Below are 57,671 nucleotides of genomic sequence, written 5' to 3'. Positions count from 1 at the left end.
AAGTACTTTTCCGCGTACGGTTCCAGGAGCGAACGGTCCAGAACCCGCATGAAGCCGGCGACCGCCGACCCCTGCAAAGCGTTGGACAGGTCACCCTTGACCACGATCGACTCCCAGGCCGCGGCCTTGGCATCGGGGGTGGGGATCGCAGCCTTGGCAAGCGCGGCGGCGTTCTGGCCGCTGGCGGTGTTGTCCCGTTCCAGCTCGGCGTTGATGTCCTCGGTGCCCAGCCGGCCGCCGGCCACCAGCGATGCCACGAGCTCCCACCGGAGGTCCTGGTCCACGGCCAGCCCCTCCAGCGTTGCCGTGCCCGAAAGCAGGCCGGCGATGGTGTCCAGCTGCCCCGTGCTGCGTGCCAGCAGGGCAAAGGACTTCACAAACTGCAGCTGCGCATCAGACCCGCCCGGTACCGCGTTGGCGAGGTCCCAGAGGGTGTCCACGGCGGCCACGGTGGTGGTCTCACGGTGCTCCTCGGCAACGTAGAAGTTCAGCGTGGTGGCCAGCTGGCGGAGCTGGACCAGGATCACCGAGGAATCCGATTCCGCGGCCACGTTGGCCAGGATCAGCTCCACGTAGCGGCGTGCGGGGGCTTCGCCGTCTCGGGCGGCGTCCCACGCGGAATTCCACACCAGCGTGCGCGGCAGGCTCTCGCTGAAGTCCTTCAGGTGCGCCGTTGCCGTCGCCAGGGACTTTTCGTCGAGCCGGACCTTGGCGTACGCGAGGTCGTCGTCGTTGACCAGGATCAGGTCCGGCTGCGCCAGGCCCGCCAGGGCAGGCACTTCGGTGCGTTCGCCGTCGACGTCGAGCTCTTCGCGGTGCACGCGCTCCAGCTTTCCGGCGCCATTGAGGTTGTAGAAGCCAACGGCCAGGCGGTGCGGCCGGATGGTGGGCCAGTCCTGGACCGCCGACTGGATGATGGCGAAGGACGAGAGGTTCCCGTCGGCGTCCGTCTCCAGCTCGGGTTTGAGCGTGTTGACGCCGGCCGTCTCCAGCCAGAGCCGGCCCCACTGGTCCAGGTCGCGGCCGCTGGCCTTCTCCAGCTCCACCATGAGGTCGCTGAGCTCGGTGTTCTGCCACGCGTGCTTGCTGAAGTATTCCCGGACTCCGGCCATGAACTGTTCCGGTCCGACCCACGCCACCAGCTGGCGCAGCACCGAGGCGCCCTTGGCGTAGGTGATGCCGTCAAAGTTGACCTCCACATCCTCGAGGTCGTTGATTTCGGCGAAGATCGGGTGCGTGGTGGGCAGCTGGTCCTGGCGGTAGGCCCAGGACTTCTCCACCGAGGCGAACGTGGTCCACGCACTGGTGAAGGACGTGTTTTCCACTGCGGCGAGGTGGGACATGTACTCGGCGAAGGATTCGTTGAGCCAGAGGTCGTTCCACCAGCGCATGGTCACCAGGTCCCCGAACCACATGTGCGCGAGTTCGTGCAGCACGGTGATGGCCCGGCGTTCGATCTGCGCGCCGGTGACCTTGCTGCGGAAAACGTAGCCTTCGAGGATGGTGACCGCTCCGGCGTTCTCCATCGCGCCCGCGTTGAACTCGGGCACAAACAGCTGGTCGTACTTCTCGAAGGGGTACGGGTGGCCGAACTGCGCCTCAAAGAATTCGAAGCCCTGGCGGGTCAGGTCAAAGATGTTGTCGGCGTCCAGGTACTGCATCAGCGACTTCCGGGCGAACACACCGAGCGGCACCACGCGGCCGTCGGAGGAGGTGACCTCGCTCCGGACCGACTGGTACGGGCCTGCGATCAGCGCGGTGACGTAGGAGGAGAGCCGGGGCGTGGCCGCAAACTGCCAGACCGAGCGGGCGCCGCCGTCGTCCCCGGGGGCGGTTTCCTGCGGCGCGGGGGTGGGGGAGTTGGAGATGACGTCCCAGTGCGACGGCGCCGTGACGGTGAACGTAAACGTGCCCTTGAGGTCCGGCTGCTCGAACACGGCGAACATACGGCGCGAATCCGGCACCTCGAACTGGGTGTACAGGTACACCTCGTTGTCCACCGGATCCACAAACCGGTGCAGCCCTTCGCCGGTGTTCATGTAGGGCGCATCGGCCACCACGGTGAGCTCGTTGGCGGCGGCCAGGTCCGGCAGCTGGATCCGGACGCCGTCGGCAACGGCCGCAGGATCCAGGGCACGCCCGTTGAGCGTGATGCTGTGGACGGTGTGGGTGATGGCGTCGATGAAGGTGGAGGAACCGGGTACGGCTTCGAACCTCACCGTGGTGGTGCTCCCGAAGACCTTCCCGCCCCTGGTCAGGTCCAGGCTGACCTCGTAGGAATCAACGTTGATCAGTTCGGCGCGTTCGCGTGCTTCGGCGCGCGTCAGGTTCATACCCGGCAAGTGGGACCTCCAGAAGGTTGCTGTTGCCGGCGGGGGAGCAGCCTGCACCGGCACTATGAAGCCATTCTTTCACTTCTTGGGCTGTTGGCAAGTTGACGCAGATCACAACGTGACACGGCGGGAGTAGCGTTAAGGCATGGGCAAGTTCAGGGATGCGGTGGACGCCAAAGCGCTTCGGTTCGCGGTGGGCTTTCCCGTGGTGCTCGCCGGGGCGTTTGTCTTCTGCGCCCATCTGCTCCGGCCCAGCCTTCCGGAGCCGCTGGCGGTGAGCTGGACGGACGACGGCGGCGCCTCCTTCGCCCCGTTTACCGCCTACGCGTGGGGTGGGGCGCTGATCATCGTGGCGGCCGGCTGGCTCGTCCTGTCGCAGGCCGTTCCGGTCTCCCGCCCCGTGGTGATGCGCAGGATCATGATGGGGGCCGGGCTGTTCCTGTGCCTCTTTGTCACCAGCGTCCTGGCCGCCGGGCTGGTAGGACAGTCCGGGCTGGCCGACGCACGGGAGTCCCGCGTGGACGTGACAGTGCTTGCGCTGGGAAGCGGGGCGGCACTCTCGCTGGGCGTGATCATGGGCTTTGTTTTCAAGGCTGACCGGCGGTGGTCCCCGGATGACGACAGGGCGTTCGAGCTGGCCATCGCCAGGGAGCTGGACCCGGACCTGGCGCGCGACTCGATCCGGCTCTGGGTCCATGCCCGCAGTTCGGTGTTTGTGATGATCGCGGTGGCTGTACTGTTTCCCGCGGCCCTGATCGTTATTGCCCTGCCGTGGCTGGGCGCGTTCCTGGCCGCACTGGCCGTCGTGGCCGCGGCGTTCCTCTGCGCCAGGGTCAAAGCCGACCGCAGCGGCCTGCGGGTGCTCGTGGCGGGGATCCTGCCGGTGATGGACGTGCCGGCAGCCGCTATCTCCGCCGCCAGCGCTTCGGAGGTGAAGGCTGCTGACTACGGCGGGTGGGGCTACCGGAACCACAGCGGCACCGCAGCGATGCTGGTCAGCAGCGGCCCCGCCGTCGTCGTCCGGAAAACCGACGGCCACAGCCTCGCCGTCAGTGGAGGCAGCCCGGCGTCAGCCGCCCGCCTGGCCGAGGTCCTGACCCGGGTGGCTGCACGCGCGCATGGCGGCGCCTCAGGCGTGGAGCAGGACTCCTAGTATTCTTGTTCGTGTTGCCCTGACCCGGCCGGGCCAGCCCGCCGGCCCCTCAAAACCGAACGGATACTGTCGTGACTTCTTCCCCTGCCTTCCCGCGGGTACACATCGCCACTGACCACGCAGGCATGGAACTCAGTGCCCACCTCGTCAGCCACCTCTCTGCCAAGGGCTACGACGTGGTGGACCACGGTCCCAAGGAGTACGACGCACTGGACGACTACCCGTCCTTCTGCATCAACGCCGCGTTGGCCGTGGTGGCTGACCAGCAGGCAGGCGTCCACGCCCTGGGCATCGTTCTGGGCGGGTCCGGCAACGGCGAGCAGATCGCCGCCAACAAGGTCAAGGGGGTCCGCGCGGCCCTCGCCTGGAACCACTCCACCGCCACCCTGGCGCGCGAGCACAACGACGCCAATGTGGTGGCCGTCGGCGGCCGCCAGCACACCGTCGAGGAAGCCACCGCGCTGATCGAGGCGTTCCTGGCCGAACCCTTCAGCAATGACGAACGGCACGTGCGCAGGATCGGCAAGATTGCCGCCTACGAAACCACCGGCGAGGTCATCGAGTAGTGCCCGAAGGCCACTCGGTACGCCGGCTGGCGCGCCAGTTCGACGACGTCTTTGGCGGTGAGACGCTGGCCGTGAGCAGCCCGCAGGGACGGTTTGCGGCCGGTGCAGCACTGCTGGACGGCCACGCGATGGTCGAATCGCAGGCCCACGGCAAACACCTTTTCCTGCATTTTGACCACGCGCTGGTCCTCCACGTCCACCTCGGACTCTATGGCGCCTGGGATTTCGGCGGCGACGCCGCGTTCCGGGGAGCGTCGAGCATCGGCGCCCCCCGGAAAGTGGGGGAGCGGGAAACGTTCGACGACGGGACCGCGCCTGCCTACGCGGGCCCGCCCGCGCCGGTCGGTGCTGTCCGGGTACGGCTGGTGGGCCGGCATGGCTGGGCGGACCTGCGCGGCGCCACCACCTGTGCTGCCATCACCGGGACTGAAGCATCAGCTGTCCTGGCCAGGCTGGGACCGGATCCGCTGCGCAACCTGCCGCCGGACCGGGAACGCTTTGTGACGGGCATCCGGTCACGTAAGACGCCCGTCGCAGCGCTGCTGATGGACCAGAAAGTGATTGCCGGCGTCGGAAACGTCTACCGCGCCGAAGTCCTTTTCCGCCAGCGGATCGCTCCGCTGCTGCCGGGAAGCTCCCTGCCCCGGGAGGCGGCGGAACTGCTCTGGGATGACACCGCGGCGGTGATGGGCGACGGCGTCCGCGACGGCAGGATCATCACCACTCCGGCGTCGTACTGGGGAGAAGGCGCCGCCCTGCCGGCCGGCGACGAAGCGCACTACGTCTACAAGCGCCAGGGGCTGCCGTGCAGGGTCTGCGCCGTTCCCGTCGCGTTGGCTGAGCTGGGCGGCCGGAAGCTGTATTGGTGCCCCGGCTGCCAGGATTAGGGACTGCGGGCCAGGCGTGCTGTTATTCTGCCCGCCGGGTCTGTGATGCAGTGTCATTGCCGAAGGCCGGTTCAACGGACTCCACGGCGTAGGCCTTGGTCGCCGATCGCTGCAGCGGATTACGCAGGCGGACCTGGTACGGACCATCCCGGAAGGTCGCGCGGGGGTCCAGCTGGACAAGGAGAAGCGGCTCGTCGCGGACGGCGTCCAGCCGCACCACCGTGCCGTCCCGACGTCCGCCCACAGACAGCACCGTCGCGGGCTCCACGGCAGTCTCCTTGAGGAGTTCCCGATGCTCCTGCCCCGCCGCCAGGAAGAGGATTCCATGGGCGACGCCGATGACCCGCAGCGGGATCACTGCATCAGACAGGGGTTGGGCCGTAGGCCGGGGCTGCGCCGGTGATTCCTGCACGGACGACCCCTTTGCCCTCTTCCCGGGCCGGCCGCATTCCTGGCACCGGGCCCGCCCCCCGACATCCGCCAAAAGGGTCACGAGCAGTCCCCTGGGTGAGTGGTCCCATTTGTCGGCCACCACCCGGCACCACGCAGTGTGGTAATCCGTCCCGTACTTCATCACGTAGACCTGGTCATCGCCGGCGACGGGCGCGCCCTCGCGCCGGGCCTCCGGCTCGACAGGCTTGAGTTCGCCGAAGCCCCTGGCCTCTGCATGGGTGGCGTCGTTGACCTTGAGATACTTGCGGATCAACGGATTGAGTTGGCGTATAGGTGGTGGCACGGAATTTGCGGGGCCTTTCTGTGCTAGCCAACAAGAAAAGGGCCCCTCATCGAGGGGCCCTTCGTCTGTGGTCCTTTGACAGGACCGGTCGTGGAGGGGACGACGGGAATCGAACCCGCGTAATCAGTTTGGAAGACTGAGGCTTTACCATTAAGCTACGTCCCCGGGAGAACAGCACTTCTAACATCTACAATGTTAGCGGCCGGTCTTTCGGGCTGGCTGATCAAGCCGGATACAACTAAACCTAATTCATGCCCCACGTGTCAAATGTGCATTCACGGCCGGTATGAACGTAGACTTGCCTGTGCACTTACGGGGTGTAGCTCAGCTTGGCTAGAGCACCTGCTTTGGGAGCAGGAAGTCGCAGGTTCAAATCCTGTCACCCCGACTCTGCGGCCCGGACCGGACGGCCTGGACAGAACACAAGAATTTTGCAGAAAACCCATCCCACAAACCCAGGAGTACTTAGACCGTGAAGAGCGCTGTCGAGAACCTCACCCCCACGCGGGTCAAGCTCAATGTTGAGGTCCCCTTTGAGGAATTGAAGCCCAGCATCGACGAGGCATACAAGACTGTTGCTTCGCAGATCCAGGTCCCTGGCTTCCGTAAGGGCAAGGTCCCGTCCAAGCTGATCGATCAGCGCGTTGGCCGCGGCTACGTCCTGGAGACTGCCATCAACGAAGGCCTCAACGGCTGGTACCAGGCCGCTGTGCAGGAATCGGGCATCCGCCCCCTGAGCCGCCCCGAGGTTGAGATCACCGAAGTTCCGGACCCCACCTCCACCGACGGGGAACTGAAGTTCCACGCCGAGGTTGACGTCCGCCCCGAGATCGAGCTGCCTGACTACGCCGGCATCAAGGTCGAGGTTGCCGCTGCGGAATCCTCCGATGAGGACGTCGACAAGGCCCTGGACGAACTCCGTGGCCGTTTCGGCACGCTGAAGTCCGTGGACCGCCCGGCTGCCGATGGCGACTTCCTGACCATCGACATCACCGCAACCGTTGACGGCGCCGAGGTGGACTCCGCTGCCGGCCTGTCCTACCAGGTTGGCGCCGGAACCATGCTTGAGGGCCTGGACGAGGCAGTCACCGGCCTGAGCGCCGATGAGGACGCCATCTTCGACACCACCCTGGTGGGCGGCGACCACGCCGGCGAAGCATCCCAGGTCAAGGTTGTCGTCAAAGCCGTCAAGGAGCGCGAGCTCCCCGAAGCCAACGACGACTTCGCCCAGCTGGCGTCGGAGTTCGACACCCTGGCTGAACTCCGTGAAGACCTGGCCAAGCAGGCTGCAGACTCCAAGGTCGTCGAGCAGGGCGTAGAGGCCCGCGACAAGGTCCTGGACAAGCTCGTGGAGCTCGTTGAGGTTCCGGTTCCGGACTCCGTGGTTGAAGAGCAGCTCGAAGCGCACTTCAAGGAGGGCAGCGGCCACGGCGAAGGCGAACACGACACCGAGGAGCACCGCGCCGAGGTCAAGGCCAACACGGCCCGCGCCTTCCAGAACGAGATCATCCTTGACGCCATCGCCGAAAAGGAAGAAGTCAACGTCAGCCAGAACGAGCTGATCGACTACATCGTCACCACCGCCAGCCAGTACGGCATGGACCCGAACCAGTTCGCCCAGATCATCGATCAGAGCGGCCAGGTCCCCATGATGGTTTCCGAGGTTCGCCGCCGCAAGGCCCTGGCCGTTGTGCTGGGCCAGGCCACCGTCACCGACTCCGCCGGCAAGAGCGTTGACCTGAGCGACTTCGTCCGCCCCGGCGGCGAAGAGGAAGCTCCGGCCGTTGAGGAAGAAGCAGCCGACGCCGCTTCGGACGAAGCCACGACCGATACCGCAGCGAACGACGACCCCGCTGCAGTGAAGTTCTAATACGGCATTAATTTCCACCGCCCGCCCCTGGACCCTGCCGGTCCGGGGGCTGGGCGCTTTAACAGCCGGTTTCCGGCTCGTGCGCCGTCAGCGAACAGCGCGATTCGGGCGAACAAATCGGCCGTCAAAACGGTTAGTGTCCAAGTAGTGAAGTTCAGTGATGTCACCGTCACCAGCGAGAGGTAAGTACACATGTCACAGCACGCAGAGGCCCCACGGATGGCGACAGTCGATCCCGCAGCCCAGGACAACTACATCTACAACCGCCTCCTGAAAGAGCGGATCATCTGGCTGGGCTCCGAGGTGCGCGATGACAACGCCAACGCAATCTGCTCGCAGCTGCTGCTCCTGTCCGCCGAGAACCCGGAAAAGGACATCTACCTTTACATCAACTCTCCCGGCGGCTCCGTTACCGCCGGCATGGCCATCTACGACACCATGCAGTTCATCCCGAACGACGTTGTCACCGTGGCCACCGGCCTGGCAGCCTCCATGGGGCAGTTCCTGCTCTCATCCGGCACCAAGGGCAAGCGGTACGCCACCCCGAACGCCCGTGTCCTGATGCACCAGCCCTCCGGCGGCATCGGCGGCACCGCCTCGGACATCAAGATCCAGGCCGAGCTGATCCTGCACATGAAGAAAGTCATGGCCGAGCTGACTGCCGAGCAGACCGGCCAGAGCGTTGAAACCATCCTCAAGGACAACGACCGCGACAAGTGGTTCACTGCTCCGGAAGCCCTCGAGTACGGCTTCTTTGACAAGATCGCGGCCCACGCCGGGTCCGTGTCCGGTGGCGGCGGAACCGCCAACGGCACGTCCAGCGAGTCGGCTTCAGCGTAACCGGCACTTAGAACACCCAGATCAGGAGCAATAAAATGACCTACAACTTCGGATCGACTGCCGGTAATCTTCCGACCAGCCGCTACGTCCTGCCCCAGTTCGAGGAACGCACACCCTACGGCTTCAAGCGCCAGGACCCCTACACCAAGCTGTTCGAGGACCGCATCATTTTCCTCGGCGTGCAGGTGGACGACGCCTCTGCCGACGACGTCATGGCCCAGCTGCTGGTCCTGGAGTCAACGGACCCGGACCGCGACATCACGCTGTACATCAACTCCCCGGGCGGTTCCTTCACCGCCATGACGGCGATCTACGACACCATGCAGTACATCCGGCCTGAGATCCAGACCGTCTGCCTCGGGCAGGCCGCCAGCGCTGCTGCCGTCCTGCTTGCAGCCGGCACCCCCGGCAAGCGGCTGGCACTGCCCAACGCCCGCGTCCTGATCCACCAGCCGGCACTGTCCGGCGGGCAGGGCGGACAGGCGTCGGACCTCGAAATCCAGGCCGCTGAAGTCATGCGGATGCGCGCGTGGCTTGAGGACACGCTTGCCCACCACTCGGGCCGCACCTCGGAACAGGTCAACAACGACATCGAGCGCGACAAGATCCTGACCGCCGAAGAGGCCATGAATTACGGCCTCATCGACCAGGTCCTGGATTCACGCAAGATCAAGCCACAGGCAATTACCAGGTAGTACGGCTTATCGCCAGGCCGGTGCGGTCCAGTTCATTTGGGCCGCACCGGCCTTCGCTTTCCACCCTTGGGGCCGAATGTGACCTAGAGTGGATGTTGTCACGGCGGGCCCTCCCAGGCCGGTCCAGATTCCAGCAACGGTGCACAGCTGCCTGGCAGCAAGATACTAAGGGGTTCACATATGGCTCGGATTGGCGAGAGCACGGATCTGCTGAAGTGTTCTTTCTGCGGAAAGAGCCAGAAGCAGGTACGGAAGCTTATTGCCGGGCCCGGTGTCTACATCTGCGACGAGTGCATTGAGCTCTGCAACGAGATCATTGAGGAAGAGCTCGCGGAAGTCGCCGATCTGGGAAGCTTTGAACTGCCCAAACCCCGGGAAATCTTCGACTTCCTGCAGGAATACGTCATCGGCCAGGAACCGGCCAAGCGCTCCCTCGCCGTCGCGGTCTACAACCACTACAAGCGGATCCAGGCAGGCCACGCGCCCAAGAGCGGCAGCCTTGCCGAGGGCGGCCACCACGACGACGTCGAAATCGCCAAGTCCAACATCCTCCTGATCGGCCCCACCGGCTGTGGCAAGACCTACCTCGCCCAGACGCTCGCCCGCCGCCTCAATGTCCCCTTCGCCGTCGCCGACGCCACTGCGCTGACCGAAGCCGGATACGTGGGTGAGGACGTGGAGAACATCCTCCTCAAGCTCATCCAGGCCGCGGACTACGACGTCAAGAAGGCCGAGCAGGGCATCATCTACATTGACGAGATCGACAAGATCTCCCGGAAGAGCGAGAACCCTTCCATCACCCGGGACGTGTCCGGCGAGGGCGTCCAGCAGGCGCTCCTGAAGATCCTCGAAGGAACGGTCGCCTCGGTACCTCCCCAGGGTGGCCGCAAGCACCCGCACCAGGAATTCATCCAGATCGACACCACCAACGTGCTCTTCATCGTGGCCGGGGCTTTCGCCGGACTGGAAGAAATCATCGGTTCCCGTTCCGGACGCAAGGGCATCGGCTTCGGGGCCCCGCTCAACGATGCCAGCAACAAGGTTGACTCCTACGGCGAAGTGATGCCCGAGGACCTCCTGAAATTCGGTCTTATCCCGGAATTCATCGGCCGGCTCCCGGTGATCACCACGGTGTCCAGCCTGGACCGTGACGCCCTGATCCAGATCCTTTCCACGCCCAAGAACGCGCTGGTCAAGCAGTACCAGAAGATGTTCCAGATCGACGGCGTGGAACTGGTCTTCGACCAGGACGCGCTCAACGCCATCGCGGAACAGGCCCTCGAAAGGGGCACCGGCGCACGCGGCCTGCGCGCCATCATGGAGGAAGTGCTCCTCCCGGTCATGTTCGACCTCCCCAGCCGCGAGGACATCGCCAGTGTGGTGATCACCGCCGACGTGGTGCTCAGCAAGGCCGAGCCGACCATGATTCCCCACGTGACCAAACGGCGTAAATCAGCCTGACAACACCGGCCGCACACCGCTAAAAGATTGAACAACCCGGAGGACTTCCGCATGACTGAAACCACCACCAACCAGGCCGACTTCTGGTTCGACCCGCTGTGCCCGTTCGCGTGGATCACGTCACGCTGGATCGGCGAGGTGGAGGCTGTCCGCGACATCAAAACGGTCTGGCACGTGATGAGCCTTGCGGTCCTGAACGAGGGCCGCGACCTGGAACCGGCCTACCGGAAATCCATGGACAAGGCCTGGGGCCCGGTACGCGTCATCATCGCGGCCAAGGAACAGCACGGCGACCACGTCATCAAGCCGCTGTACGATGCCATGGGAACCCAGATCCACGACGGCGGGCAGAAGGACTTCGGCATCGTCATCAGCAAGGCCCTGGCCGAATGCGGCCTCCCGGCCGGACTGGCAGACGCCGCCGCCTCGGATGAGTTTGATCGCCAGCTGCGTGCCAGCCATGAGGAGGGCATTTCGCTGGTGGGCCAGGACGTCGGCACCCCCGTGGTGGCCTTCAACGGTACAGCCTTCTTCGGCCCCGTGCTGACCCGCATCCCGCGGGACGAGCAGGCCGGGCAGCTGTGGGACGCCACCGTGGCGCTGGCTTCCTATCCGCATTTCTTCGAGATCAAGCGGAGCCGCACCGAGCGTCCCCAGTTCGACTGACGCCCGCGCCCCGCAAGCAGGAAGGAGCCCCGGACGAACTACTCTGATGTAGTTCTTCCGGGGCTCTTGCGCATCCCCACCTGCGGGACCAGAATGGTTGTTACCCACTTCGAAAGAAGTGAGACGCAGGAACCAAAGATTCAGTGATATGTATCTGACGCAGCCATCGGCAAAGCCGGATACAAGCTACCAGTGACGAGGTAGGAAGACCTGAAGATCAGCGGATCCTGCCAGACCATCAAAGACGTCACCAGATGGCCGAAAAGTCGAAGCCCCACCAACGGCAAAACGCTGATGGGGCTTCCCCTTTGCCCAAAAACCGGCCGGCCCAAAAACGGACCCGCCCGGAAGCGGGCCCGGATCCGGTCAGGCCTGCGCGGGCTCCTCAGGAGCCGCGAGGACGACGTCACTTACGGTCAGTTCGCCTTCCCCGGCCACCAGCGTCAGTTCGCGGGCGTTCGATGCTGCCTTGAGGTCCCCGAGCCCCGCCTTCAGCTGGGTGGTCAGCGACTCCGATGCCGTGATGGTGGCGGACAGCACCTCGGTGCGTTGCTTGACCTTGGCCTCGGACTTTGCCTTGCGGACGCCGCTCAGCGCAGTGCCCACGGTGGCGAGCAGGGTGGTGTCGCCGTCGACCTCTACCGCAACGGGCCATTGCGCACGGTGCACCGACCCGTTGCGCCACCAGCCCCAGACCTCTTCGGTGGCGAAGGGCAGGAAGGGGGCAAACAGCCGCAGCAGTGTGTCCAGGCTGGTGGCGAGGGCGGCAAGCACTGAAGCCTGCTCCTGCTCGCCGGCCGCACCGTAGGCGCGGTCCTTGATGAGCTCCACATAGTCGTCGGTGAACTGCCAGAAGAAGCTCTCCGTGATCTGCAGGGCACGGGCGTAGTCGTAGTTCTCAAACGCCTTGGTGGACTGCCGCACCACGTCGGCCAGCTGGGCCAGCACCGCCCGGTCCAGGGGGTTGGTCAGGACTGAAAGGTCCGCGGACACCACCGAGTTCTCGGTCGCGCCCAGGTTCAGGACAAACTTGGAGGCGTTGAGCAGCTTGATGGCCAGGCGGCGGCCAATCTTCATCTGCGCAATCTCGTACGCCGTGTCGGCACCGAGCTTTGCGGACGTGGCCCAGTAACGGACGGCATCCGAGCCGAATTCGTCCAGCACGTCGGTGGGAACCACCACGTTGCCCTTGGACTTGGACATCTTCTTCCGGTCCGGGTCCAGGATCCAGCCGGAGATGGCCGCGTGCTTCCACGGGGCGGCGTGCTGCAGCGCGTCCGCCTGGACCACTGAGGAGAACAGCCAGGTGCGGATGATGTCGTGGCCCTGCGGCCGGAGGTCAAACGGGAACACCTTGGCGAAGAGGTCCTCGTCCCGGCTCCAGCCGCCCACAATCTGCGGGGTCAGGGAGGACGTGGCCCAGGTGTCCAGGATGTCGGCGTCACCGGTGAAGCCGCCCGGCACGTCGCGCTGGGCTTCCTCGTAGCCCGGGGCTGCGTCTGCGGCGGGGTCAACCGGAAGCTGCTCATCCGAAGGCACGATCGGGGCGTCGTAGTCGGGGTTGCCGTCGGCGTCCAGGGGGTACCAGACGGGGATGGGCACGCCGAAGAAGCGCTGTCGTGAGACGAGCCAGTCGCCGTTCAGCCCCGAGATCCAGTTCTCGAAGCGGGAGCGCATAAACGCAGGGTGGAAGTCGATCTCGTGGCCGCGTGCGATCAGGCGTTCACGGCGGTCTTCGTCTCGGCCGCCGTTGCGGTAGTACCACTGCCGGGACGTGACAACCTCGAGCGGCTTGTCGCCCTTTTCATAGAAGTTCACGGGGTGCATGATCTTCTTCGGCTCGCCGTCGATCAGGTCCTCGGCGGCCAGGGCCTCCACTACCGTTTCCTTGGCGCTGAAGACCGTCTTGCCGGCGATGGCAGCGAAGGCGGCCCGGCCGGCGTCGGTGGTGATCCAGTCCGGGGTGTCGCCGATGATCCGTCCGTCCCGGCCCACGATGGCACGGGTGGGCAGCTGGAGTTCGCGCCACCAGGTGACGTCGGTGAGGTCACCGAACGTGCAGACCATGGCGATGCCTGAACCCTTGTCCGCCTTGGCGAGCGGGTGGGCCTTGACCTCAACCTCAACACCGAAAACGGGGGAGGTGACTTTCTTGCCGAACAGCGGCTGGTACCGCTCGTCGTCGGGGTTTGCCACCAGGGCTGCGCACGCCGCGAGCAGTTCGGGGCGCGTGGTCTCGATGAAGATCTTTTCGCCGTCCTCGGTGAAGAACGGGTACCGGTAGTAGGCGCCTGCCACTTCGCGGTCTTCCAGTTCGGCCTGGGCTACTGCCGTCCGGAAGGTGACGTCCCACAGGGTGGGCGCTTCGGCCATGTAAGCGTCGCCGGCTGCGAGGTTGGCCAGGAAGGCGCGCTGGGAGACTTCGCGGGAGGCGTCGTCGATGGTCCGGTAGGTCAGTTGCCAGTCCACGGAGAGGCCAAGCTGCTGGAACAGGCTTTCGAAGACCTTCTCGTCCTCGACAGCCAGCTCTTCACACAGTTCGATGAAGTTCCGGCGCGAGACGACGTCGAAATCGCGCTGGTTCTTGGCGGGCTGGGCGGGCGGGCGGTAGCCGGCGTCGTAGGGGATGGCCGGGTCGCAGCGGACGCCGTAGAAGTTCTGCACGCGGCGCTCGGTGGGCAGGCCGTTGTCGTCCCAGCCCATGGGGTAGAACACGTTCTTGCCGATCATGCGCTGGTAGCGGGCCAGCACGTCTGTCTGCGTGAAGGAGAACATGTGTCCCACGTGCAGCGAGCCCGACGCGGTGGGCGGGGGAGTGTCGATCGAGTAGACCTGCTCCCGGGTGGTGTCCGGGTTGAACTTGTAGGTCCCTTCGGCAAGCCAGCGCTGCGTGAGGGCAGCTTCGAGCCCTTCGAGGGCGGGCTTGTCCGGAACGTTGATAGGGGCGGTGGAGGGCGTGTCTGTACCCTGAGTGTCTTCAGCCATCTGCCAATTGTTTCATGGCCGCCACTTCATCCGGCGACATCGCTCCGAGCATGCCTCCTGCCAGGCCCGTTAGGGTGGTGCCATGACTGAAGATTCGCGCACCAAGGCAGCAGTAGTTACAGGGGCCAGCACCGGTATCGGGGAAGCAACCGTCCGCGCCCTGACAGCGGAAGGGTGGACGGTTTTCGCCGTGGCGCGCCGCGCCGAACGCCTCGCCGCGCTGGAAGTGGAGACCGGCGCCGTCGGGATCCCCGCCGACATCACCGAGGACGACGACGTTGCCCGGCTCCTTGCCCGCGTCACCGAAGCGGGGGGTGTGGACACTCTGGTCAACATCGCGGGCGGGGCGCGCGGCGCCGACCTCGTGGGCACCGCCAACACTGAGGACTGGGACTGGATGTACCGGGTTAATGTGCTCGGCACCCTGAAGCTCACCCGTGCCTTCCTGCCCATGCTCCGGGCCAACGGCGAAGGCACCGTCCTGAACCTGACGTCCACGGCCGGGCTCGTGGCCTACGAAGGCGGCGCCGGCTACAACGCCGCCAAGTTCGCGCAGCATGCCATGACCGGGGCGCTCCGGCTTGAAGAGGCCGAACACAATGTCCGCGTCATCGAGGTGGCCCCCGGACTGGTCCGCACCGAGGAGTTCGCCCTGAACCGGCTCGGCGACCCCGAGGCGGCCAGCAAGGTGTACCAGGGTGTGGAAAAGCCGCTGACCGCGGCCGACGTGGCGGACGTGGTTCGCTATGCCGTCAGCGCCCCGCACCATGTCAACCTCGACCAGATTGTCATCCGGCCGGTGGCACAGGCCGCCACCCACAAACTGATCCGGAAAAACTGAGCCGGGAAGAAAAAAGACGGGACCGGTCAGCCGGCCGGGATGGACAGCGTGGCCAGGACCGCCGCGTGATCCGTTCCCGGGACAGGGTGGACCTGGTAGCCGGAGCTGCCAACCTGCGGGCTGGTGACCAGATGGTCGATGGTGATCCCGGGCAGCCGCGGTCCTTCCAAGGGCCAGGTGGGCACCAGCCGGGAACCGGAGGCCGCCCCCACATCCACCAGTCCCGGCCCGGCGCCCAGGAGCTTCCGGAACTCGGCGTGGTCATACGTGGCGTTAAAGTCCCCAATCAGCAGCTGGGTCCCGGGACGTTCCGCGACCCTGGCCAAAGCTTCAAGGTCACTTCGCCACTGGTCCACCCTGGCGTCCAGCGGCGGCAGTGCATGGACGTTGGTTACCTCCAGCACAGCGATTGAACCGTTGGCCGCGGCTGTCAGCCGGACGGTGGGGATCCTGAACGGGGTGTCCGGGACAAGGCCTACCGGCTCCAGCGGAAAGCGCGAGTACACGGCGTAGCCCCCGGCGTCGTCCGTGGGGTCGCTGACCCGTATCGGCAACAACCCGTCCATGCCCTCCGCGGACAGCCGGTTTTGGAGCGCTTGCGTGTGCTCCTGGATGGTGAGCAAGCCGATGCCGTTCTCGCTGACCAGCTGCACGATCCGGGCCGCGTCCGCCTGGCCAAACTCTGAATTGATGTTCATGGCCTTGAGCTCTACGGTGGCTGCCGGGTCCGATGCTGTGGCGGGCCTGGCTACATCAAGGGGAAAAAGCCAGAACACCTGGCACAGCAGCAGGGCTGCCGTGGACACCTGCAGCCACCGGCTCCGGCCCAGCAGCGCCAGCACCAGTGCCACCGCGGCGGGCACGGCCAGCCACGGAGTGAAGGAGAGCAGCTGGACGGCCAGGACCGGCCATTCCGCAGGAACGGCCCGGAGCGCCGACAGGGCCAGCACAGGTATTACTACCAGTAGCGCCAGCCAGCGGCCAGCCGCTGCCAGGTGTTTGTGGCCGGAAGCAGTCATGGCTCTGAGTCTAGGCAACACTCTCGGCAAAGCGGCGGGGCCATGACCGTTCCCGGGTTCTGTTCCCTATCCGTCAAGGGACAGTTCCGCCACGACGCCAGTGTGGTCCGTGCCGTGAACAGTGAAAGTGGCGAAGGCCAGGATGCCGATGCCCGGGGTGACCAGCACATGGTCAAGGGCCACAAACGGCGGCACTCGAGAGTTGGCCGGCCAGGTAGGCGCCAGGCCTTTACCCGTGGCCTGGGCGGCGTCGGTGAGGCCGGTGGCCAGGAGGTCGCGGAACTCGCGGTGGTCCTGGCTGGCGTTGAAATCGCCCAGCAGGATTGCTGAAGGCGGGCCCGGCAGTGCCTGCCCCAGGCCACCCAGCTGCCGCAGCTCCTGCCGCCAGTACGGTGTGTGTCCTGGCCGGGGAGAGTCAATATGCACGGCTGTCAGGTGGATGCCGCCCGTTACTCCAGGGACGGCCGCCACCGCCCTGCTCTGGTAGAAGGTGCTTTCAGGCACGCGTTCCAAGGTCTCGAGCGGGAAGCGGGAGAAGATCCCGCTTCCCGTGCCGGCCCAGTCAACGTCCAGCACACGGTGGGGAAAGTCAGACGCCACCCCGGCCCCCTCCAGCGCCTCAAGGGTCGGGGGCGTCAGTTCCGGCAGGGCCAGGATATCGACCCGCCTCGCGCGCACCTCGGCCAGCAAAGCCTCCACATCAACGCCGGGGGGTCCCACATTGAGGGCCATGACCGTCACCGTACGGCCCGTGACGGAACGGCCGGACGACGACGGCGCGGCCTGCGGGGCCGCCGCCGCTCCTCCCTGCTGGGGCAGGACGCGGGGGAGGACCATGGCAAGCTGCAGCAGCATCACGCCCGTCACCGCCGCGGCAAGGACCGTCCGCCGGGGCCGGGGATCCAGGCAGAGTGCCAGGACAGCGAGCGCAGCAGCCGCCGCTGTGACCACCACGCTGGCAGGAAACAGGGACAGAAGCTGGATCCACGGAGTGCCAATGTCCCACGGGATCAGCCGGAGCACCGCCAGGCCGGCTCCCGGCAGGCACAAAAGTGCCGCGGCCGCCCAGCACCAGGCCGCGCCCAGGCGCCGCCTGCCCTGTCCATGTGAGCCGCCCTCATGCATACCCCCATTATTGGCGGCGGGCGCGGGACTTCCAACGGACCCGGCCCGGAAAGCGGCGCGCGCCGGGGAATGGCGGGAGGCGGCCCGGCGATAGTAGACTCGAAGTTGGCTACGACCCGGCAATCACCGGTGAGCTTCCGGAAGAACGCACGCTTCGCCAGGCACATGGCGGCCCAGTGTCAGTAGAACCGGACGGGTAAGCCCGTCACAGCAGTAATGAGCGGCCGGTGCAACAGCACGTTCCTCCCCGGAGCGTGATGGGCGCCGGTAAGTGAGGTGGTACCGCGGTAAGCGTGCAGTCCCGGACTGCGCAGGAGCCGTCCTCGCATCCTGAACGGAACCGGCCAGCAAACGGCTGGACGGTTCACCAGCTCAACCCAGGATGTCGAGAATGACGTATTACCCCAAAGCCTCAGCCTCCCCTTCGGCCGCACCGGGCTCCGGTGTCTCCGCTTCCGTGAAGTTCCCGGAAATCGAAGAACGCATCCTGAAGTACTGGGACCAGGACGGCACGTTCCAGGCCAGCATCGACCAGCGAAGCGCTGACGCCCCGGGCGGTGAGCCCGGCAGCAACGAGTTCGTCTTCTACGACGGCCCGCCGTTCGCCAACGGCCTGCCGCACTACGGCCACCTCCTGACCGGTTACGCCAAGGACCTGGTGGGCCGCTACCAGACCCAGCGCGGCCGCCGCGTTGAACGCCGCTTCGGCTGGGACACTCACGGCCTGCCGGCCGAACTGGAAGCCATGAAGCAGCTGGGCATGACGGACAAAACCCAGATCGAAGCCATGGGCATCGACAAGTTCAACGACGCCTGCCGCGCGTCCGTCATGAAGTACGCGGATGAGTGGCAGAGCTACGTCACCCGCCAGGCCCGCTGGGTGGACTTCGACAATGACTACAAGACCCTCAACGTCGAGTACATGGAATCGGTCCTGTGGGCGTTCAAGCAGCTGCACGAAAAGGGCCTGACCTACAACGGCTACCGTGTGCTGCCGTACTGCTGGAAAGATGAAACGCCGCTGTCCAACCATGAACTGCGCATGGACGACGACGTCTACAAGAACCGCCAGGACCAGACCGTCACAGTGACGTTCCCCATCACAGCAGGGGAGTCCGGGCTGTCACGGCAGCTGGCCGGTGTGCAGGCGCTCGCCTGGACCACCACGCCCTGGACGCTTCCCACCAACCTGGCGCTCGCCGTCGGGCCTTCAATCACCTACGCCGTGCTGCCCGCCGGACCCAACGGCGTCAAGGCCGCCTCGCCGGACGCGCCCGTCACGGGAAGCTTCCTGCTGGCGGCGGATCTGCTGGCCACGTACGCCAAGGACCTGGGCTACGAGGACGTGGATTCCGCCGAGGCCGCCGTGACGTCCACCCATACCGGCGCCGAGCTTGAGGGCCTGCAGTACGAGCCGCTGTGGCACGACTTCAGCGACACCGAAAAGTTCGGCACCCAGAACGCTTGGCGCATCCTCGTGGCGGACTATGTCACCACCACCGACGGCACCGGCATCGTCCACCAGGCCCCCGCCTACGGTGAGGATGACCAGAAGGTCTGTGAAGAGGCCGGCATCCCCGTGGTGCTGTCCGTGGACGAGGGCGCCAAGTTCCTGCCCCTGTTCAAGCATGGGGACCTGCACGACATCGCCGGTCTGCAGGTGTTCGAAGCCAACAAGCCCATCACCCAGGTGCTCCGCGCCCAGGGCCGCCTGGTCCGCCAGGCCAGCTACGAGCACAGCTACCCGCACTGCTGGCGCTGCCGCAACCCGCTGATCTACCGCGCCGTGTCCTCCTGGTACGTGGAGGTCACCAAGTTCAAGGACCGGATGTCCGAACTGAACCAGGAGATCAACTGGATCCCCGGCAACGTCAAGGACGGCCAGTTCGGCAAATGGCTGGCCAACGCCCGCGACTGGTCCATCAGCCGCAACCGCTACTGGGGCAGCCCCATCCCCGTCTGGCAGTCCAGCGACCCCGAATACCCGCGCACCGACGTCTACGGTTCCCTGGCCGAGATCGAGGCCGACTTCGGCCGCCTGCCACTGAATGCGGCCGGCCAGGTTGACCTGCACCGCCCGTTCATCGACGAACTCACCCGCCCCAACCCGGACGACCCCCGGACCCCCGAAGAAGGCCAGTCCGTGATGCGCCGCGTCGAGGACGTCCTGGACGTCTGGTTCGACTCCGGCTCCATGCCGTACGGCCAGGTGCACTACCCGTTCCAGAACGAGGCCTGGTTCGACACGCACAACCCGGCAGACTTCATCGTGGAGTACATCGGCCAGACCCGCGGCTGGTTCTACATGCTGCACATCCTGTCCACGGCGCTGTTTGACCGCCCGGCCTTCCGGAACGTCATCAGCCACGGCATCGTGCTTGGCTCGGACGGGCAGAAGATGTCCAAGAGCCTGCGCAACTACCCGGACGTCTCCGAGGTCCTGGACCGCGACGGCTCCGACGCCATGCGCTGGTTCCTGATGTCCAGCCCCATCCTGCGCGGCGGCAACCTGGTGGTCACCGAACAGGGAATCCGCGACGGCGTCCGCCAGGTCATCCTGCCGCTGTGGAACGTGTACAGCTTCTTCACGCTCTACACGAACGCAGCCGGCGGCGGTTCGGGCTACGACGCGAAACTCCGGTACGACGGGTACGCCGACACCCTGGACCAGTACCTGCTGGCCAACACCGGCGACCTGGTCCGCAACATGACCGCCCAGCTGGACAGCTACGACATCTCGGGCGCCTGCGACGAACTCCGCAGCTACCTGGACATGCTCACCAACTGGTACGTCCGCCGCAGCCGCCAGCGCTTCTTCGACGAGAACGCCGACGCCTTCGACGCGCTGTACACCGCGCTGGAAACCGTCTCCCGCGTGGCGGCGTCACTGCTGCCGCTGGTGTCCGAGGAGATCTGGCGCGGCCTGACCGGTGGACGCTCCGTGCACCTGGCCGACTGGCCCGACGCTGACCTGTTCCCGTCCAACACTGCACTGGTGGAAGCGATGGACCGCGTGCAGCAGATCTGCTCCACCGGTTCCTCGCTGCGCAAGGCAGCCAACCTGCGCGTCCGCCTGCCGCTTCAGGAACTGACCGTGGTGGCACCCGGCGCGGATGCGCTGGAAGGCTTCGCCGCCGTCGTCGCCGACGAACTGAACATCCGCTCGGTCCGCCTGCTCGACGCCGAGAGCGCCTCCCCGGAGGAGTTCGGCATCGAGCAGAAGCTCGTGGTCAACGCCCGGGCCGCGGGTCCCCGCCTGGGCAAAAACGTCCAGCAGGCCATCAAGGGCTCCAAGTCCGGCGACTGGTCGGTGTCCGACGCCGGTGTGGTCACCGCCGGCGGCCTGGAGCTGGAACCGCAGGAATACACCCTGGAGACTGTCGTGGCTGAAGCTGCGGAAGGCGCCGGTTCCCGTGCGGCCGCAGTGCTGCCGGGCGGCGGTTTTGTGGTGCTCAACACCGAGGTCACCCCGGAACTCGAAGCCGAAGGCGCCGCACGCGACATGGTCCGCGCGGTCCAGCAGGCGCGCAAGGACGCCGGGCTGAACGTGAGCGACCGGATCCGCACCATCATCAGGGCTCCGAAGGATGTATTCGACGCCATCAGGGCCAACGAGCAGCTTCTTACGACCGAAACCCTGACCGTCGAGCTCGATCTCGGGTCCTCCGGTGACGACACTGAGCTGCAAGTAACCGTTGAAAAAGTAGAGGTCTAGGACATGACCGACGAATTTTCCGTGGAAAGCGTCTACGCCGAGCTGCTGGGCCGGGCACCCGAGAACAAGATGGAGCCCCGGCTGGCGCCGCTGTTCCGGGCCATGGATGTGCTGGGGGAGCCGAACAAGGCGTTCCCGATCATCCACGTGACCGGCACCAACGGCAAGACGTCCACGGCCCGGATGATCGAGGCGGGGCTGCGCGCGCATGGACTGAGCACCGGGCGCTACACCAGCCCGCACCTGTCCAAGGTCACTGAACGGATCAGCATCGACGGTGCCCCGGTGCCGGATGAGACCTTTGTCCGCATCTGGGATGAGATCCGCCCCTACCTGCAGATCGTCGACGACGAACTCACCGCTGCGGGGGAGCCGCGGCTCACCTACTTCGAATGCCTCACCATCCTCGGATTCGCGGTCTTCGCCGACCAGCCCGTCAACGTTGCTGTGATCGAGGTGGGCCTCGGCGGCATCACCGACGCCACGAACGTGGGCGACGGACAGGTCTCCGTGGTCACCCCCATCTCCCTGGACCACACGGACCTGCTGGGGGACACCACCGAGGACATCGCCCGCGAGAAGGCCGGCATCATCAAACCGGGCGGTTTCCTGGTCAGCGCGGCCCAGCCCGTGGACGCCGCCCAGGTCCTGCTGGAAAAGGCGCGGGAAGTGTCTGTCCCGTTCCGCTTCGAGGGCGTGGAGTTCGGCGTCGAATCCCGGACCGTGGCCGTCGGCGGCCAGATCGTCAGCATCCAGGGGCTCGCCGGCCGGTATCCGGAACTGATGGTGCCGCTGCACGGCGCCCACCAGGCCCAGAACGCCGCGGTCGCCGTGGCCGCGCTGGAGGCATTCTTCGGCGGCGAAAAGGAGCTCGACGCCGAGGTACTCCAGGAAGCCTTCGCGTCCGTCACCTCGCCCGGGAGGCTGGAAGTTGTCCGGACCGCGCCCACCATCATCGTTGACGCGGCCCACAATCCCGACGGCATCCGGGTCTCGGCCGAAGCCATCCAGGAGGCGTTCAGCTTCAGCAAGCTGGTGCCGGTGGTGGGTGTGCTGAAGGAAAAGGACGCGGAAGAGATCCTGCGCCAGCTCAAGGAATCCCTGGGAGACATTGCCCAGGAATACTGCTTCACACAGTCCAACTCGCCGCGTGCGGTGCCCGCCGCCGAGCTCGCCGAACTGGCCGTTGAAATGGGCTTCGGGGAGGACAATATCCATATCGCCGAGAAGCTGGACGACGCCTTGGAATGGGCGGTGGAACGCGCCGAATCCAACGAGGACCTCGCCGGCGGGGTTTTGGTGACCGGTTCCATCACACTGGTGGCCGAAGCCCGGATCCTGCTCGGAAAGACGGGGGTGTAGCCCGTGGCCAAACTGACCAAGGCGCAGCGGGAATGGCGCCCGGGAATGCCCAAAAAACGGCGGTCCACCAAGGTGATGTTCGCCTCCACCGTCCTGCTGCTCGAGGCGTTTGTGGTGTTTTTTGCCACGCTGGCGGTCTTCGGCCTCCGGCGCGGCGAGTTGCCGCCGGCGCTGATCCTCGGCGTCGGCATTGGCCTGAGCGTTGTTATGGTCCTCGCCTGCGCCGTGCTGTCCAAGCCGTGGGGCGTGGGGCTCGGCTGGATCCTGCAGATCGTGCTGATCCTGACCGGGATCGTGGAACCGATGATGTTCCTCGTGGGCGGGCTGTTCGGCCTCGCCTGGTGGTACGGCATCCGCACCGGCATCAGGATCGACTCCGAGGCCGCCCAGCGCGAACGCGAGCAGGCCGAGTGGAACGCCGCGCATCCGGAATCCTCGTAGAATTGTCCCGAAACCCCACCAACGCATTGGAGCAACTGTGAGCATTGAGCGCACCCTAGTTTTGATCAAGCCCGACGGCGTGGCCCGCAACCTCAGTGGCGCCATCCTGAGCCGCATCGAGTCCAAGGGCTACACCCTCGCCGAGCTGAAGAAGGTTGATGCCAGCCGCGAGCTCCTGGAGCAGCACTACGAGGAGCACGTGGGCAAGCCGTTCTACGAGCCCCTCGTGGAGTTTATGCTCAGCGGCCCTGTGGTGGCGGCGATCTTCGAAGGCCACCGCGTCATCGAAGGCTTCCGCTCCCTCGCCGGTACCACGGACCCCACCACGGCTGCCCCTGGCACCATCCGTGGCGACTTCGGCCGCGACTGGGGCCTGAAGGTCCAGCAGAACCTGGTCCACGGCTCGGATTCCGTGGACTCGGCTGAGCGCGAGATCAAGATCTGGTTCCAGGACTAATATCGCGCCACCGCTTAAGGCGCGAACAGGCACGTAAAACCCTCAAATCTCGATTTTGCGGGTATTACGTGCCAGTTCGCGCCTTTTGTGTGAGCTGGTGCTAGAAGCCTGAGGTTCCTGCGAACACCTGGATGAAGGCGAAGAAGATCGTGGCGATGACCGCCACGTAAAGCAGCGCAGTGATGATCCAGCCCGAGTCGCCCAGTACCCGGGCTGCCGCTGCCGGGAGGGGCAGGACGCCGTGCGTGACGTTCCTGACCGTCACCCAGACGAAGAGCGGGATCATGGCAGCCCATACGATCATGCAGAAGGGGCACAGGATGTGGATCTCGTACAGGGCCTGGGACCACAGCCACACCACAAAGGCGAAGCCCAGCGTTACGCCGGCCTGAAGTCCGGCCCAGTACCAGCGCGAGAACGCAGCACCGGACAGCAGCCCCATGCCTGTGGTGATGATGACCGCGAACGCAACGATGCCGATAAACATGTTGGGGAAACCAAAGACTGAACTTTGCCAGGTCTGCATCACCTGTCCGCAGGAAATCCACGGGTTAACATCGCAGACGGTGGTGTGGTTCGGGTCCTTGAGGACTTCAAGCTTTTCCAGGACCAGGGTTCCGGAGGCGAGCCAGCCGATGATGCCGGTGACAACCATCAGCCAGCCGAGCGGCCGGTTGCGTGTCATGGGGGGGACAGTCCCGTGGGGCTCCGTGGCCGCCGCTGTGCGGGCGGATGCCGGGCTGCCGGTTTCGGCGCCGCTGACGGGCGAGATGCTGGGCATGGTTTCAGGCGTCCTATCATCGGGTGCTCTTTGCCCCGATTGTAACGCCGCAGGCTGAATCCGGCGCCCAGCCAGGCCTCCACTGCGGGCCCGCAGTGATCACGTGCCCTTGCTTCCGCCGCCTTTTAGTCCGCGTGTGAGAGAATGAGTTTGGCTGGAGGCCGACCCACATTCGGACTCCGGTCCGGTGGCTTTGTTCCCAAGACCGCCAATGATGAGCTGGCAGGCTTCGGATTCTCTGATCCGTCTTTCCCGCCATTCCATTGGTCGGCACCTGGTTGTGGCATGTAGAACAACGGGTTTCAGAACGCAGCTGCCGGCTCCCACGGGCTGCCGCACCCCACTGCCGGTGCGAACCTGGGAGTATCCACTTGACTTCTGTCAACGCCTGCGGGTTTTGACAAATATATGCCCCAATGGGTGCCGGATGTGGCGGTACGTCAGGGGCAGGAGTGTTGCCACATATGGAAAATGAACAAGTACTGGCCGTTAACAACGATGAAGCGGCAGCCGAGGCGCCCGACGCGCCCAAGAAGGCCACCAGGACCCGGCGGAAGGCCGCTCCGAAGCCGGAAACCGCAGGCGCTGAAGTGACTGCGGCCGACGCCGGCACCGCACCCTCCGCTGAAACCTCGGCTCCCGAGGCGGCAGCACCTGTCCGCCGTACCCGCGCCCGCAAGAAGGTCGACGCCGCCGCCGAGCCGTTGCCTGCCTTTGCCGCAGACGAGGCGGCCCCGGATGCCGGAGCCGGGGACAGTGCCGCGCCGATCGAGCCCGCTGCCCCCGTAAACGCCCCCACCGGGGCAGAAGCCCCCGCCGAAGCGGAACCGGAGACCAAGCCGGTCCGCCGCCGCCGCGTCGCAACCCGCAAGACATCGGCTCCCGACGTCGTCGCCGGGTCCGAGGCAGCGCCGGAGGCCGCCGCGGCTGTTGAGGCCGCGCCGGAAGCCCCCGCTGAGGAAACACCGGCCCCTGCAGTTGCCGAAGCCACGGTCGCGGACGCCGCTGCCGTCACCGAATCCGCAGACACGGCGGAGCCGGCACCGGCCGAAGCCGCACCCGCCAGCCCGTTCGGCTCACTTTTCCTGGAACCGGGGTCGGCAACGTCCGTCCTGTTCCAGGCTCCGGACCTGAGCACGGTAGTCCGCCCCGCCCCTGCACCCGCCGCCGTGGCTGAGGAGCCGGAAGAGGACGACGCCGAAATCGGCGACGAGGACGACGCCAACGGCCGCCGCAGGCGCCGCAGCCGTGGCCGCCGTGGGCGCAGCCGCACCGGCGACCGCGAACTTGACGGCGACAGCGATGGCGCCGACACCGAAACTGACGACGCTGACGAGGAGTCAGCCGGCACGGCCGACGAAGGCGTCACCTCCCGCCGCCGCCGCCGGCGCCGCCGCGGTGACCAGGACCTGGAACTGACCGGAGGCGGGGACGACGATCCCCCCAACACCGTGACCCGGGTCCGGGCTCCCCGCGCCGTAACCGAAGCACCGGTCAACAACCGCGTGACGTCCGTCAAGGGCTCCACCAGGCTGGAAGCCAAGAAGCAGCGCCGCCGCGAATCCCGCGACACCGGCCGCCGCCGCACGGTCATCACCGAGGCAGAGTTCCTGGCCCGCCGCGAATCCGTGGACCGCCAGATGATCGTCCGCCAGCGCGACGACAGAATCCAGATCGCCGTCCTCGAGGACGGCGTCCTGGCGGAACACTTTGTGTCCAAGACGCAGCAGGACTCCCTGATCGGCAACGTCTACCTCGGCAAGGTGCAGAATGTCCTGCCGTCCATGGAAGCGGCGTTCGTTGACATCGGACGCGGCCGCAACGCCGTCCTGTACGCCGGCGAGGTTAACTGGGAAGCCGTCAACCTCGAAGGCAAACAGCGCCGCATCGAGAACGCCCTGAAGTCCGGCGACACCGTCCTGGTCCAGGTCACCAAGGATCCCGTGGGCCACAAGGGCGCACGCCTGACCAGCCAGATCTCCCTTCCTGGCCGCTACCTGGTCTACGTACCGGGCGGCTCCATGACGGGGATCTCCCGGAAACTGCCCGACGTCGAACGCAACCGGCTCAAGCGCATCCTCAAGGACCGCCTGCCCGAGCACGCCGGCGTCATCGTCCGCACGGCTGCCGAGGGCGCCTCTGAAGAGGAACTCACCCACGACATCAACCGGCTCCGGGCCCAGTGGGAAGGCATCGAAAGCCAGTCCACGTCCACCAAGATCCTCGCCCCGGAACTGCTGTACGGCGAACCGGACCTCACCATCAAGGTGGTCCGCGACGTCTTCAACGAGGACTTCTCCAAGCTGATCGTTTCCGGTGAAGAGGCCTGGGACACCATCGAGGCCTACGTCACGTACGTTGCCCCGGACCTGGTGGGCCGCCTGGAAAAGTGGACCAAGGACCAGGACATCTTCGGCGCGTGGCGGATCGACGAGCAGATCCACAAGGCGCTCGAACGCAAGGTCTTCCTGCCCTCCGGCGGTTCGCTGGTGATCGACCGCACCGAAGCCATGACCGTGGTGGACGTCAATACCGGCAAGTTCACCGGCAGCGGCGGCAACCTCGAGGAAACCGTTACCAAGAACAACCTGGAAGCGGCCGAAGAGGTTGTCCGGCAGCTCCGGCTCCGCGACATCGGCGGCATTATTGTCATCGACTTCATCGACATGGTCCTTGAATCTAACCGGGACCTTGTCCTGCGCCGCATGGTGGAATGCCTGGGCCGCGACCGGACCAAGCACCAGGTCGCCGAAGTGACTTCGCTGGGTCTGGTGCAGATGACGCGCAAGCGCATGGGCACCGGGCTCCTGGAGGTCTTCGGTGAGCAGTGCGAAACGTGCGCCGGCCGCGGAGTGGTCACCCATGACGATCCTGTGGAGCACCGCCGCGCCAACACTGTCGCTGCAGAGCACCACGTGCAGCGTGCGGACAGCCACCGGACGGAAACCCCGCGCCCTGACCAGCGTCCGGACAGCCAGCGGTCTGACAGCCAGCCCGGCGGCCGCAACGACCGCAAGCGTCGCCGTGGACGGGGAGGTGCCCCGCTGGAGACCGTACCGTCCGCACCGGTCCAGATCCACACGGTCCACCCGGACCCGAGCGACGCCGAACGGCACGCCAAGGCCGAGGCCACCAGGGCGGCCCTCGCCAACATCGCCGCAGCAGCGCACGCAGCGCACCTGCACGACGACGAGGTAGCCCACGCCGCTTCAGCCGGAGCTCCGGCCCCCGCTGCGCCCGCAGCACGGACAACGCCGGTGCAGGCACCCGCAGCCCCGGCCGCCGCGCAGCACGATGCTGACGCCTCCGGGCGTCCTGCTGCCGTGCTCACCTTCGGCGGCGAGCAGGTGGCGCTGCCGTTCGTGGAGCACGCGGCGGACCAGCCGCAGCAGCCTGCCCTGACGCTGGACCGGCTGGCGGAAGCATTTGCGCACCTCGGCGAACCCGCCGTCGCCGCGCCGGAGCCCTCCCAGGCAGCGCCGCAGTCCGCCGCGCCGGCCATCTCTGCACCCCAGCCCGCAGCGGCTGCGGAGGAGAAGGACTACTCCGACCACACCGCCGAGCAGTCCCGGACCCGCAGGCCGCGCCGCAACCGCAGCGCCAGCCGGGCCCAGGGTGCGGCCAACGCCACCTCGGTGGAGCACCACGAGGCAACGCAGCCGGCGGCCGGAACCCACTCCCACGCCGCCAAGGCACCCGAGCCGGCCAAAACCGGCACGGGCGCGAAGGCGCCGGCCGAAGCGCCCATCATCCTTGGCGTAGGAGTTCCGGCCTCCGAGCTCTGATCCTCCGCAGGGACATCCGCAAGGATGCCCGGACCCGCCCCGTCACTGGGCGTGTCCGGGCATTCCGGCATTAAGGGCTTCATCTGACGCGGCGCCTGGCGCGGAAACGCTAGGCTGGGTTACCGACACGGGGTGCCGCGCAGAGGGCCGGCTGAGATCCACACCCGTTGAACCTGTCCGGCTAGCACCGGCGAAGGGATGTCTTCCTTGTCTTCAACTTCTGTCCTGCCTCCGGCGCCCGCTTCCGCACCCAGGGCCGCGGCGCCGTCGTCCGTCCTCCGGGACGTACCCCGCGTCCTGTCCATCGCAGGCTCCGACCCGTCCGGTGGCGCAGGCATCCAGGCTGACCTGAAAAGCATTGCAGCCCACGGCGGCTACGGCATGGCCGCCATCACCGCCCTGACCGTGCAGAACACGCAGGGCGTCCGCGCGGTCCACGTCCCCCCGGCGGCCTTCCTGGCCCAGCAGCTCGAAGCCGTCAGCGATGACATCACCATCGACGCCGTCAAGATCGGCATGCTCGGCGACGCCGAGGTGGTGGCCGCCGTCCGCGGCTGGCTCGAAAGGGTGCGCCCCGGCGTCGTGGTCCTTGATCCGGTGATGGTTGCCACCAGCGGTGACAGACTCCTGCAGGCATCGGCCGAAACTGCCCTCCGCGGACTCCTGCCGCTGGCAGACCTGATCACCCCCAACCTCGCGGAGCTCGCGATGCTGCTCGGCGAAGCCCAGGCAGGCTCCTGGGCTGAGGCGCTGGAACAGGGCCGGCGGCTCGCCGCGGAGATCGGGGCCACCATCCTGGTGAAGGGCGGACATCTCGACGGCGCCGCCTGCCCGGATGCCCTCGTCAACACCGGGGGACTGCTCGCCCGGGAAATCGTCGAGGTCCCGGGGGACAGGGTCCCCACGCGGAACAGCCACGGCACGGGCTGCTCGCTCTCCTCTGCCATGGCCACGGCGCAGGCGCGGCTGGGGGACTGGGAGGCCTCGCTGCGGCTCGTCAAGCCATGGCTGGCCGGTGCCCTTGAGTCCTCAGGCAGCCTGGACGTCGGGGCGGGGAACGGTCCCATCCACCATTTCCACCACGTGCAGGCCCCGGGCTTAAGCACTGAACCGCGCCAAGGGTTGGCTGTGGGGGAGTTCGCCGAAATCCTCCGCCAGGAGTCCGCCGCCGACCTCGAAGCCATCTACAACCTGGACTTCATCCGGGACCTCGCGGCCGGCAGCCTCCCCGAAAAGCAGTTCGCCTACTACCTTGCCCAGGACGCCATCTACCTCAACGGCTACTCCCGCGTGCTGGCACGGGCCAGCGCTTTGGCCCCCACCGAGGCAGCGCAGCTCTTCTGGGCCCGATCGGCGCAGCAGTGCCTGGAGGTTGAGTCGGAGCTGCACCGGAGCTGGCTCAGCACCCGCACGGTGGAGCCGGTGCTTGGCCCTGTCACCAAGTCCTATGTGGATCACCTGCTCGCCGCCTCGACCTCAGGCAGCTACGCAGTGCTGGTGGCGGCTGTCCTGCCGTGCTTCTGGCTCTACGCTGAAGTGGGACAGACCCTGCACGCGCAATTCCTCGCCGCCGGCGCCCCGGCCGACCATCCATACGCTGAATGGCTGCGGACCTACGCCGACGAGGATTTCGCGCAGGCCACCCGTGAGGCCATTGCCATGGCCGACGAGGCCGGTCGGCGCGGTTCGGAGGACGATCGTGCCGCCATGGTGCTGGCCTTCAGCCAGTCGTGCCGCTTCGAAGTGGATTTTTTCGACGCGCCGAGGATCCACGCCTGACGGTCCGCAGCCCGTCCAGCCGGTACGATAGTCGGGCACGGTTCGGCGATTGTTCGTGCAGCACCTGCTTGTGGTGCCTATCACGGACAGCCCGCCGGAACCAGCCTCATTTGCGGCCGAAGGCAAAATTAGCGTATTCTAGATCTTCGGTGCTTACGCCAACACTTGGGTTACGACCCCACGGCGTTGAGGCACAGCGAGAGCCCAGCCAAAACATAGGCCCAGGTTCCGCACGCAAATCTAGTAATAAACGTCGAGAGAAGTGAGTTCCCAAGTGGTGTACGCGATTGTCCGCGCAGGCGGCCGCCAAGAGAAGGTTTCCGTTGGAGACTTCGTTACCCTGAACCGCGTCCCCGGTGGAGCCGGCAGCACTATTCAGCTGCCCGCACTGCTCCTGGTAGACGGTGACAAGGTCACCTCCGCCGCTGCGGACCTGGCCAAGGTAACTGTTACGGCTGAGATCCTCAATGACCTCCGTGGTCCGAAGATCGTCATCCAGAAGTTCAAGAACAAGACCGGTTACAAGAAGCGCCAGGGTCACCGTCAGGAACTGACCAAGATCAAGATCACTGGCATCAAGTAACCACCGGTTACTGTTCAGGTTTTCAGCAGATTCCCCAGAATTTAGAGGCAGGCATTTCAAATGGCACATAAAAAAGGCGCGAGTTCCACTCGCAACGGTCGTGACTCCAACGCCCAGTACCTTGGCGTGAAGCGCTTCGGTGGCCAGGTAGTTTCCGCAGGCGAAATCATCGTCCGCCAGCGTGGCACCCACTTCCACCCGGGCGCCGGCGTAGGCCGTGGCGGCGACGACACCCTGTTCGCACTGACCCCGGGCGCCGTTGAATTCGGCACCCGCCGCGGTCGCCGCGTCGTCAACATCGTTGCTGCTGCAGCTGCAGAGTAACTCATAGTTCTGAAGCGGTGGAGCGGGCCATATGGTCCGCTCCACTGTTCTTTTAACCGCATTACAATCATCTTGGCGCTTTGCGGCGTCCAGGAAACAGCACTGAGGAGATCCACGTGGCGAGCTTTGTAGACCGGGTAGTACTGCACGTATCCGGCGGTACCGGCGGCCACGGCTGTGTCTCCGTCCACCGTGAGAAGTTCAAGCCCCTGGGCGGCCCCGACGGCGGCAACGGCGGCGACGGCGGGAACGTCATCCTCCGCGTCGACCACCAGACCACCACCCTGCTGGACTACCACCACGCCCCGCACCGGCACGCCACCAACGGCGGACCCGGCATGGGCGACTGGCGCGGCGGCAAGAACGGCGAAACCCTCATCCTTCCCGTCCCCGACGGCACCGTGGTCAAGTCCAAGGACGGCACAGTCCTTGCCGACCTCGTCGGCGAAGGCACCGAATACGTCGCAGCCGCCGGCGGTCAGGGCGGCCTGGGCAACGCAGCCCTGTCCTCGCAGAAGCGCCGGGCCCCCGGGTTCGCGCTGCTCGGCATCGAGGGCGAATCCAGCGACGTCGTCCTGGAACTGAAGTCCATTGCCGACATCGCCCTGGTGGGCTTCCCGTCCGCCGGCAAGTCGAGCCTGATCGCTGCCATGTCGGCCGCGCGGCCCAAGATCGCCGACTACCCCTTCACCACCCTGATCCCGAACCTGGGCGTTGTCCAGGCCGGCGAAGTCCGCTTCACCATCGCCGACGTCCCCGGCCTGATCGAAGGCGCGTCCGAGGGCAAGGGGCTGGGCCACCACTTCCTGCGCCACGTTGAGCGTTGCGCCGCGCTGGTGCACGTCCTGGACTGCGGAACCCTCGAATCGGACCGCGACCCCCTGGCTGACCTTGACATCATTGAGGCGGAACTGGAGAAGTACGCGGTCGACATGAGCTACGCCGGCCAGGACGGCGAAGTGGTTCCGCTGAACCACCGCCCCCGCCTCGTGGCGCTGAACAAGGTGGACCTCCCGGACGGCAAGGACATGGCCGAATTCGTCCGGCCCGAACTTGAATCCCGCGGCTACCGCGTCTTCGAAATTTCCGCCACCAGCCACGAGGGCCTGCGCCAGCTTGGCTTCGCCATGGCCGAAATCGTCAAGGCTGCCCGCGACACCCTGGCCGCTGCGCCGCCCAAGGTCCAGCCGGTGGTACTCAAGCCCCGCGCCGTCAACGAGTCCGGCTTCAAGATCCGCCGCGAGGAAAAGAACCTGGAGCCGCTGTTCCGCGTCCTGGGCGACAAGCCGGTGCGCTGGGTCAAGCAGACCGACTTCACCAACGAGGAAGCGATCGGCTACCTCGCGGACCGCCTGGCCAAGCTTGGCGTCGAAACCGAACTGTTCAAGCAGGGCGCCAAGCCCGGCGACACCGTGGTGATCGGCGAGGACGACGGCGTTGTTTTCGACTGGGAGCCCACCATGATGGCCGGCGCGGAGCTGCTCGCGTCGCCGCGCGGCACCGACGTCCGCTTTGCAGACATCGGCGACCGGCCCACCCGTGGCCAGAAGCGCGACGAACAGCAGGAACGCAAGGACGCCAAGGCCGCCGCCCGCGCCGAGCTCGAAGCAGAGCGCAAGGCCGGGATCTGGACCGAATCCGTCAGCAGCCGCAGGGTTGCGAAGCCGCTCAAGGAGAGTGGACTGGGCGCAGGCGATGACGAGTAGCGCCACCGCCGCTGTGCCCGCCCGGCGCACCGCGGACAGAAGCGTACTTTCGGGCGCGCGCAGGATCGTTGTCAAAGTCGGGTCGTCGTCGCTGACCAGCATCAAGGGCGGCATCTCGGAAGAGTCGCTGACCGCACTCGCCGACGCGCTGGCCGCCAAACGGAACTCGGGCACCGAGATCATCCTTGTGTCGTCCGGTGCCATCGCCGCCGGCCTCGCCCCGCTGGGGCTGGCCAAGCGCCCCCGGGACCTCGCCACCCAGCAGGCCGCGGCGAGCGTCGGCCAGGGCTTGCTGATGGCCCGCTACACCCAGGCCTTCGGCGCGCACGGTGTCACGGTCAGCCAGGTATTGCTCACCGCCGACGACCTGATGCGCCGCAGCCAGCACACCAACGCCTTCCGTGCGCTGGACAGGCTCCTCAACCTGGGGGTGGTGCCGGTGGTCAACGAAAACGACACCGTCGCCACGCACGAAATCCGGTTCGGCGACAACGACCGCCTGGCCGCCCTCGTGGCGCACCTGGTCCGGGCCGACGCCCTGGTACTGCTTTCGGACGTCGACTCGCTGTATGACGGGCCGCCGTCGCACGGGGCGAAACGGATTCCCCTGGTGGAGGGTCCGCACGACCTCGACGGCGTGACCATCGGCAAGGCGGGCAAGGCCGGCGTTGGTACCGGCGGCATGACCACCAAAGTGGAGGCGGCCACCATCGCCGCCGGCTCCGGCATCCACGCACTGGTCACGTCCACGGCCAACGCTGCTGCTGCGCTGGCAGGCGAGGACGTGGGCACCTGGTTCACGGTGAACGGGGCCCGCAAGCCCGTCCGCCTCCTGTGGCTGGCCCACCTCGCTACGGTGCACGGCCGGCTGATCCTCGACGACGGCGCGGTCAAGGCAGTCCGCCACCGCCGCACGTCGCTGCTCCCCGCCGGCATTTCCGGCGTCGATGGCGACTTCGAAGCGGGCGACGCCGTCGAAATGGTCAGCGCCGACGGCACCGTCATCGCCCGGGGACTGGTCAACTACTCTGCCGCCGAGCTGCCGCAGATGCTTGGCCGTTCCACCAAGGACCTGGGCAAGGCCCTGGGCCGCGGCTATGACCGTGAAGTTGTTCATGTTGACGACCTGGTGCTGGTCTGAGCCTGGGCCTCGCCTAAACTTGGATCATGACTGAGGCACTGATACACAACACCGCTGCGACATCCGGGGACACTTCTGCTGCCCCCGCTGCTCCGGAGGACGGCAACCTGCCGCTGTCAGCTGCCGTACCGCTGTCCGTGGAGGACGTCGAAGCCGCCGTCCACGCCATCGCCGACCGTTCACGTCACGCAAGCCGCCGGATGGCGCGGGCGAACCGTGCGTGGAAGGACCGTGGCCTGCGGGCCATCGGCGCTGCCCTGCTTCAGCGTCAGAACCTCATCCTGTCCGCCAACGCGAAAGACCTCGCCGCCGGGAAGGCGAACGGGACGTCCGCGGCCATGCTGGACCGCCTTACCCTGACTGAAACCCGCATCGCCGGGCTCGTCGCGGCACTGGAGAACCTTGCCAGCCTGCCCGATCCGGTCGGAAACGTAGTCCGCGGGCAGACCCTCCCCAACGGGCTGCGCCTGCGGCAGATCAACGTTCCCATGGGTGTGGTCGCCGCTATTTACGAGGCCCGCCCCAACGTCACCGTAGACATCGCCGGACTTGCCCTCAAGAGCGGCAACGCCGTCATCCTGCGTGGCGGGACTGCCGCTGCGGCCACCAACGAAGCGTTGGTCCAGGTGCTGCGCGAAGCCCTGGATTCGGTGGGGCTCCCGTCGGACGCTGTGCAGACCGTGGACCAGTACGGCCGCGAAGGCGCCAATGCGCTGATGCGCGCCCGCGGCAGGGTGGATGTCCTGATACCCCGCGGCGGCCGGGAACTTATCCAGACCGTGGTCACCAACTCGGCTGTGCCTGTCATTGAGACCGGCGAGGGCAACGTCCATATCTTCATCGACGAATCCGCCAGCGAGGACATGGCCGTGGAGATCCTGCTCAACGCCAAGACCCAGCGCCCCAGTGTCTGCAACACTGTGGAGACGCTCCTGGTCCATTCAGGATCCACCGTGCTTCCCGCCGTCGCCGCTGCGCTGCGCGCGGCCGGAGTCACGCTCCACGCGGACGAACGCATCCGTGCGGCGCTGCCTTCTTCCATTGACTCCGAACCGGCCACTGACGAGGACTGGGGCAAGGAGTACATGGACCTGGACCTGGCGGTCGCCATGGTGGACAGCCTGGATGACGCCGTCAAGCACATCCGCACGTGGTCCACCGGCCACACTGAGGCCATCCTCACCAACGACCTCGCCAACGCCGAGCGCTTCATCGCCGAGGTGGATTCCGCAGCGGTCATCGTCAACGCGTCCACGCGCTTCACCGACGGCGGCGAGCTGGGCCTCGGCGCCGAGGTGGGAATCTCGACGCAGAAGCTGCACGCCCGCGGCCCGATGGGCCTGACCGAACTGACCACCACCAAGTGGATCGTGCAGGGCGAGGGCCAGGTCCGCGGGTAGCAACGCGGTAACATAGACGTAAAGTCCGGAACGGCGGGGATATCCGCTGCCACATCCTTTGAACCCTAGGGGAGAACATGCTGCTCCAGCAGATAGCCACGACCATCGCCGAAGGCGAAGAACACGAACTTGCCCCGCTGTGGGCTGAACCGTGGGTCTTCGGCGTGGCCATTTTTGCCATCCTGCTGGTGATGATGTTCATCACGCTGTCCTACTCCAACCTTGGCAACCGCCACTCGGCCACGGAAGAGCATGCCGATCCGCACCGCCAGCACCCGAACAAGCACGACCACGGCCAGGGCCACTAACATTTCACGCGTTTTGCACCGTCAGGGTGCCGAAGGACGGCTGCGGCTGGGCGTGATGGGCGGGACGTTTGATCCCATCCATCACGGCCACCTGGTCGCGGCGAGTGAAGTAGCCGCCAAGTTCGGCCTGGACGAAGTGGTGTTTGTTCCTACGGGCCAGCCGTGGCAGAAGACCCATAAGCAGGTCAGCGAGCCAGAGCACCGTTACCTGATGACGGTGATCGCCACGGCATCCAACCCGCGTTTTACCGTCAGTCGCGTGGATGTGGACCGTCCCGGTCCAACGTATACCATTGATACCTTGCGTGACCTTCGGACCCAGCGTCCGGACGCTGACCTGTTCTTCATCACCGGCGCCGACGCGCTGGCGCAGATCCTGTCGTGGAAGGACATCGACGAGCTGTGGTCGCTCGCGCATTTTGTCGGCGTGACGAGGCCCGGGCACGTGCTCGATGGCATGGGCAGGAAAGACGTCAGCCTCCTCGAGGTCCCGGCCATGGCCATCTCGTCCACGGACTGCCGTGCCAGGGTGGCCCAGAACAACCCTGTCTGGTACCTCGTGCCGGACGGTGTGGTGCAGTACATCGCTAAATATGGACTGTACGCCGAGGGTGTCGCCGCCAAGGGTTTACGAATAACCGAAACAGACGAACCAGCCAGTACTGAATGAGTTCTCAATGAGTCAGGAACAGCCCCCCGTCCGCAGCCGCCGCGAACTTCGGCGGGCCAGAGATGAGAAGCAGGCTAACGGATCCACGGGTCCGGGCCCGGTTTCGCCTGCCTCGAAACAACCTCCGGCAACCCCTGCCGCTGACCAGGCACACGCCCAGCGATCGTCCCAGATCCGGGCCCGGGACCGGGCTGCACTGCGCGCCATCAAGGAACTTGAAGAAAAAGAAGAACAGCTGGCGGCCGGGGGACCGCCCACGCGCCGGCAGCTTCGGCTCCAGCAGCTCAAGGAGCAGGCCGTGACCTCCGCCAACCCGGTGGTGGCCCCGGCGCCGCCTGCCGAAGGTGGACCCAAGGGTCCGGCCGCGCCGGCACAGCAGCCCGCGGTTTTGCCCAAGAATGCTGCGCCAAAGTCTGCCAAGCCCCGGACGGCCCCCGCATCGCCAGGCAGTCCGCATGTCCCGAAGGGCATGAGCGTTGAGCAGGCCCTGGCGGCCAGGACCCTGATCGCCGAACAGGCCAAGAACCAGCTGGCCAAGATGGAACACATCGCCTCGTTGGACCCGGAGGCCGTGGATCCGGAAATCCTTGCCGAGCAGATTGCCCTGGCCGAGCGTGCAGCGGTGCTGAACCGCCGCGCCATGGCCAAGCAGAAACTGGCAGAACAGGCCGCCCCGCCGGCAGCGGACGCCGCCCCGCGCGCCGCCCCGTCAACAGCCAGCAACCTTGCCATGGTCACTCCGCTGGAGTTCGTCCAGGTTCCTGGCATTGACCGGCCCGTTATGAAGCCCCCGGCGACGTCCTACGTGCCGGTCCTCACCAACCCCGGGCCGAAAGTCCAGCCGTCACCCGGCAAAGGCCGGCGTCCGGCTGACGTGCAGCGGACAGCAGGGGCCGGCGACGCCCCGGCGGCCAGCGGCCGCTCCCGGGTCATTGCCAGGGCGGAGGCCGCGGCCAAGGCTGCCTCCCGGCCGAAGCCTGTGATCTTCAACCCGGCTGAAACGGCCGGGCAGTCGGAGGATCTTTTTGATGACCTGCCCCGTATTCCGGCAAGCTCCGCCTACGGACTGGAGCCGCTCGACGCGGCAACCGCAGGGCTCGCCCGCGCAAAGAGGATGCGGATGATTCAGTTCTGCGTCCTCGCCTTCGGGATCGTTGCCCTGATTTCCGGGGTCATGCTCATTATCAGCGGCATCACCCGCTGACCTGGCTGCGGCCACCAACCATAGTTTTTGAAAACAACAAGGAGTCCCGTGACTGCATCAAATTCATCCATCGCCACAGCCCGCCACGCTGCCAAAGCAGCCGCGGACAAGATCGCCCAGGACATTGTGGCCCTGGATGTCAGTGAGCGCCTGGCGCTTGCCGACGTGTTCCTCATTGCCTCGGCACCGAGCGAACGCCAGGTCAACGCCATCGTTGACGGCATCGAAGAGGAGCTGTCGAAGCAGGACCTCCGCCCCGTGCGCCGGGAGGGCCGGTCGGGCGGCCGCTGGGTCCTGCTCGACTACTCCGACATCGTCATCCACGTCCAGCACGAGGAAGACCGCGTTTTCTACGCCCTGGAGCGCCTGTGGAAGGATTGCCCCGTGGTTGACCTGCAGCTGGGCGACGACACATCGGCCAAGGCGCCCGCAGTTTCCGAAGCAGAGTAGATCAGCCTAAAAACTGCAGCGGAAAGCAGTACCGGCAGGCCGAATATGCCCGATTTGGAATTTTCGGAAATGCTGTTCTAAGATATTTGAGTTGCTTCGGGGAAACACCGGAATAGCGAAGAAATCTGGGGCTGTGGCGCAGCTGGTAGCGCACCTGCATGGCATGCAGGGGGTCAGGGGTTCGAGTCCCCTCAGCTCCACCGGATGATCCGCCGGAATCGAAAGATTCCGGCGGATTTTTTTTGTTTCCGGGGGCTTTGTTTCCCGTGCCGGAATGCGTAGGGCCAGCCCACAAGACTCGTCCCGGGAGTGCCTGCGGCGGACACGCCCCGTCCGATTGGCGTCCACGGCAATTCTGCATTAAGCTGATCAGGTTGCTTCCGCGAACGAGAGTTCAGCGGAAACTGAAGTTTGGGGCTGTGGCGCAGCTGGTAGCGCACCTGCATGGCATGCAGGGGGTCAGGGGTTCGAGTCCCCTCAGCTCCACCAAACACAAAAAAGCCACCCGGTCCGGGTGGCTTTTTTGGTTCCCGCCGCCGGCGGTATTTCCCACGCGGCGAAGGATCAGATCCAGTCAGACCGGCGCAGGGGCGGCTCCGCACCGCCCGGGCGTTGCACCAGGACCTGGTTCACTCCTGTAATCCCCGCCTCGAAGCCGAGGGCGCTTGAGGCCATGTACAGCCGCCACACCCTCGCCCGCCCCATGCTGGTGAGCTTCACGGCCTCATCCCAGTTGGCCTCAAGCCGCCGAACCCACGCACGCAGGGTCAGCGCATAGTGCCGGCGCAAGGCATCGACGTCGAGGATTTCCAGGCCCCCCGCCTCCAGGGCAGACACCATCTCGCCCAGGCTGATCATTTCGCCGTCCGGGAAAACATAGCGCGGGATAAAGGAGTCCGGGTCCGGGCTGGTGGGCCCGGCGTTCCAGGAGATGGCGTGGTTCAGCAGCCGCCCGCCCGGCCGCAGCAGGCTGTACAGCCGGGAAACGTAGTGCGGGGTCTGTTCGCGGCCCACATGCTCGGACATTCCGATGGAACTGATCGCATCGAAGGGACCGTCATTCACGTCGCGGTAGTCCTGGACCCGGATATCGATTTTCTCCGTCAGGCCGGCGTCGGCTGCCCGCTTACGCGCCAGCATGGCCTGTTCGGTGGAGAGCGTCACCCCCACAACGCTGACGCCGTAGCGCTCCGCGGCGTGGAGTGCGAAACTGCCCCAACCGCAGCCGACGTCCAGCACCCTCATACCCGGTTGGAGCCCCAGTTTGCGGCAGACCAGGTCCAGCTTGGCTTCCTGGGCGGAGTCGAGCCCTGACACCAGGCTGTCAGGGGAGCCGTCCCCGGCACCAGTGCCTGATGAATCCGAGCCGAGGCTGCTTCCCCAGACAGCGCAGGAGTAGACCAGGGACGGGCCCAGCACCAATGAGTAGAAGTCGTTGCCGACGTCGTAGTGGTGCGAGATCGCGGCGGCGTCCCGCCGCTTGGAGTGCATGCGCCCCGTCCGCTGGACGCGGGCCTCCTCGGGCGGAGGGGCAGGGTTGGGCCCCAGGGCCCCCAACCTGACGGCGGTTGTCAGCAACGTCCAGACTTCAGCAGGGGTGAGGGGCTTGAACGGTCCGGGCTCGGCGAACTTTCCCGCGGAACTGAGGGCGGTGAACGCCGCGAAGATGTCTCCCGGCGAATCAATGTCACCGGACACATAGGCACGGCTCAGGCCAAGCTGCCCCGGCGACCACAGGATGCGCCGCAGGGCGCGGCGGTTGCGGAACTCCAGGACGGGCGCGTCAGCCGGCCCTGCCTCGGATCCGTCCCAGGCCCGCAGCCGGAGCGGGATCTCCGCCGTCCCCAGGACGATGCCCAGCGCTGTGGCCAGCCGGGATGCTGCTGTGGTGTTTGTCATGATGGTCGCCTCTCTTCCGCCTTGCGCCAACAGTACGGCCGCGCAGGGCGCCTGTCAGCGATTACCGGCGAAATTTTGCGCGAACGGTGAGAGCCGGAGCCGCGATTATCATTGGGAGGTGACCGACACCCTCGCCTTGTGCCCCGTATGCTCCAGTCCGTATGCCTACGAGATGGGCGCCCTCCTGGTCTGCCCGGAGTGCGGCAACGAATGGTCCCCCGAAGCCGCTGAGGACGCGGCAGGAACGGATGCGCGCGTAATCAAGGACGCGGTAGGCAACGTCCTGGCCGACGGCGACACTGTCACCGTCATCAAGGACCTGAAGATCAAGGGCAGCTCCACTGTGATCAAGGTAGGCACCAAAGTGCGCGGCATCCGGCTGATGGACGGGGTGGGGGACCACGACATCGACTGCAAAGTGGACGGGGTGGGTCCCATGCAGCTCAAATCCTCAGTAGTGAAGAAGGCCTAGCCGGAACTGCCATGGAGAAGCAGTTGGTGGATGTTGCGGTGATCGGTGCAGGGCAGGCCGGGCTCTCGGCCGCCTATCACCTGCAACGACGGGGCCTCGCGCCTGCCGGTGCCGGTGGTGCCGGCACGTACGCCGTGTTCGACGCCGAGGACGGCCCGGGAGGTGCCTGGCGGCACCGCTGGAAGAGCCTGCTGATGGCCACGGTCAACGGCATCAGCGATCTCCCCGGCATCGCGAAGCCCGACGTGAACCCGGCGGAACCCAGCTCCGAGTTCCTGGAGCGCTACTTCGCCGGCTACGAACGCGACCTCGGGCTGGCCATCAGGAGGCCCGTCAAAGTCACCGCCGTCAGCAGGGGAGACGCCGATCCCGGCGGCCGGCTGGGCATCGCCACGTCCGACGGCGGATGGTCCGCGAGGGCGGTCATCAACGCCACCGGCACGTGGACCCGGCCGTTCTGGCCCATCTACCCGGGGCAGTCCACCTTCCGTGGCAGGCAGCTGCATGTCGCTGATTACGTCGCCGCCGAGGAGTTCCTCGGCCGGCACGTCATCGTCGTCGGCGGAGGGATTTCCGCCGTCGGACTCCTCGACGAAATCTCGCAGGTGACCAGCACCAGCTGGTTCACCCGCAGGGAACCCGATTGGAGGGACGCCGGGTTCGACGCCCAGGCCGGGCACAACGCGGTGGCCCTCGTGGAAGAGCGGGTACGCCAGGGCCTGCCGCCGCAGAGCGTGGTGGCCGTCACCGGACTGATCTGGACGCCCGCGCTGCGGGCCGCGGCACGGAGGGGAGCGCTGGACCGCCGTCCCATGTTCACGTCCATCGAGCCCGAAGGCGTCCGCCTGGCGGACGGCACGCTTCTCGCCGCCGATGTCATCCTCTGGGCCACCGGGTTCCGGGCCGAGCTCGAACACCTCGCCCCGCTGCACCTCCGGGGGCCGGGCGGCGGCATCGCCATGGACGGCACGCAGGTGGCCGCGGAGCCGCGGGTCCACCTGGTGGGCTACGGGCCGTCGTCGTCCACCATCGGCGCGAACCGGGCCGGCCGGGCTGCCGTGGCGGCCATCCTGAAGCTGCCGGGCATACAACCCCCAACGTCCCCCGCAGTATCCAATTCCCCAGCAGCATCGAACAAAAAGGCGGCACCGGCCAGTGGCACAGAACAGTCTTGAGGACGTCTTCGGGGCGCTCCGGCGGCACCCGGACGTTGAGGCGCCCAACCTGCAGGCGTGGGATGCCACGGACAGGCTTCTCCTGGAAGCCGCGGCGGACCACGTGCTTGCGGACACCAGCGTGGCCGTCATCGGGGACCGCTACGGAGCCCTCACGCTGGGTGCCCTGGCCGCCCTCGGAATCAATACGGTGCGCGTCCACCAGGACCTCATCACGGGCGAGCGTGCACTCCGGAACAACGCCGCCGCCGGCGGGCCGGACACTGCGCCGCCGTACGTGGGAACCGGGCCCAAGTTCGAACAACTGCCGCTGGGCAAGGACCTGCTCACCGGCGCAGACGTCGTCCTGCTTCAGCTGCCCAAGACGCTGGCCGAACTCGACCACATCGCCGCCGCCGTGGCACGGCACGCAGCGCCCGGGGCGGTGCTGCTGGCCGGCGGGCGGGTCAAGCACATGTCCCTGGGCATGAACGCCGTTCTTGAACGGCATTTCGCTACCGTCCAGCCGCAGCTTGCCCGGCAGAAGTCCCGCGTCATTATGGCCACGGACGCCAGCGAGGCCCCAGGGCCTGAGCCTGTTCCCGCGCTGGCGCACCTGGCCGAGCTCAACCTGGACGTTGCCGCGCACGGAGCCGTATTCGCGGGGGCGAAACTGGACATCGGCACGAGGTTCCTGCTGACGTTCCTGCCCGGCATGCCCGCCGCCCGGCACGCCGTGGACCTCGGCTGCGGCACCGGGATCCTGGCCGCCATGTACGCCCGGCAGAACCCCGGTTCCCTGGTCACGGCCACAGACCAGTCAGCCGCCGCCGTCGCGTCCGCCTGGGGCACAGCAACAGCCAACGGCCTCGCTGACCGGGTGAGCGTCCTGCAGGACGACGCGATGAGCACCCTGCCCGACGGCAGTGCTGACCTTATCCTCCTGAATCCGCCCTTCCACCTTGGCGCGACCGTCCACGCCGGCGCCGGAATCAAGATGTTCGAGGCGGCAGGCAGGGTCCTCGCCCCGGCCGGCCAGCTCTGGACCGTCTTCAACCGGCACCTGAACTACCTGCCCGCACTGGAACGCCTGGTGGGCCCCACCACCGTCAAGGGCCAAAACCCCAAGTTCACGGTTGCCGTCTCCACGAAGCGGCCGGCGGGTAGGCATGGCCGCGCCGCGCCCTTGCCTCCACATATGGGCGGATGACAAGGGGTAACGTACCATTCAGACATCATTTAGTGGCCGAAAACGTTTAGGGGAATCCGTGTCCGAGATCCGGCAGCCATCGCCCAGGCGCGGCACCAACCTGCCGCGGATGGGGGACTTCAACCTCACGGTCATCCTTGACGCCATCCGCAGGTCCTCCGGTGGCCTCAGCCGGGTGGAACTCGCCCAGATCGTGGGACTCTCCCCGCAGACGATTTCCAACATCTCCCGCCGCCTGCTGGACCAGCACCTGATCGTCGAAGCCGGCAAGGAAGGCAGCGGCCCAGGCAAGCCGCGCACCATCCTCCGCCTGAACCCCTCGGGCATGTACGCGATCGGCGTCCACCTTGACCCGGCCGTGACAACGTTCGTGGTGCTGGACCTGGTGGGCGCTGTGGTGCAACACTCCCGGATCAAGACGCCGGGCGGGAACGATCCTGCTGCCGTGATTTCAACCATTGCCGCGGAGATCGAGCAACTGGTCACCGATTCCGGCGTGGACACCGCCAAGATCGCCGGCCTGGGCGTGGCCGCCCCCGGCCCGATCGACCTTGACAACGGCACTGTTGTAGATCCGCCGCTGCTGCCCGGCTGGGACAGGGTTGAACTCCGCAACGCCCTGACCGAAGCCACCGGCTTTTCCGTCCTGGTGGACAAGGACGTGACCAGCGCCGCCGTCGCCGAAACGTGGGCCGGCGGCCCCAGCGGCGCCGGCAGCTTCATTTTTATGTACATGGGAACCGGCATCGGCTGCGGCATCGTGCTCAACGACGAGGTGGTCCGTGGCACGTCAGGCAACGCCGGCGAAATCGGGCACATCGTGGTGGACCCCGGCGGCCCCCTCTGTGACTGCGGACTGCACGGCTGCGTGAAGTCCTCGGCCATCCCGCAGGTACTGGTGGCCGAAGCCGAAGCCGCAGGCATCCTTGACGGCTCCCGTCCAGACAACAGCGGCGCCGTTGTCCAGCAGAGCTTCTCCAGGCTCTGCGACCTCGCCGATGAGGGGAACGAGCAGGCGCTCGCCATCATCGACAAGTCGGCGGTGCTCGTGGCCCGGGCCGTGTCAGTCGTGACCAACACGCTGGACGTGGAGCGCGTAGTTTTTGGCGGACCATACTGGAGCCGGCTGTCCGAGCGGTACCTGGAGAAGATTCCCGCGCTCCTGGACGCCAACAGTGCCGCGCGGCTCATCCACACCATCGAAGTAGTGGGAACCGGAGTAGGGGAGGACGTGGGCGCCGTCGGTGCCGCCTGCCTGGTCCTGGAACATACCCTGGCACCCCGGGCGCAGCGCCTCCTGCTGGAGAGCTGAACCCGCGGCGCCTTGCCCGCGGCAAGGTGCCCATCTAGCATTTGGATATCGCCGCGGCTGGGGGCCCGCAGACAAAAGGGACTGCAGCCATTTACTGAATGGAGCACCATGCGTCGCCGGGCCCTGAGCGTTACCTCCCTGATCGCTGCCGCAGCCCTGGCGCTGTGTGCCTGTTCCCCGGCGGCACCCGCCGACCAGGCCAAGACCCTGAAGGTGGTCTACCAGAAAACCGATTCCTTCGCGGCACTGGATGACCTGTTCAAGTCTGCGAAGGCCGAGTTCGAGGCCGCCAACGCCGGCGTCACCGTCGAGCTGCAGCCCATTCAGGCGAACGACGACGACTACGGAACCAAACTGGCCCTCGCGCTCAGGTCCGCGTCGACCGCGCCGGACGTCTTTTACGAGGACACCTTCAAGGTCCGCTCTGATGCGGACGCCGGCTACCTCCTGAAACTGGACGGGCACCTTGCGGAATGGAAGGACTGGGACACCTTCGACGACGCCGCCAAGGCCGCAGGGCTGGGGGACGACGGCGGCACATACGCGGTCCCGCTGGGCACCGACACACGGGCCATCTGGTACAACAAAAAAGTCCTCGCCGCCGCAGGCGTCAACCTCCCGTGGGAGCCAAAAACCTGGCAGGACATCCTGGACACCGCCAGGAAGATCAAGGCCAGCGACCCCACGGTGGTGCCGTTCAACATGTATGCGGGCAAAGCCACCGGTGAAGGTACCGTGATGCAGAGCTTCTATGAGCTGCTGTACGGAACCGGCGATGAACTGTACGACGCCGACGCCAAGAAATGGGTGGTTGGCTCGGACGGGTTCACGGATTCCCTGGCGTTCCTCAAGACCCTCTACGACGAGCAGCTCGCCGTCTCTCCGGCCGAGGCCCTTGACGCGAACGTGTGGAAGAAAGTCTTCGGGGAATGGCTTCCGCAAGGGAAGATGGGAGCCACCGTGGAAGGTTCCTACTCGCCGTCGTTCTGGCAGAAGGGCGGCAGCTACGAATGGCCGGAATACGGCACCGACATGGGCGTGGCCGCGTTCCCCACGAAGGACGGCCAGGCACCCGGCGGGGTCAGCATGTCCGGGGGATGGACCCTGGCGGTGGGCGCCGGCACCAAGGACCCGGGCCTGGCCTTCAAGTTCCTGGGCACCGCGCTTAACCAGAAGAACTCGCTGACGTTCAACATCGCCAGTTCCCAGATTGCGGTCCGCGGGGACGTCGCATCCGACGCCGGCTACCAGGCGGCAAACCCGTTCGTGAAGGACGTCTCCGAGCTGGTTTCCGTGACGCATTACCGGCCTGCAACCGCCGACTACCCGCGGATCTCGGCCGCCGTGCAGGAAGCCACGGAAGCAGTGATTACCGGCGCGAAGTCGCCGGAACAGGCAGCCACGGACTACGACGCCGCGGTGGCAGGCATTGTGGGCGGCGACAAGACCGTCCGGAAGTAGGCTGTGCCGGTACTTCCCGGCAGCCGTCCGCAGCCCACGCCGCGGACGCAGGCCGCGTTCAGGCGCCGGGCACGCCTGCTGCCGGTGGTCCCTGCAGTCCTGCTCCTGCTGGTGTTCCTGGCCGGCCCCGTGCTGTGGGCGTTCCACGCCTCCTTCACCAACGCCGCGCTGACCGGACGCAACGCACGCAACCCGGGCTGGGTGGGGCTGGAGAACTACCAGCGGCTGTTCACGGACCCGGTCCTGCCGCTCTCGCTGGGCCTCACGGTCCTCTTCGTCGGCGGGTCCGCCATTCTTGGGCAGAACCTGCTCGGACTCACCATCGCGGTCCTGATGAGGCAGGCGCGCAAGCCTGTTGCCGCCGCCGTCGGAACTGCGGTGGTGGCCGCCTGGGTGCTCCCCGAGATCGTGGCGGCGTTCGCCGCCTACGCGTACTTCAGCCGCGACGGAACGCTGAACCAGCTGCTCGGCTGGCTGGGCCTTGGCCAGCCGGACTGGCTGTACGCGTTTCCCATGGTGGCGATCATGCTGGCCAACGTCTGGCGCGGCACCGCCTTTTCCATGCTGGTGTACCGCGCCGCCCTCGACGACGTCCCCGCCGACGTGACGGAGGCCGCGCTGATGGACGGTGCCGGCGCGTGGCAGCGGCTGGCGTTCATCACGCTCCCGATGATCCGCGGCAGCATCGCCACCAACCTGATGCTCATCACGCTTCAGACCCTGGCCGTCTTCACGCTCGTCTGGGTCATGACCGCCGGCGGACCGTCGAACGCCAGCACAACCCTCCCGGTACTGGCCTACGTCGAGGCCTTCAAATTCGGCGACATCGGCTACGGCACGGCCGTGGCGTCCGTGCTGATCCTCATCGGGGCGGCTTTCGGCGCGGCCTACGTCCGCCTTCTCCGCCAGGGCAAACCATGACGACGGCGGCACCCGCCCCGCGGCACCTCGGGCCGTCCCCTGGCCAGCGGCGTGCCCGGCTTCCTGCCGACGCCGCCCTGCTGCTGATCGGGGCATGTTTCCTGCTGCCGTTGCTGTGGCTGGTGTTTGCGTCCCTTGATGCGGGGGCGGGGCACCAGACGCGGGTTCCCGGCAAGGTGTCGCTGGACAACTTTGCCGCGGTGATGACGCCAGGCCTGCTGTTCCAGCCGCTGTGGAACAGCCTTGTTCTCTCCGCCGGAACGGCGGCGGTGAACCTCGTGGTGGCGGTGCTGGCGGCGTACCCCCTGTCCCGGTACCGGTCCAGGTTTAACGGGCCGTTCCTTTACGCGGTCCTGTTCGGCACCTGCCTGCCCATCACGGCGATCATGGTGCCCGTCTACGGGCTCTTCGTCCAGCTTGAACTGCTGGACTCCATGCCGGCGACGGTCTTCTTTATGGCCACCACCACGCTCCCGATGGCCATCTGGATGACCAAGAACTTTATGGACGGGGTGCCTGTCTCCCTCGAGGAGGCGGCCTGGGTGGACGGCGCCTCGGCGATGGTTGCCCTGCGCACCATCGTCCTGCCCCTGATGCGCCAGGGCCTGGGCGTGGTCTTCATCTTTGTCTTCATCCAGGCGTGGGGAAACTTCTTTGTCCCGTTCGTCCTGTTGCTGTCCGAGGCGAGGCAGCCCGCGGCGGTTTCCATCTTCAGCTTCTTCGGACAGCACGGCGCAGTGGCCTACGGCCAGCTGGCCGCGTTCTCCATCCTCTATTCAGTTCCGGTCCTGGCCCTGTACGTCATCGTGGCGCGGGGCGCCGGCAGTTCCTTCGCGTTGTCAGGAGCCGTGAAGGGTTGAACCCGCACGGCCGTCAGCGCGGGTGCCGCCCATGCCAGACCGGGGCTAGGGCGCGGCCGCGCGGACGTCGTCCAGCAGCACAGTTATGGGCGCGTTCGTCGCTGAGCCGGAGAGGTACGTCATGACCCCGATGCTGCCCGCCGCCTGCAAAGCCGCCGTCGAGTCAGTAACCGTACGTTGCCACGAGGACGGCTCTGCGGTACCGAGCTCCCAGACGCGCGCACGGACAGTGGTGGGGCTTGTGCCGGTGACCTGCAGCCGGATGCCCAGCCGGTCGCCAACAGCGTAGTTCAGTCCAGGGATGGCCGCGCCGGTGGCGATGGTTGTTTCGGCCCCGTTTGCCGAAGTACGCACCAGCGTGAGGTTGACACTCCCCGTTGACGTAAGGCTCAATTTGGCCCGGTATTCGCCGATGCCGGAAATCCGTCGCCCACTAACCGAGACGTAGAGCCCGCTGCCGGTCGCAGGCTTGTCCGTGGCCACTACCAGGTACAGGTCCGTGGCCGTCGACGAGACGGAGCCAAGGTACGCATTGTTGCCGACAGACGGGGCTGAGATGCGGATCCGGCCTGTCCCTCCAGAGACGGAGTAGGCGGAGGAACTGCCGGTAAATGTCCAGGGCCCGCCTATGTCTGCGGAGCCAAGCCCGTTGACGACTGTCCTGTCGAAGGCGTCGGAGGCCAGCAGAGGTGTGGCGCCGACAGTCACCTGCCTGACGGTCGAAGCCGTGGCGCCGGCGTTGTCGGTCACTGTCAGCGTGACAGTATAGGTTCCGGCAGTCGCATAGGTCCGTGACGCGGTCGCACCGTTGCCGGCGGATCCGTCACCGAAGTCCCACGCATGGGACGTTATGGTTCCGTCCGGATCCGAGGATGCGGAGCCGTCAAAACTGCACGCCAGCGCAGTGCAGCTGCTGGTGAAGGAAGCGACAGGTGAGGCGTTCCCGGTGCCGGGGGTGATGCTGAAATCATCCTGGAAGCTGCCGGCGGTGGCTATGAATCGTCCCGTCAGCGAGGTCGCTGTGAACTGCAGGTCCAGCAGGCCGTGGCTTGGGCTGGCATTGAGCCCCGAGTAGGCGGCGAAATAGGGGGCTTCCGGATCGCCGGTGTTGACATCCCTCAAGGCCACTCCGCCGGTGCCCACCGTGGTGAAGACGGTTCCGGCGCCTTTGGAGATCGTGTTGTCGGCGTCGCGCACACAGTCGGCGTCGTAGGTGTCTGGGGTGAGCCCGGTGCATCCGGTCCCGGTGGAGAGTTGCTTGCTGCGCTGATAGATGTGCTCGTGGCCGTTCATCACCAGGTCCACCTTCTTAGTGACCATCAGGTTGGTGATGTCGGCCCCGGCCACGCAACTGTACTGCCCTATGGACAGGCACGGCGTGTGCATGCCGACAACGACCCAGGGGATGGCTGCAGTCCTGGCGCCATCGATGGCTGCAGACGTCCAGTTGTAGCGTGTGCTGCCGGCTGAGTAGTTCCAGGTCGCGTCGGTGAAGGGAATGCCAGGAGATATCATGATGAACCTGGCTACGGGGTCCTGCTGAGGGACGTCCACATAGTATTGGCGGCCGTAGGTGCCGATCAGCCCTGGCAATTGATTTGGCAGGCAAGCGGCAAAGTCGTTGATGTTTCCGTTTTGGCCGTTGCTTTCATGGTTTCCGGACACGAGTTCGAACGGAAATCCGGCACCCGCATTTGAAGTCACGAGATCGCACCACGACTGTTCCGCGCCTGTGGCCCCGTACGACAGGTCACCGAGCGCAAAATGGAGGTCGGGCGCGATAGTACCGATCCTCGCCAGGACACCGGCGGCGGCCGCACTCGTGGAATAGTCACCCGCCGTGGTCACATGGAGCTGTCCGGGAACTGCCGGTATTACCGCTGCCAGCGCCGAAGCTTCTCCATCAACGACGACGGCGGGCGCCGCCTGCAGCGGTGGTGAGGCCGTCTGCCACACGCTCAGCCCAGGAAGCGATCCAAGAATCAAGGCCGCACTGGCCACTGCGACTGCTGCAAATCTGCCATCGCCCATAGCGGACTCCTAGCACCCGGAGTTCCGGCGCAAGTCCGGTGCCAAGGCCCGAGCTGGGCGGAGCCGACCGTTTCAGTCCGCGGGTACCGGACAACGGGCGTGAGACCACACGTGGCGTATATGCCACATAGTAGTGCCGGGCAGGAACGCTGCATAGGCTCCGGCAGCCGGTGGCTCCCGGTGCCTGGCCCTCAGTCGATGTCCTCGACCACCACTCCGAACGGGATGCTGTCGTCGAGGTGGGCCTGGTGGCCGGTGGGACCCACGTTGTAGGTGACCCGGACGCCATGCAGCTGGTCCGCAGCAGACTGCTGCAGCACAGGCTTGACGGCAAGGACGAAGCTCTCGCTCTTGTCGGCGAGGAACTGCTTGTAACTGGCTGGAAGCTCACTCATTGCAACAGGATAGACCTGCAGTGCCACCCATGGGGAGGGGTCCCCATTGCACGGGCTGCCGCGGTTGGCTTGGATAGGATGGCGGGCGGAGGGCTGCCAGCAGGCAATCGCCGTCCGTACCGGCCATCAGGGGGAACACCAGTGCTTCAGACCACTACATCCGCGCGAATCGAACCTGCGGAACTGGCCCGCGCGCAGGAGGTGGTGGCCAACATCTCCCGCAGCTTCGACGCAAAGATGGTGGGGCAGGTCCGGTTGCGGGAATCGCTGCTGGTGGGCCTCCTGACCGGGGGCCACATCCTGCTGGAGAGCGTCCCCGGCCTGGCCAAGACCACAGCCGCCCAGACGGTGGCTGAAGCTGTCAGCGCCGAGTTCCGCCGGATCCAGTGCACCCCGGACCTGCTGCCCAGCGACATCGTGGGCACGCAGATCTACGACGCCGCCAAGGGCACCTTCGTCACCCAGCTGGGGCCGGTGCACGCCAACATCGTCCTCCTCGACGAAATCAACCGCTCCAGCGCCAAGACCCAGAGCGCCATGCTGGAGGCCATGCAGGAGCGGCAGACGTCCATCGGCGGTGTGGAGTACAAGCTCCCGTCGCCGTTCCTGGTCCTTGCGACGCAGAACCCGATTGAGCAGGAAGGCACCTACCAGCTGCCCGAAGCCCAAATGGACCGGTTCATGCTCAAGGACGTCCTGGACTATCCCTCACCGGCAGAGGAAGCGGAGATCATCCGCCGCATCGACGCCGGGATCTTCACCCCGGAGCAGGTTCCGGCGGCCGCCGCGTCACTGGACGCCGTGGTGGGCGTCCAGGAGCTGGTGAAGCGCATCTACATAGATCCGGCCATCATCAACTACATCGTGGGCCTGGTGTTCGTGACCCGGAACGCGGGACAGTACATTGACCGGCGGCTGGCAGGCTTCATCGAATTCGGCGCCAGCCCCCGGGCCAGCATCGCCTTCAGCCAGGCAGCGCGGGCGGTGGCGCTCATCAACGGCCGGGACCACGTGATCCCCGAGGACGTGAAGTCGCTCGCGCACCGCGTGCTGCGGCACCGGCTGATCCTGAACTTCGAGGCCGTGGCCGAACAGGTGCAGGTGGAGACCGTCATCGATGCCATCGTGGCGTCCGTCCAGACACCCTGAGCCCGCCGTGACCAGCCTCCTCCTACGCGTCAAGTCGAAGATGTCCATCTTCGCCCACCGGAAAGCCCGCGGCATCCTCGACGGCGAGTACGGATCCGTGTTCCGCGGCCGCAGCCTCGACTTTGACGACCTCCGGGCGTACGTGCCGGGGGACGAGGTCCGGGACATCGACTGGAAGGCGTCCGCCCGTCACGGCTCCCCGCTCATCAAGAGGTACGTCGCGGTGCGGCGGCAAACCCTCATGCTGGTCGCCGATACTGGCCGGAACATGGCGGCCGAGTCCCGTGACGGTGAAACCAAGAAGGACATCGCCGTGATGGTCCTCGGCGTGATGGGCTACCTGGCGCACCGGCACGGAGACGTGGTGGGACTGGTCTGCGGCGATGCCAATGGCTCCCGCACCCTCCCGGCCAAGGCAGGCGAGGCCCACCTGGAGCGGCTGCTGCAGGAGGTTGACTCCAGTACGGGCCTGGGCAGCGGGCCCAGCCGGCTGGAGGAGCAGCTCCACCATGTGGCGCACACCGTCAAGGGACGGAAGCTGCTGTTTGTCGTTACGGACGAACTGGCGGCCAGCCCAGGCCTGGAGCAACTGCTCCGCAGGCTCCGGGCGCAGCATGAGGTTCTGTGGCTCACCATCCGGGACGCCGAACTCTCCGGCGCCACCCACTCCCCGGACGCCTTCAGTGTGGCGGACGCCGCGCCGCTGCTGGGCCGGATCGCGGCGTCACCGGCAGTGGCAACGGCATACGAAACAGCAACGGCGGAACGGGACGCAGGCCGGCATGCCATGCTGCGCAGGGTGGGGATCTCCGAAGGCCACGTGGCCAACAGCCACGACGTTATGACCGAACTCTTCGCCCTGCTCGAACGGCACCGGCGTGCAGGATAACGCGGGGTTCTACGGGCCGCTCCAGTACAGCCAGCTGTGGATGTGGGCCGGCATCGGGCTGCTGGCCCTTGTCCTGGGCTGGTACCTCTTGGTTTTCCTCAGCACCCGTAAACGTCCTGTGCCGGCGGCACTCCCGCGGTTCACGCCGCCGTCGGACATCCAGAGCCTCAAGGAGGCATACTTGCTGCGGATCGACGCCGTCGAGGCCGAATCCGCTGCCGGACGCATGACAACCCGGGCGTCCCACCAGGAGCTGAGCCTGCTGGTCCGGAAATTCGCCCGCGACGTTACCGGCGTTGACGCGCCCAGGATGACCCTGGCCGAGCTGGACAGCCATCCGCTGCCTGCCGCGGCCAACGCGGTGGGCAAGCTGTACCCCGGAGAGTTCGGCGCGGAACCGCTGCCCCCGTTGGCCCGGTCCGCTGAAACGGCGCGGCAGGCGGTGCGCTCATGGAGCTGATGTACTGGTGGCTGCTCCCCGTCGCCGCGGCCGCGGCAGCTTGTGCTGGCTGGTTCGTGTTCCGGAGGGGCGCGCAGGGGAACGCACGACGGCGGCCCGTGGCCAACGCGGACCGCCTCACCTCCCTGCCCGAGTACCAGGCCGCCGTCCGCCGGTACCGCCGCTGGCTCGCCGTCGCGGCGCTCGCCGCCGTGACGCTGCTGGTCTCCGCGGCCGTGGCAGCTGCCCGGCCCGTGAACCTGGCCACTATCCGGCCCGAGCAGCACAACCGGGACATCGTCCTGTGCCTGGACGCGTCCGGGTCCATGAGCAGCGCGGACGCCGCAGTAGTGGACGTCTTCGCCAAACTGGCCGCCGAGTTCGACGGTGAGCGGATCGGGCTCACCATTTTCGACAGCAGCGCGGTCCAGGTCTTTCCCCTGACCGATGACTACAGCTATGTCCAGGAGCAGCTGGAAATGGCCAAGGATGCCTTCAACGGGGAACCCGGCAGTTCGGGTTTCCTGGACGGCACCTGGAACGGCCGCGGCTCCTCCCTGATCGGGGACGGACTGGCCAGCTGCGTGGAGAGCTTCCCCGCCACGGACGGCACGGCCCAGGATGGGACAGCGGCGCAGGACGGGGCACCGCGCTCGCGGTCGGTGGTGCTGGCAACGGACAACTTCCTGTCCGGCGATCCGATCTTCACCCTGGACCAGGCGGGAGTCCTGGCCCAGGAACGGGACGTCCGCGTCTACGCCCTGAACCCGGGCGACTTCGACTACGGCACCGCCGCCGGACAGCCGGGTGCCCTGCTCAGGGCCGCGGCGGAAGCCACCGGCGGTGCCTACTATCCGCTGGACAGTCCCGACGCCGTGGCGGGCATCGTCCGGGACGTCCAGGCAACAGAGGCAGCCGCCATCCAGGGCGCACCCCGTGCCGTGGTCACGGACCGGCCGGACGTTCCCCTGACGGCGGCCCTGCTGTCCGGCCTGGTGCTGGCCGGCGCGACCTGGCGGCTGCGGCCATGACGATCCAACCCGTCCTGCCGGCATGGATCATGCTGCCGCTGGTCACCGCCGTCGTGGTGTTCCTCGGTTGGCAGCTCGTCAGGGCCCTGCAACACCCCGGCGGGGGGCCAGGGTTAGGCCGCGACTGGCTGCTCCGCGGCCTTCTGGCGCTGCTCGTTATTGGAGCGGCACTCCGGCCGGGAATCCCGGGCGGAAGCGCCCAGGCGGCGACGGCGGACCTGAACGTTTTCTTCGTGGTGGACACCACCAGCAGCATCGCCGCCGAGGACTACGGGGACTCCCGGCCGCGGCTGGAGGGAGCACGGGCGGACATTATGGCCATCGCCGAAGAGCTGGCCGGTGCGCGCTTTTCGCTGATCACCTTTGACACCAACACTGCCGTCCGCATGCCGCTGACCACCGACACATCGGCACTGGACACCCTGGTCACCGTGCTGGAACCCCAGGTGGCCGCCTACTCCAAGGGAAGCAGCGTCACCGTGGCGGCCAAGGTCCTGGATGGGCGGCTCCGGGCGGCACGCGAGGCCCACCCGGAGCGGCCCCGGATCGTCTTCTATCTCGGAGACGGGGAACAGACCAGCGGAAAAGCCCCGGCACCGATGCGGATGGACGCGGGCCTGGTCACCGGGGGAGCAGTCCTGGGCTACGGGACAGCCGAGGGGGGACGGATGAAGGACAACACCGGGCCCGGCCCCGACGAAGACGCCGGCTACATCCCGGACCGCAGCGGCGGTGCCGGACGGGACGCACTCTCCCTCATCGACGAAGACCAGCTCCGGAAGATCGCCGACGACCTGGGCGTGCCTTATGTGCACCGCTCGGCTGGGGACGCGGCCGCGCCGATGCTTCAGGACGCCGATCCCGGCTCCCTGCAGCGCGGGGAAGGGGACGGCAGCCTCGAAGGACGGACGGAACTGTATTGGATCCTGGCGGCCGGGGCGTTCGCGCTGGCCCTCAGGGAAGCGGTGCTGGTACTGCGGCAGTTGCGGGAACTCCGGCCGCTGAGTCATGCCGGGCCGGCAAGTCCGCGGTCCGGCCGCGACCGCCGGCCTGCGCAGGGGGCCTCGAAATGAATCCTGATCATTCACCGCAGCCGGCCGTATTACGCCGGCGACGGCGGCTCCTCCTGCTCTGGTCAGCGCTGCCCGTGCTGTTGGTGCTCTGCCTGTCCGCCAAGCTGCTCAGCCTCGGTGTCCTCGCGGGCCAGGCCGCCACGGGTTTTGAGACCCGGGACGCCGACGTCGTCGGCTCTGCGGCGTTGGGGCTGCGGGCTGTCAATGTCATCGAACCGCACAAGGCACCTTTCGCGGAGGGTGGCGCGCGGGTCCTGGCCGGCGACTTCGAGGCAGCGAGGGCGCACTTCGAAGAGGCCCTCACACTCACCGGACCGGACGATGAGTGCGTCATCCGCGTCAATCTTGTGCTCAGCATCGAACAGCTTGGTGATGCCCGGCTGGCGGCGAAGGACGCGACGGCGGCGGGAAAGCTGTTCGCCGAGGGGCTGGCCGTGGTGGACGGGGCGCCCGAAGGCTGCCTGGCCGCCGCCGGCCAGTCTGCGGCACCGGACGGTGCCCGGGACGCGGGGGAGAAGCTGGAGCAGGCCGAGGCCCGCCTCCGGCAGAAATCCGGGGACGCCAAGGCCGGCAAAGGCGAAGCGCAACAGCCCGAAGGCCAAGGTGAGTCTCCAGAAGCGGACCCGCAGCGCCAGACCCAGCTCGAGCAGCTCAACGAGAGCGCCCGGAACTCCCAGCTGGAACGCAACAACGGGCAGGAACGCGACGAATACCTGCGGGACGGCGATTACAGCTCGGGACCCGACAAGCCCTGGTAGCCGCCACGGCAGCGAACAAAATTCTGTGGCGCCAAGAAATACAGCGTAAAGCTGCGTCTTAATTCGGTGGCGAACTTGAACGCTTCCCGCAGGGCTCCTAGAGTTCTAAACAAGTTACCGCGGTAACGTGTCAGCGATCCTCCGTTATGGAGGGTGTGGGTGCCCCCATGTGGGCCTGACATTTGCTCACGGACAACTTCATTCCAGGCGTAACAGTCGCGACTGCGTCCTAGTGGAGTTCCTTCCGTGTTCCCCAAACTCAATTCATTGACGGCAATAGTGTCACAACAGCTGACGCAGGTTGCCGCCAATGGTTCAAAGCCAAGGACGCAAATGTCACCACCAAGCCTTATTGACCACCATCCGAACCTCACAGACGCCGCCCCGGTGGCACTTTCCTATGAGCTCTTCCCGCCGCGTTCGCCGGCTGCTGCAGAGTCCCTCTGGAACACCATCCGTGAGCTCGAGACCACCGACCCCGACTACGTTGCCGTGACCTATGGTGCCAGCGGCTCCAACCGGGACACTGCCCTCGAACTCGTCCATCGGCTGGTCCAGGAAACCACCCTGCGGCCCCTGGCCCACCTGACCTGCGTCGGCAACACACCGCAGGAACTGGCGGAGATCATCGGGGAACTGCTGGACACCGGCGTACGCGGGATCCTGGCCCTGCGCGGTGACCAGCCCAAGGACGGCGCACAGCCGGCCGCAGGCTCGCTGGCCTACGCGCAGGACCTGATCGACCTCATTCGCCGTGTGGAGCAGCGGCGTTCAGCCCTGCTGTGTGCCGGAAAAATCGCCGTCGGTGTAGCGGCGTACCCCACGAAGCACCCTGAGTCGCCCAGCGAGGAACACGACATCGAGGTGCTGCTGGCCAAGCAGCGCTCCGGCGCGGACTTCGCCATCACCCAGGTCTTCTTCCACTCCGAGCAGTACGCAGACCTGGTCACCCGGGCCCGCCGCGCCGGGGTCACCATCCCGATCATCCCCGGCGTGATGCCGCTCACCAGCCTGCGCCGCGTCATACGGCTTGCGGAGCTGGCCGGCGTCGAGCCTGCCCCGGAACTCCTGGAACGCCTCGCCGCAGCCGACAACGACGCCGAACGGCTTCGGATCGGTGTCCGCGCCACGGTGGACCTCGCCAATGCGGCGCTGGAAGCCGGTGCGCCCGGCATCCACCTGTACACCTTCAACGAACACCAGAGCGCGCTGGAAGTGCTGGACAAACTGGCACTTCCGCGCCACTCACGCTCAGCCAGCCGCCGCAGCGCCATCGCGCGGCGCCAGCTTGCCAGCTGACCCCCAACTTTCAGACCAACTGCCCTGCCCTCAAAGGCACAGCCCCACACACTTTAAGGAATTTCCATGACTGAACAGATCACTCCCTTCCCGTCTGCCTCGATTCTCGGCTACCCGCGCATCGGCCGCCGCCGCGAACTGAAGAAGGCCATCGAGGCCTACTGGGCCGGCAAAATCGACGCCGCAGCCCTTGACACCGCCGCCAAGGAGATCCAGCTGGGCACCGCCAAGCGCCTCCAGGGCCTGGGCCTGACCGAAGCAGCCGCCGTACCGGGCACCTTCTCCTACTACGACCAGGTCCTCGACGCCGCCGCCCACCTCGGTGCCGTGCCGGCCCGCTTCGGCAACCTGCTCAACGCCGAAGGCCAGCTCGACATCGACGGCTACTTCACCCTGGCCCGCGGCACCAAGGACGAGCAGCCGCTGGAAATGACCAAGTGGTTCGACACGAACTACCACTACCTCGTGCCGGAAATCGGCCCGGAGACCAACTTCGCGCTGACCTCCAACCGCATCGTTGAGGAATTCGAATACGCCCTCGCCAACGGTGTGGAAACCCGCCCGTACATCGTGGGTCCGGTCACGTTCCTGCTCCTGAGCAAGGCTTCCGACGACGCCCCCGCCGGCTTCAGCCCGCTGTCCCGCCTCGAGGACGTCCTGCCGGTCTACGCCGCCCTGCTGGAGAAGCTGGCCGCAGCCGGCGCCAGCTGGGTCCAGCTGGACGAGCCTGCCCTGGTGGTTGACCAGGACACCTCTGCCGAGGAGATCCAGGCCGCCGTCGCCCGCAGCTACGAGGTCCTGTCCGCAGTTGCCGCCCGCCCGCAGCTGTTCGTCTCCACCCCTTACGGAGCGCTGAACGGCCAGCTCGGAACCCTCGCAGCCACCAACATCGACGCCCTGCACATCGACGTCTTCAAGGGCGCCGTCCCCTCCGCAGCCGCACTTGCAGCACTGGGCAACAAGACCCTGGTTGCCGGCGTCGTGGACGGCCACAACATCTGGCGGAACGACCTGCAGGCATCTGCGGACAAGATCGCCGAGCTGAAGAAGTCCGTGGCCAAGCTGGCCATCAGCACCTCCACTTCCACCCAGCACGTCCCGCACGACGTTGACGAAGAGGTTCAGCTGTCCGAGCAGCTCCGCAGCTGGCTGGCCTTCGCTGACCAGAAGGCCGTTGAAGTTGTTACGCTGGCCGGTGTCCTGACCGACGCGGCCGCCGTGCAGCCGGCCATCGATGAGGCCACCCGCATCATCGCCAACCGCGCCGCTGCCGAAGGCGTCCAGCGCGCCGACGTCCGGGCACGCACCGCAGCGCTGACCCCGGCCGACTTCAACCGCTCCGAGTACTCGGTCCGCGAAGCCGCCCAGGAAGAGGCGCTGCACCTGCCGCCGCTGCCCACCACCACCATCGGCTCCTTCCCGCAGACCTCCGAGATCCGTTCGGCCCGTGCCCGCAACAACAAGGGCGACCTCACCAACGAGCAGTACGAGCAGCTCATGAAGGATGAGATCAAGCGCGTTGTGGAGCTGCAGGAAGAGCTCGGCTACGACGTCCTGGTGCACGGCGAGCCCGAGCGCAACGACATGGTCCAGTACTTCGCCGAGAACCTCGAAGGTTTCGACGTCACGGTCCACGGCTGGGTCCAGTCCTACGGCTCCCGCTGCACGCGTCCGTCCATCCTCTGGGGCGACGTCACGCGCAGCGCCCCCATCACGGTTGAGTGGGCCAAGTACGCACAGTCCCTGACCAACAAGCCGATGAAGGGCATGCTTACCGGCCCGGTCACCATCCTGGCCTGGTCCTTCGTCCGCGACGACCAGCCGCTGGGCGAGACCGCCAACCAGGTTGGCCTGGCACTGCGCGACGAGATCGCCGACCTCGAAGCCGCCGGAATCAAGGTCATCCAGGTGGACGAGCCCGCCCTCCGCGAGCTCCTGCCGCTGCGCAAGGCCGACCAGGCCTCCTACCTGGACTGGTCCGTGAACTCGTTCCGCCTCTCCACCGCCGGTGCTGCCGACGCCACCCAGATCCACA

48 protein-coding genes, 4 tRNA genes and 1 riboswitch (2 of these 53 only partly in view) are annotated in these 57,671 nt (G+C 66.5%); of the genes, 42 read left to right on the top strand and 10 right to left on the bottom strand.

Going from position 1 to position 57,671, the window contains the following annotated elements; all coding sequences use genetic code 11:
• Positions 1–2,333: the 5' portion of an aminopeptidase N gene (gene pepN / locus EYS21_RS10915; protein ID WP_131133206.1), read on the bottom strand. The gene continues 235 nt to the left of window position 1, outside the view; 2,333 of the gene's 2,568 nt are visible here — the first part of the coding sequence; it begins with the start codon at positions 2,331–2,333; its stop codon lies off the left edge, out of view.
• A 145-nt stretch (positions 2,334–2,478) separates the two neighbouring features.
• Here pepN and EYS21_RS10910 point away from each other — a divergent pair, with 145 nt between their 5' ends.
• The 3 genes from EYS21_RS10910 to EYS21_RS10900 all read left to right on the top strand — a co-directional run bounded on the left by EYS21_RS10910 (position 2,479) and on the right by EYS21_RS10900 (position 4,939).
• Positions 2,479–3,486 carry a hypothetical protein gene (locus EYS21_RS10910; protein WP_131133205.1) on the top strand — a complete coding sequence of 336 codons (1,008 nt, stop codon included), beginning with the start codon at positions 2,479–2,481 and terminating at the stop codon, positions 3,484–3,486.
• Between the two features lie 71 nt (positions 3,487–3,557).
• Complete coding sequence (locus EYS21_RS10905; RefSeq protein WP_131133204.1) at positions 3,558–4,052, top strand: ribose-5-phosphate isomerase; 495 nt, start codon at positions 3,558–3,560, stop codon at positions 4,050–4,052.
• A complete protein-coding gene (locus tag EYS21_RS10900) occupies positions 4,052–4,939 on the top strand; it encodes a DNA-formamidopyrimidine glycosylase family protein (protein WP_131133203.1) in 888 nt (295 codons plus the stop codon). Before EYS21_RS10905 ends, EYS21_RS10900 begins: the two co-directional genes overlap by 1 nt.
• A gap of 22 nt (positions 4,940–4,961) precedes the next feature.
• Here EYS21_RS10900 and EYS21_RS10895 read toward each other — a convergent pair whose 3' ends face one another.
• Together EYS21_RS10895 and EYS21_RS10890 are read right to left on the bottom strand one after the other, a co-directional pair.
• Positions 4,962–5,675, bottom strand: coding sequence for a hypothetical protein (locus EYS21_RS10895; RefSeq protein WP_131133202.1), 714 nt, complete (start codon positions 5,673–5,675; stop codon positions 4,962–4,964).
• Between the two features lie 91 nt (positions 5,676–5,766).
• Positions 5,767–5,840: transfer RNA gene (locus EYS21_RS10890), tRNA-Gly, on the bottom strand.
• A 148-nt stretch (positions 5,841–5,988) separates the two neighbouring features.
• Between EYS21_RS10890 and EYS21_RS10885 the strand changes: the two genes are divergently transcribed.
• The 6 genes from EYS21_RS10885 to EYS21_RS10860 all read left to right on the top strand — a co-directional run bounded on the left by EYS21_RS10885 (position 5,989) and on the right by EYS21_RS10860 (position 11,207).
• Positions 5,989–6,063, top strand: a tRNA-Pro gene (locus tag EYS21_RS10885).
• A gap of 84 nt (positions 6,064–6,147) precedes the next feature.
• Complete coding sequence (gene tig / locus EYS21_RS10880; RefSeq protein ID WP_131133201.1) at positions 6,148–7,545, top strand: trigger factor; 1,398 nt, start codon at positions 6,148–6,150, stop codon at positions 7,543–7,545.
• A gap of 219 nt (positions 7,546–7,764) precedes the next feature.
• On the top strand, positions 7,765–8,385 hold the full coding sequence (locus tag EYS21_RS10875) for an ATP-dependent Clp protease proteolytic subunit (protein WP_131133287.1): 621 nt from the start codon (positions 7,765–7,767) through the stop codon (positions 8,383–8,385).
• Positions 8,386–8,420: 35 nt separating this feature from the next.
• The gene (locus EYS21_RS10870) at positions 8,421–9,080 is read left to right on the top strand and encodes an ATP-dependent Clp protease proteolytic subunit (protein ID WP_131133200.1); all 660 of its coding nucleotides are present in this window, start codon (positions 8,421–8,423) and stop codon (positions 9,078–9,080) included.
• Positions 9,081–9,260: 180 nt separating this feature from the next.
• A complete protein-coding gene (clpX, locus tag EYS21_RS10865) occupies positions 9,261–10,541 on the top strand; it encodes an ATP-dependent Clp protease ATP-binding subunit ClpX (protein WP_131133199.1) in 1,281 nt (426 codons plus the stop codon).
• A 51-nt stretch (positions 10,542–10,592) separates the two neighbouring features.
• Complete coding sequence (locus tag EYS21_RS10860; RefSeq protein ID WP_131133198.1) at positions 10,593–11,207, top strand: DsbA family protein; 615 nt, start codon at positions 10,593–10,595, stop codon at positions 11,205–11,207.
• Between the two features lie 366 nt (positions 11,208–11,573).
• On the opposite strand, the gene valS is transcribed toward EYS21_RS10860, so the two are convergent.
• Positions 11,574–14,192, bottom strand: coding sequence for a valine--tRNA ligase (gene valS, locus EYS21_RS10855; protein ID WP_131133197.1), 2,619 nt, complete (start codon positions 14,190–14,192; stop codon positions 11,574–11,576).
• Positions 14,193–14,274: 82 nt separating this feature from the next.
• Between valS and EYS21_RS10850 the strand changes: the two genes are divergently transcribed.
• A complete protein-coding gene (locus EYS21_RS10850) occupies positions 14,275–15,033 on the top strand; it encodes an SDR family oxidoreductase (RefSeq protein WP_131133196.1) in 759 nt (252 codons plus the stop codon).
• 26 nt (positions 15,034–15,059) lie between these two features.
• Here the strand turns inward: EYS21_RS10850 and EYS21_RS10845 are convergent, their stop codons facing one another.
• Together EYS21_RS10845 and EYS21_RS10840 are read right to left on the bottom strand one after the other, a co-directional pair.
• On the bottom strand, positions 15,060–16,052 hold the full coding sequence (locus tag EYS21_RS10845; protein WP_131133195.1) for an endonuclease/exonuclease/phosphatase family protein: 993 nt from the start codon (positions 16,050–16,052) through the stop codon (positions 15,060–15,062).
• 66 nt (positions 16,053–16,118) lie between these two features.
• The gene (locus tag EYS21_RS10840) at positions 16,119–17,177 is read right to left on the bottom strand and encodes an endonuclease/exonuclease/phosphatase family protein (RefSeq protein ID WP_131133194.1); all 1,059 of its coding nucleotides are present in this window, start codon (positions 17,175–17,177) and stop codon (positions 16,119–16,121) included.
• Positions 17,178–17,568: 391 nt separating this feature from the next.
• Between EYS21_RS10840 and ileS the strand changes: the two genes are divergently transcribed.
• The 4 genes from ileS to ndk are packed head-to-tail and all read left to right on the top strand — an operon-like array spanning position 17,569 to position 23,152.
• Positions 17,569–20,892 (top strand): isoleucine--tRNA ligase, encoded by a 3,324-nt coding sequence (ileS, locus tag EYS21_RS10835; RefSeq protein ID WP_131133193.1) that lies wholly within the window; start codon positions 17,569–17,571, stop codon positions 20,890–20,892.
• Positions 20,893–20,895: 3 nt separating this feature from the next.
• Positions 20,896–22,254, top strand: a complete 1,359-nt coding sequence (locus tag EYS21_RS10830; RefSeq protein WP_131133192.1) for a folylpolyglutamate synthase/dihydrofolate synthase family protein — start codon at positions 20,896–20,898, stop codon at positions 22,252–22,254.
• A 3-nt stretch (positions 22,255–22,257) separates the two neighbouring features.
• Positions 22,258–22,695, top strand: coding sequence for a DUF4233 domain-containing protein (locus tag EYS21_RS10825; RefSeq protein WP_131133191.1), 438 nt, complete (start codon positions 22,258–22,260; stop codon positions 22,693–22,695).
• A 37-nt stretch (positions 22,696–22,732) separates the two neighbouring features.
• Complete coding sequence (gene ndk, locus EYS21_RS10820; RefSeq protein ID WP_131133190.1) at positions 22,733–23,152, top strand: nucleoside-diphosphate kinase; 420 nt, start codon at positions 22,733–22,735, stop codon at positions 23,150–23,152.
• Between the two features lie 100 nt (positions 23,153–23,252).
• Here ndk and EYS21_RS10815 read toward each other — a convergent pair whose 3' ends face one another.
• Positions 23,253–23,933, bottom strand: coding sequence for a vitamin K epoxide reductase family protein (locus tag EYS21_RS10815; protein WP_131133189.1), 681 nt, complete (start codon positions 23,931–23,933; stop codon positions 23,253–23,255).
• Between the two features lie 464 nt (positions 23,934–24,397).
• Between EYS21_RS10815 and EYS21_RS10810 the strand changes: the two genes are divergently transcribed.
• The 13 genes from EYS21_RS10810 to EYS21_RS10750 all read left to right on the top strand — a co-directional run bounded on the left by EYS21_RS10810 (position 24,398) and on the right by EYS21_RS10750 (position 37,772).
• Complete coding sequence (locus EYS21_RS10810; RefSeq protein WP_131133188.1) at positions 24,398–27,718, top strand: Rne/Rng family ribonuclease; 3,321 nt, start codon at positions 24,398–24,400, stop codon at positions 27,716–27,718.
• A gap of 118 nt (positions 27,719–27,836) precedes the next feature.
• A riboswitch (TPP riboswitch) is annotated at positions 27,837–27,934 on the top strand.
• Positions 27,917–29,497, top strand: a complete 1,581-nt coding sequence (locus tag EYS21_RS10805; RefSeq protein WP_165478293.1) for a bifunctional hydroxymethylpyrimidine kinase/phosphomethylpyrimidine kinase — start codon at positions 27,917–27,919, stop codon at positions 29,495–29,497. It overlaps the preceding riboswitch by 18 nt.
• 274 nt (positions 29,498–29,771) lie before the next feature.
• Positions 29,772–30,080, top strand: coding sequence for a 50S ribosomal protein L21 (gene rplU, locus EYS21_RS10800; RefSeq protein WP_131133285.1), 309 nt, complete (start codon positions 29,772–29,774; stop codon positions 30,078–30,080).
• Between the two features lie 60 nt (positions 30,081–30,140).
• Positions 30,141–30,404 (top strand): 50S ribosomal protein L27, encoded by a 264-nt coding sequence (gene rpmA / locus EYS21_RS10795; protein WP_009372867.1) that lies wholly within the window; start codon positions 30,141–30,143, stop codon positions 30,402–30,404.
• Between the two features lie 116 nt (positions 30,405–30,520).
• Complete coding sequence (gene obgE / locus EYS21_RS10790; RefSeq protein WP_131133187.1) at positions 30,521–32,110, top strand: GTPase ObgE; 1,590 nt, start codon at positions 30,521–30,523, stop codon at positions 32,108–32,110.
• Complete coding sequence (gene proB / locus EYS21_RS10785) at positions 32,100–33,251, top strand: glutamate 5-kinase (protein WP_131133186.1); 1,152 nt, start codon at positions 32,100–32,102, stop codon at positions 33,249–33,251. Before obgE ends, proB begins: the two co-directional genes overlap by 11 nt.
• A 26-nt stretch (positions 33,252–33,277) precedes the next feature.
• Positions 33,278–34,651 (top strand): glutamate-5-semialdehyde dehydrogenase, encoded by a 1,374-nt coding sequence (locus tag EYS21_RS10780; protein ID WP_131133185.1) that lies wholly within the window; start codon positions 33,278–33,280, stop codon positions 34,649–34,651.
• A gap of 77 nt (positions 34,652–34,728) precedes the next feature.
• Positions 34,729–34,959 carry a hypothetical protein gene (locus tag EYS21_RS10775; RefSeq protein ID WP_131133184.1) on the top strand — a complete coding sequence of 77 codons (231 nt, stop codon included), beginning with the start codon at positions 34,729–34,731 and terminating at the stop codon, positions 34,957–34,959.
• A gap of 13 nt (positions 34,960–34,972) precedes the next feature.
• Positions 34,973–35,629, top strand: a complete 657-nt coding sequence (gene nadD, locus EYS21_RS10770) for a nicotinate-nucleotide adenylyltransferase (RefSeq protein ID WP_278184728.1) — start codon at positions 34,973–34,975, stop codon at positions 35,627–35,629.
• 7 nt (positions 35,630–35,636) lie between these two features.
• Positions 35,637–36,833: a hypothetical protein gene (locus tag EYS21_RS10765; RefSeq protein WP_131133183.1), complete on the top strand. Its 1,197-nt coding sequence runs from the start codon at positions 35,637–35,639 to the stop codon at positions 36,831–36,833.
• A 48-nt stretch (positions 36,834–36,881) separates the two neighbouring features.
• Positions 36,882–37,283: a ribosome silencing factor gene (rsfS, locus tag EYS21_RS10760; RefSeq protein ID WP_131133182.1), complete on the top strand. Its 402-nt coding sequence runs from the start codon at positions 36,882–36,884 to the stop codon at positions 37,281–37,283.
• 127 nt (positions 37,284–37,410) lie between these two features.
• Positions 37,411–37,483: transfer RNA gene (locus EYS21_RS10755), tRNA-Ala, on the top strand.
• Positions 37,484–37,696: 213 nt separating this feature from the next.
• Positions 37,697–37,772: transfer RNA gene (locus EYS21_RS10750), tRNA-Ala, on the top strand.
• 75 nt (positions 37,773–37,847) lie between these two features.
• Here the strand turns inward: EYS21_RS10750 and EYS21_RS10745 are convergent.
• Positions 37,848–39,182 carry a class I SAM-dependent methyltransferase gene (locus tag EYS21_RS10745; protein WP_131133181.1) on the bottom strand — a complete coding sequence of 445 codons (1,335 nt, stop codon included), beginning with the start codon at positions 39,180–39,182 and terminating at the stop codon, positions 37,848–37,850.
• A gap of 118 nt (positions 39,183–39,300) precedes the next feature.
• Between EYS21_RS10745 and EYS21_RS23730 the strand changes: the two genes are divergently transcribed.
• The 7 genes from EYS21_RS23730 (at position 39,301) to EYS21_RS10710 (ending at position 46,572) form a co-directional block, all read left to right on the top strand.
• The gene (locus tag EYS21_RS23730) at positions 39,301–39,654 is read left to right on the top strand and encodes a zinc ribbon domain-containing protein YjdM (RefSeq protein ID WP_278184727.1); all 354 of its coding nucleotides are present in this window, start codon (positions 39,301–39,303) and stop codon (positions 39,652–39,654) included.
• Positions 39,655–39,665: 11 nt separating this feature from the next.
• Entirely contained in the window at positions 39,666–40,829 is a 1,164-nt protein-coding gene (locus EYS21_RS10735) for an NAD(P)-binding domain-containing protein (RefSeq protein WP_131133180.1), read from the top strand.
• Positions 40,810–42,018, top strand: coding sequence for a class I SAM-dependent methyltransferase (locus EYS21_RS10730; RefSeq protein WP_131133179.1), 1,209 nt, complete (start codon positions 40,810–40,812; stop codon positions 42,016–42,018). The genes EYS21_RS10735 and EYS21_RS10730 overlap by 20 nt, the downstream gene beginning before the upstream one ends.
• A 109-nt stretch (positions 42,019–42,127) precedes the next feature.
• Positions 42,128–43,330: an ROK family transcriptional regulator gene (locus EYS21_RS10725; protein WP_131133282.1), complete on the top strand. Its 1,203-nt coding sequence runs from the start codon at positions 42,128–42,130 to the stop codon at positions 43,328–43,330.
• A gap of 108 nt (positions 43,331–43,438) precedes the next feature.
• Positions 43,439–44,791 (top strand): extracellular solute-binding protein, encoded by a 1,353-nt coding sequence (locus EYS21_RS10720; RefSeq protein ID WP_131133178.1) that lies wholly within the window; start codon positions 43,439–43,441, stop codon positions 44,789–44,791.
• 75 nt (positions 44,792–44,866) lie between these two features.
• Complete coding sequence (locus tag EYS21_RS10715) at positions 44,867–45,712, top strand: sugar ABC transporter permease (RefSeq protein ID WP_242633384.1); 846 nt, start codon at positions 44,867–44,869, stop codon at positions 45,710–45,712.
• Positions 45,709–46,572 (top strand): carbohydrate ABC transporter permease, encoded by an 864-nt coding sequence (locus EYS21_RS10710; RefSeq protein WP_131133176.1) that lies wholly within the window; start codon positions 45,709–45,711, stop codon positions 46,570–46,572. The genes EYS21_RS10715 and EYS21_RS10710 overlap by 4 nt, the downstream gene beginning before the upstream one ends.
• A 45-nt stretch (positions 46,573–46,617) precedes the next feature.
• Here the strand turns inward: EYS21_RS10710 and EYS21_RS23390 are convergent, their stop codons facing one another.
• Together EYS21_RS23390 and EYS21_RS10700 are read right to left on the bottom strand one after the other, a co-directional pair.
• Positions 46,618–48,603 (bottom strand): PKD domain-containing protein, encoded by a 1,986-nt coding sequence (locus tag EYS21_RS23390; protein ID WP_165478292.1) that lies wholly within the window; start codon positions 48,601–48,603, stop codon positions 46,618–46,620.
• Positions 48,604–48,794: 191 nt separating this feature from the next.
• Positions 48,795–48,998: a hypothetical protein gene (locus EYS21_RS10700; protein ID WP_131133175.1), complete on the bottom strand. Its 204-nt coding sequence runs from the start codon at positions 48,996–48,998 to the stop codon at positions 48,795–48,797.
• Between the two features lie 141 nt (positions 48,999–49,139).
• On the opposite strand from EYS21_RS10700, the gene EYS21_RS10695 reads away from it, so the two are divergent.
• From EYS21_RS10695 to metE, 8 genes are all read left to right on the top strand, one after another.
• A complete protein-coding gene (locus tag EYS21_RS10695; RefSeq protein ID WP_131133174.1) occupies positions 49,140–50,147 on the top strand; it encodes a MoxR family ATPase in 1,008 nt (335 codons plus the stop codon).
• A gap of 7 nt (positions 50,148–50,154) precedes the next feature.
• Entirely contained in the window at positions 50,155–51,036 is an 882-nt protein-coding gene (locus tag EYS21_RS10690; protein WP_131133173.1) for a DUF58 domain-containing protein, read from the top strand.
• Positions 51,026–51,496, top strand: a complete 471-nt coding sequence (locus EYS21_RS10685) for a hypothetical protein (RefSeq protein ID WP_131133172.1) — start codon at positions 51,026–51,028, stop codon at positions 51,494–51,496. The genes EYS21_RS10690 and EYS21_RS10685 overlap by 11 nt, the downstream gene beginning before the upstream one ends.
• Entirely contained in the window at positions 51,487–52,506 is a 1,020-nt protein-coding gene (locus EYS21_RS10680) for a VWA domain-containing protein (RefSeq protein ID WP_131133171.1), read from the top strand. Before EYS21_RS10685 ends, EYS21_RS10680 begins: the two co-directional genes overlap by 10 nt.
• On the top strand, positions 52,503–53,579 hold the full coding sequence (locus EYS21_RS10675) for a VWA domain-containing protein (RefSeq protein WP_207307742.1): 1,077 nt from the start codon (positions 52,503–52,505) through the stop codon (positions 53,577–53,579). Before EYS21_RS10680 ends, EYS21_RS10675 begins: the two co-directional genes overlap by 4 nt.
• The gene (locus EYS21_RS10670) at positions 53,576–54,337 is read left to right on the top strand and encodes a hypothetical protein (protein ID WP_131133169.1); all 762 of its coding nucleotides are present in this window, start codon (positions 53,576–53,578) and stop codon (positions 54,335–54,337) included. The genes EYS21_RS10675 and EYS21_RS10670 overlap by 4 nt, the downstream gene beginning before the upstream one ends.
• A gap of 333 nt (positions 54,338–54,670) precedes the next feature.
• Positions 54,671–55,636 (top strand): methylenetetrahydrofolate reductase, encoded by a 966-nt coding sequence (locus EYS21_RS10665; protein WP_131133168.1) that lies wholly within the window; start codon positions 54,671–54,673, stop codon positions 55,634–55,636.
• Positions 55,637–55,702: 66 nt separating this feature from the next.
• On the top strand, positions 55,703–57,671 hold the 5' portion of the coding sequence (gene metE / locus EYS21_RS10660) for a 5-methyltetrahydropteroyltriglutamate--homocysteine S-methyltransferase (protein ID WP_131133167.1). 362 nt of this gene lie beyond the right edge of the window; 1,969 of the gene's 2,331 nt are visible here — the first part of the coding sequence; the start codon lies at positions 55,703–55,705; the stop codon falls past the right edge of the window.

Origin of the sequence: Arthrobacter sp. S39, from assembly GCF_004320525.1 — a bacterium.
Taxonomy (GTDB): Bacteria; Actinomycetota; Actinomycetes; order Actinomycetales; family Micrococcaceae; genus Arthrobacter.
Note: the sequence above shows the minus strand (reverse complement) of the source record. Positions and strands in the feature narration are given on the sequence as shown.

What these genes read in the sequence shown, in the direction of transcription:
- EYS21_RS10845 (WP_131133195.1), bottom strand. Translation starts at nt 16,052, where the DNA reads ATGACTGCTTCCGGCCACAAACACCTGGCAGCGGCTGGCCGCTGGCTG.
- EYS21_RS10780 (WP_131133185.1), top strand. Translation starts at nt 33,278, where the DNA reads ATGACTGAGGCACTGATACACAACACCGCTGCGACATCCGGGGACACT.
- EYS21_RS10875 (WP_131133287.1), top strand. Translation starts at nt 7,765, where the DNA reads ATGGCGACAGTCGATCCCGCAGCCCAGGACAACTACATCTACAACCGC.
- EYS21_RS10675 (WP_207307742.1), top strand. Translation starts at nt 52,503, where the DNA reads ATGACGATCCAACCCGTCCTGCCGGCATGGATCATGCTGCCGCTGGTC.
- EYS21_RS10810 (WP_131133188.1), top strand. Translation starts at nt 24,398, where the DNA reads ATGGAAAATGAACAAGTACTGGCCGTTAACAACGATGAAGCGGCAGCC.
- EYS21_RS10665 (WP_131133168.1), top strand. Translation starts at nt 54,671, where the DNA reads ATGTCACCACCAAGCCTTATTGACCACCATCCGAACCTCACAGACGCC.
- EYS21_RS10765 (WP_131133183.1), top strand. Translation starts at nt 35,637, where the DNA reads ATGAGTCAGGAACAGCCCCCCGTCCGCAGCCGCCGCGAACTTCGGCGG.
- EYS21_RS10720 (WP_131133178.1), top strand. Translation starts at nt 43,439, where the DNA reads ATGCGTCGCCGGGCCCTGAGCGTTACCTCCCTGATCGCTGCCGCAGCC.
- EYS21_RS10840 (WP_131133194.1), bottom strand. Translation starts at nt 17,177, where the DNA reads ATGCATGAGGGCGGCTCACATGGACAGGGCAGGCGGCGCCTGGGCGCG.
- EYS21_RS10725 (WP_131133282.1), top strand. Translation starts at nt 42,128, where the DNA reads ATGGGGGACTTCAACCTCACGGTCATCCTTGACGCCATCCGCAGGTCC.
- EYS21_RS10745 (WP_131133181.1), bottom strand. Translation starts at nt 39,182, where the DNA reads ATGACAAACACCACAGCAGCATCCCGGCTGGCCACAGCGCTGGGCATC.
- EYS21_RS23390 (WP_165478292.1), bottom strand. Translation starts at nt 48,603, where the DNA reads ATGGGCGATGGCAGATTTGCAGCAGTCGCAGTGGCCAGTGCGGCCTTG.
- EYS21_RS10735 (WP_131133180.1), top strand. Translation starts at nt 39,666, where the DNA reads ATGGAGAAGCAGTTGGTGGATGTTGCGGTGATCGGTGCAGGGCAGGCC.
- EYS21_RS10830 (WP_131133192.1), top strand. Translation starts at nt 20,896, where the DNA reads ATGACCGACGAATTTTCCGTGGAAAGCGTCTACGCCGAGCTGCTGGGC.
- clpX (WP_131133199.1), top strand. Translation starts at nt 9,261, where the DNA reads ATGGCTCGGATTGGCGAGAGCACGGATCTGCTGAAGTGTTCTTTCTGC.
- EYS21_RS10670 (WP_131133169.1), top strand. Translation starts at nt 53,576, where the DNA reads ATGAATCCTGATCATTCACCGCAGCCGGCCGTATTACGCCGGCGACGG.
- EYS21_RS10710 (WP_131133176.1), top strand. Translation starts at nt 45,709, where the DNA reads ATGACGACGGCGGCACCCGCCCCGCGGCACCTCGGGCCGTCCCCTGGC.
- proB (WP_131133186.1), top strand. Translation starts at nt 32,100, where the DNA reads ATGACGAGTAGCGCCACCGCCGCTGTGCCCGCCCGGCGCACCGCGGAC.
- valS (WP_131133197.1), bottom strand. Translation starts at nt 14,192, where the DNA reads ATGGCTGAAGACACTCAGGGTACAGACACGCCCTCCACCGCCCCTATC.
- EYS21_RS10860 (WP_131133198.1), top strand. Translation starts at nt 10,593, where the DNA reads ATGACTGAAACCACCACCAACCAGGCCGACTTCTGGTTCGACCCGCTG.
- EYS21_RS10910 (WP_131133205.1), top strand. Translation starts at nt 2,479, where the DNA reads ATGGGCAAGTTCAGGGATGCGGTGGACGCCAAAGCGCTTCGGTTCGCG.
- rpmA (WP_009372867.1), top strand. Translation starts at nt 30,141, where the DNA reads ATGGCACATAAAAAAGGCGCGAGTTCCACTCGCAACGGTCGTGACTCC.
- EYS21_RS10775 (WP_131133184.1), top strand. Translation starts at nt 34,729, where the DNA reads ATGCTGCTCCAGCAGATAGCCACGACCATCGCCGAAGGCGAAGAACAC.
- EYS21_RS10680 (WP_131133171.1), top strand. Translation starts at nt 51,487, where the DNA reads ATGGAGCTGATGTACTGGTGGCTGCTCCCCGTCGCCGCGGCCGCGGCA.
- ileS (WP_131133193.1), top strand. Translation starts at nt 17,569, where the DNA reads ATGACGTATTACCCCAAAGCCTCAGCCTCCCCTTCGGCCGCACCGGGC.
- EYS21_RS10805 (WP_165478293.1), top strand. Translation starts at nt 27,917, where the DNA reads ATGTCTTCCTTGTCTTCAACTTCTGTCCTGCCTCCGGCGCCCGCTTCC.
- EYS21_RS10850 (WP_131133196.1), top strand. Translation starts at nt 14,275, where the DNA reads ATGACTGAAGATTCGCGCACCAAGGCAGCAGTAGTTACAGGGGCCAGC.
- EYS21_RS10870 (WP_131133200.1), top strand. Translation starts at nt 8,421, where the DNA reads ATGACCTACAACTTCGGATCGACTGCCGGTAATCTTCCGACCAGCCGC.
- EYS21_RS10700 (WP_131133175.1), bottom strand. Translation starts at nt 48,998, where the DNA reads ATGAGTGAGCTTCCAGCCAGTTACAAGCAGTTCCTCGCCGACAAGAGC.
- EYS21_RS10815 (WP_131133189.1), bottom strand. Translation starts at nt 23,933, where the DNA reads ATGCCCAGCATCTCGCCCGTCAGCGGCGCCGAAACCGGCAGCCCGGCA.